This is a genomic window from Micromonospora sp. NPDC000207, from assembly GCF_040300925.1.
Classification (GTDB): domain Bacteria; phylum Actinomycetota; class Actinomycetes; order Mycobacteriales; family Micromonosporaceae; genus Micromonospora.
The window spans coordinates 1-46,268 of sequence record NZ_JBEPEQ010000039.1; the positions used below are offsets into that span (position 1 = coordinate 1).

The 46,268-nt window shown below is 70.9% G+C and carries 36 protein-coding genes; 26 read left to right on the forward strand and 10 right to left on the reverse strand.

From position 1 onward, the window contains the following. The 7 genes from ABT336_RS12310 to ABT336_RS12340 form a co-directional block, all read left to right on the forward strand. Nucleotides 1-483 (forward strand): 4'-phosphopantetheinyl transferase family protein (locus ABT336_RS12310; protein ID WP_350896610.1); only part of this gene is annotated, 483 nt, incomplete at its 5' end. A gap of 3 nt (nucleotides 484-486) precedes the next feature. Next, nucleotides 487-951, forward strand: coding sequence for an acyl-CoA thioesterase (locus ABT336_RS12315; RefSeq protein WP_350896611.1), 465 nt, complete (start codon nucleotides 487-489; stop codon nucleotides 949-951). Next, nucleotides 948-1,481, forward strand: coding sequence for a flavin reductase family protein (locus ABT336_RS12320; RefSeq protein WP_502891162.1), 534 nt, complete (start codon nucleotides 948-950; stop codon nucleotides 1,479-1,481). Before ABT336_RS12315 ends, ABT336_RS12320 begins: the two co-directional genes overlap by 4 nt. Next, nucleotides 1,478-2,827, forward strand: a complete 1,350-nt coding sequence (locus tag ABT336_RS12325; RefSeq protein WP_350896612.1) for a cytochrome P450 — start codon at nucleotides 1,478-1,480, stop codon at nucleotides 2,825-2,827. Before ABT336_RS12320 ends, ABT336_RS12325 begins: the two co-directional genes overlap by 4 nt. Before the next feature lie 423 nt (nucleotides 2,828-3,250). Beyond that, nucleotides 3,251-5,194 carry a CRTAC1 family protein gene (locus ABT336_RS12330; protein ID WP_350896613.1) on the forward strand — a complete coding sequence of 648 codons (1,944 nt, stop codon included), beginning with the start codon at nucleotides 3,251-3,253 and terminating at the stop codon, nucleotides 5,192-5,194. Continuing rightward, a complete protein-coding gene (locus ABT336_RS12335) occupies nucleotides 5,191-6,255 on the forward strand; it encodes an enediyne biosynthesis protein (RefSeq protein ID WP_350896614.1) in 1,065 nt (354 codons plus the stop codon). The genes ABT336_RS12330 and ABT336_RS12335 overlap by 4 nt, the downstream gene beginning before the upstream one ends. 146 nt (nucleotides 6,256-6,401) lie before the next feature. Then, complete coding sequence (locus tag ABT336_RS12340; protein ID WP_350896615.1) at nucleotides 6,402-7,415, forward strand: methyltransferase; 1,014 nt, start codon at nucleotides 6,402-6,404, stop codon at nucleotides 7,413-7,415. A gap of 47 nt (nucleotides 7,416-7,462) precedes the next feature. Here ABT336_RS12340 and ABT336_RS12345 read toward each other — a convergent pair whose 3' ends face one another. Continuing rightward, a complete protein-coding gene (locus tag ABT336_RS12345) occupies nucleotides 7,463-8,116 on the reverse strand; it encodes a TetR/AcrR family transcriptional regulator (RefSeq protein ID WP_350896616.1) in 654 nt (217 codons plus the stop codon). Between the two features lie 295 nt (nucleotides 8,117-8,411). Between ABT336_RS12345 and ABT336_RS12350 the strand changes: the two genes are divergently transcribed. The 5 genes from ABT336_RS12350 (at nucleotide 8,412) to ABT336_RS12370 (ending at nucleotide 14,253) form a co-directional block, all read left to right on the forward strand. Further along, nucleotides 8,412-9,377 (forward strand): PDR/VanB family oxidoreductase, encoded by a 966-nt coding sequence (locus ABT336_RS12350; protein ID WP_350896617.1) that lies wholly within the window; start codon nucleotides 8,412-8,414, stop codon nucleotides 9,375-9,377. Between the two features lie 81 nt (nucleotides 9,378-9,458). Continuing rightward, a complete protein-coding gene (locus tag ABT336_RS12355) occupies nucleotides 9,459-10,694 on the forward strand; it encodes a cytochrome P450 (protein ID WP_350896618.1) in 1,236 nt (411 codons plus the stop codon). Between the two features lie 255 nt (nucleotides 10,695-10,949). Further along, nucleotides 10,950-12,458, forward strand: a complete 1,509-nt coding sequence (locus ABT336_RS12360; RefSeq protein ID WP_350896619.1) for an MFS transporter — start codon at nucleotides 10,950-10,952, stop codon at nucleotides 12,456-12,458. Between the two features lie 81 nt (nucleotides 12,459-12,539). Further along, nucleotides 12,540-13,844 (forward strand): aminotransferase family protein, encoded by a 1,305-nt coding sequence (locus ABT336_RS12365; protein ID WP_350896620.1) that lies wholly within the window; start codon nucleotides 12,540-12,542, stop codon nucleotides 13,842-13,844. A 112-nt stretch (nucleotides 13,845-13,956) separates the two neighbouring features. Then, on the forward strand, nucleotides 13,957-14,253 hold the full coding sequence (locus tag ABT336_RS12370) for a DUF1905 domain-containing protein (RefSeq protein WP_350896621.1): 297 nt from the start codon (nucleotides 13,957-13,959) through the stop codon (nucleotides 14,251-14,253). Nucleotides 14,254-14,378: 125 nt separating this feature from the next. Here the strand turns inward: ABT336_RS12370 and ABT336_RS12375 are convergent, their stop codons facing one another. Then, nucleotides 14,379-15,140, reverse strand: a complete 762-nt coding sequence (locus ABT336_RS12375; RefSeq protein WP_350896622.1) for an SDR family NAD(P)-dependent oxidoreductase — start codon at nucleotides 15,138-15,140, stop codon at nucleotides 14,379-14,381. A gap of 229 nt (nucleotides 15,141-15,369) precedes the next feature. Here ABT336_RS12375 and ABT336_RS12380 point away from each other — a divergent pair, with 229 nt between their 5' ends. Together ABT336_RS12380 and ABT336_RS12385 are read left to right on the forward strand one after the other, a co-directional pair. After that, nucleotides 15,370-15,756, forward strand: a complete 387-nt coding sequence (locus ABT336_RS12380) for a YciI family protein (protein WP_350896623.1) — start codon at nucleotides 15,370-15,372, stop codon at nucleotides 15,754-15,756. Nucleotides 15,757-15,781: 25 nt separating this feature from the next. Beyond that, nucleotides 15,782-16,990 (forward strand): RNA polymerase sigma factor, encoded by a 1,209-nt coding sequence (locus ABT336_RS12385; RefSeq protein WP_350896646.1) that lies wholly within the window; start codon nucleotides 15,782-15,784, stop codon nucleotides 16,988-16,990. Between the two features lie 64 nt (nucleotides 16,991-17,054). On the opposite strand, the gene ABT336_RS12390 is transcribed toward ABT336_RS12385, so the two are convergent. The 3 genes from ABT336_RS12390 to ABT336_RS12400 all read right to left on the reverse strand — a co-directional run bounded on the left by ABT336_RS12390 (nucleotide 17,055) and on the right by ABT336_RS12400 (nucleotide 20,499). After that, a complete protein-coding gene (locus tag ABT336_RS12390; RefSeq protein WP_350896624.1) occupies nucleotides 17,055-18,290 on the reverse strand; it encodes a cytochrome P450 family protein in 1,236 nt (411 codons plus the stop codon). Nucleotides 18,291-18,355: 65 nt separating this feature from the next. Further along, nucleotides 18,356-19,195, reverse strand: coding sequence for an alpha/beta fold hydrolase (locus ABT336_RS12395; protein ID WP_350896625.1), 840 nt, complete (start codon nucleotides 19,193-19,195; stop codon nucleotides 18,356-18,358). A gap of 143 nt (nucleotides 19,196-19,338) precedes the next feature. After that, entirely contained in the window at nucleotides 19,339-20,499 is a 1,161-nt protein-coding gene (locus ABT336_RS12400; RefSeq protein ID WP_350896626.1) for an epoxide hydrolase family protein, read from the reverse strand. 253 nt (nucleotides 20,500-20,752) lie between these two features. On the opposite strand from ABT336_RS12400, the gene ABT336_RS12405 reads away from it, so the two are divergent. After that, nucleotides 20,753-22,180, forward strand: a complete 1,428-nt coding sequence (locus tag ABT336_RS12405; protein WP_350896627.1) for an FAD-dependent oxidoreductase — start codon at nucleotides 20,753-20,755, stop codon at nucleotides 22,178-22,180. Between the two features lie 58 nt (nucleotides 22,181-22,238). Further along, nucleotides 22,239-23,729, forward strand: coding sequence for an MFS transporter (locus tag ABT336_RS12410; protein WP_350896628.1), 1,491 nt, complete (start codon nucleotides 22,239-22,241; stop codon nucleotides 23,727-23,729). 150 nt (nucleotides 23,730-23,879) lie between these two features. Here the strand turns inward: ABT336_RS12410 and ABT336_RS12415 are convergent, their stop codons facing one another. Then, complete coding sequence (locus ABT336_RS12415) at nucleotides 23,880-25,460, reverse strand: tryptophan halogenase family protein (protein WP_350896629.1); 1,581 nt, start codon at nucleotides 25,458-25,460, stop codon at nucleotides 23,880-23,882. A gap of 97 nt (nucleotides 25,461-25,557) precedes the next feature. After that, the gene (locus tag ABT336_RS12420) at nucleotides 25,558-26,106 is read right to left on the reverse strand and encodes a carboxymuconolactone decarboxylase family protein (protein WP_350896630.1); all 549 of its coding nucleotides are present in this window, start codon (nucleotides 26,104-26,106) and stop codon (nucleotides 25,558-25,560) included. 239 nt (nucleotides 26,107-26,345) lie between these two features. Here ABT336_RS12420 and ABT336_RS12425 point away from each other — a divergent pair, with 239 nt between their 5' ends. Then, nucleotides 26,346-27,083, forward strand: coding sequence for a class I SAM-dependent methyltransferase (locus tag ABT336_RS12425; RefSeq protein WP_350896631.1), 738 nt, complete (start codon nucleotides 26,346-26,348; stop codon nucleotides 27,081-27,083). A 117-nt stretch (nucleotides 27,084-27,200) separates the two neighbouring features. Here the strand turns inward: ABT336_RS12425 and ABT336_RS12430 are convergent, their stop codons facing one another. After that, a complete protein-coding gene (locus ABT336_RS12430; protein WP_350896632.1) occupies nucleotides 27,201-28,052 on the reverse strand; it encodes an alpha/beta fold hydrolase in 852 nt (283 codons plus the stop codon). Nucleotides 28,053-28,460: 408 nt separating this feature from the next. Here ABT336_RS12430 and ABT336_RS12435 point away from each other — a divergent pair, with 408 nt between their 5' ends. Genes ABT336_RS12435 through ABT336_RS12450 form a run of 4 tightly spaced genes read left to right on the forward strand, consistent with a single transcriptional unit; the run spans nucleotide 28,461 to nucleotide 32,944 of the window. Beyond that, the gene (locus ABT336_RS12435) at nucleotides 28,461-29,468 is read left to right on the forward strand and encodes a glycosyltransferase (protein ID WP_350896633.1); all 1,008 of its coding nucleotides are present in this window, start codon (nucleotides 28,461-28,463) and stop codon (nucleotides 29,466-29,468) included. Then, entirely contained in the window at nucleotides 29,465-30,346 is an 882-nt protein-coding gene (locus tag ABT336_RS12440; RefSeq protein WP_350896634.1) for an alpha/beta fold hydrolase, read from the forward strand. The genes ABT336_RS12435 and ABT336_RS12440 overlap by 4 nt, the downstream gene beginning before the upstream one ends. 28 nt (nucleotides 30,347-30,374) lie before the next feature. Beyond that, nucleotides 30,375-31,691, forward strand: coding sequence for a glycosyltransferase family 2 protein (locus ABT336_RS12445; RefSeq protein WP_350896635.1), 1,317 nt, complete (start codon nucleotides 30,375-30,377; stop codon nucleotides 31,689-31,691). Beyond that, nucleotides 31,688-32,944, forward strand: a complete 1,257-nt coding sequence (locus tag ABT336_RS12450) for an MFS transporter (protein WP_350896636.1) — start codon at nucleotides 31,688-31,690, stop codon at nucleotides 32,942-32,944. Before ABT336_RS12445 ends, ABT336_RS12450 begins: the two co-directional genes overlap by 4 nt. 49 nt (nucleotides 32,945-32,993) lie before the next feature. Here ABT336_RS12450 and ABT336_RS12455 read toward each other — a convergent pair whose 3' ends face one another. Then, complete coding sequence (locus ABT336_RS12455) at nucleotides 32,994-34,661, reverse strand: (2,3-dihydroxybenzoyl)adenylate synthase (protein WP_350896637.1); 1,668 nt, start codon at nucleotides 34,659-34,661, stop codon at nucleotides 32,994-32,996. 315 nt (nucleotides 34,662-34,976) lie between these two features. Here ABT336_RS12455 and ABT336_RS12460 point away from each other — a divergent pair, with 315 nt between their 5' ends. From ABT336_RS12460 to ABT336_RS12475, 4 genes are all read left to right on the forward strand, one after another. Beyond that, nucleotides 34,977-40,265, forward strand: a complete 5,289-nt coding sequence (locus tag ABT336_RS12460) for a type I polyketide synthase (RefSeq protein ID WP_350896638.1) — start codon at nucleotides 34,977-34,979, stop codon at nucleotides 40,263-40,265. Between the two features lie 123 nt (nucleotides 40,266-40,388). Next, nucleotides 40,389-40,811, forward strand: a complete 423-nt coding sequence (locus ABT336_RS12465; RefSeq protein WP_350896639.1) for an SgcJ/EcaC family oxidoreductase — start codon at nucleotides 40,389-40,391, stop codon at nucleotides 40,809-40,811. Between the two features lie 91 nt (nucleotides 40,812-40,902). Next, a complete protein-coding gene (locus ABT336_RS12470) occupies nucleotides 40,903-42,183 on the forward strand; it encodes an FAD-binding protein (protein ID WP_350896640.1) in 1,281 nt (426 codons plus the stop codon). A gap of 210 nt (nucleotides 42,184-42,393) precedes the next feature. After that, nucleotides 42,394-42,750, forward strand: a complete 357-nt coding sequence (locus ABT336_RS12475; protein WP_350896642.1) for an SCP2 sterol-binding domain-containing protein — start codon at nucleotides 42,394-42,396, stop codon at nucleotides 42,748-42,750. A 63-nt stretch (nucleotides 42,751-42,813) separates the two neighbouring features. Here ABT336_RS12475 and pgi read toward each other — a convergent pair whose 3' ends face one another. Continuing rightward, on the reverse strand, nucleotides 42,814-44,448 hold the full coding sequence (pgi, locus tag ABT336_RS12480) for a glucose-6-phosphate isomerase (protein WP_350896643.1): 1,635 nt from the start codon (nucleotides 44,446-44,448) through the stop codon (nucleotides 42,814-42,816). Nucleotides 44,449-45,456: 1,008 nt separating this feature from the next. Here pgi and ABT336_RS12485 point away from each other — a divergent pair. Next, nucleotides 45,457-46,268 (forward strand): glycosyltransferase family 2 protein (locus ABT336_RS12485; RefSeq protein ID WP_350896644.1); only part of this gene is annotated, 812 nt, incomplete at its 3' end.

A 46,268-nucleotide genomic window follows, 5' to 3' on the forward strand; every position in this document is an offset into this window, starting at 1 on the left:
GCCCGTCGGCGCGCCCGGACCCGGTCGGCGGCCGGGCAGGTGTTCGGCAGGCCGGTCGAGGTCCGGTATCGGCCCGACGGTCGCCCGGAGGTACCCGGCGGGCAGAACCTGTCGGTGGCCCACGGCGCAGGGCTGACCCTCTGCGTCTCCAGCGCGGAGACGGTGGGCTGCGACGTCGAACCGGTCACCGGACGGTCGGCGCAGACGTGGACCGGGTTGCTCGGTCGGCACACCGACCTGGCCCGGCTTCTCGCCGCCGAGGCGGGCGAGGAGATCGACGTCGCCGCCACCCGGGTGTGGACGGCGTTGGAGTGTCTACAGAAGGCCGGCCGTCGCAGTGGCGACCCGCTGGTCCTGCATCCGGTCACCCGCTCGGGCTGGAGCGTGCTGGTCTCCGGCGACGTACGGGTGGCCACCTTCGCCACTACCGTCCGCGACGTCACCGAACCGGTGGTCTTCGCGGTGCTGACCGAGGGACGGTGACCCATGGAGCAGTACTACGAGTACCGGCATGTCGTCGGGTTCGAGGAGACGAACATCGTCGGCAACGTCTACTACGTCAACTACCTGCGATGGCAGGGCCGCTGCCGGGAGATGTTCCTCCGGGAGCGGGCCCCGCAGGTGCTGGCCGACCTGCAGGACGACCTCAAGTTGTTCACTCTGCGGGTCGACTGCGAGTTCTTCGCCGAGATCACCGCCTTCGACGAACTGGCGATCCGGATGAGGCTGTTGGAGCTGGCCCAGACCCAGGTCGAGTTCGGCTTCGACTACGTCCGGCTCGGCGTCGCCGGTGTCGAGACGCTCGTCGCCCGGGGCACGCAGCGGGTCGCCTGCATGCGGGGGCCGAACAACCGTACGGTGCCCGCCCGGGTGCCGGAGGCGCTCGGCCGTGCACTCGCGCCGTACGCCACCGGCGCACCCGTCACCGTCGCGGCAGGGAGGCCACTGTGAACGTCCCGTTCGACCCCCCCGACAGACCGGACCCGCGTCAGCTGCGGCGCGCCTTCGCGATATTCACCACCGGGGTCACCGTCGTCACCGTCGGCGGGTCCAGCCCGCACGGCATGACGGCCAACTCCTTCACCTCCGTCTCCCTCGACCCGCCGCTGGCTCTGGTGTGCGTGGACTGCGAGGCGCTGATGAACCGGGCGTTGCGCGAGGCCGGCCGGTTCGGGGTGTCGGTGCTCGCCGGTGACCAGGAGGAGGTGGCGCGGTACTTCGCCGATCGCCGCCGCCCGCTGGGGGCCCGGCAGTTCGAGTTCGGGCAGTGGGTCGTCGGCCCGGGCACCGGCGCGCCGCTGCTGGTCGGTGCCGCCGCGCACTTCGAGTGCGAGCTGTGGCGTTCGTACGACACCGGCGACCACACGATCTTCGTCGGCCGGCTGGTGGGCGCCCAGCGGCACGGCGTGGACGACGCGCTGCTGTTCGCCGACGGCGCCTTCCGCCGGCTGGACCGGGTGCCGACCGAGGTGCCGACGTGAGCGCCGTGCTGCCCGGGCGGGTCCCGCCGGGGCCGTCACGGGCGGCGGCGGTCCGGATGCTGGTGGTGATGAACCGTGACCGCCTGGGCATGATGACCTCGGCCGCGGACCGGTACGGCGATGCCGCCCGCCTGCCGGTCGGCCCCAAGGAGCTGTACTTCTTCAACCATCCTCAGCACGCCAAACACGTGCTGGCCGACAACGCGGCCAACTACCACAAGGGCATCGGCCTGGTGCACGCCCGGCGGGCGCTCGGCGACGGCCTGCTCACCAGCGAGGGCGAGCTGTGGCGCAAGCAGCGCAAGGTGATCCAGCCTGCCTTCCAGAGCCGACGGATCGCCGACCAGGCAGGCGCGGTGGCCGAGGAGGCAGCGGCCCTCGTCGACCGGCTGCGGGCCCGTCGAGCAGCGGTGGTCGACGTGCCCGAGGAGATGACCGCGCTGACCCTCGGGGTGCTCGGCCGGACCCTGCTCGACACCGACCTGGGTCGGTTCCCCGCGTTGGGCGACGACTTCGCGGCCGTCCAGGACCAGGCGATGTTCGAGCTGGCCTCGCTGAGCGCGGTGCCGACCTGGGTCCCGTTGCCCCGCCAGGTGCGGTTCCGGCGGGCCCGACGGCAGCTGCAACGGGTCGTCGACCGGCTCGTCGCCGAGCGGGGGGCGGTCGACGACGACCGGCCCGACGTGCTGTCCCGACTGATCACCTCGGCCGGGGCGGAGTCCGACCCCGGCGTCGGGCGGCAGCGGCTGCGCGACGAGCTGGTGACCCTGCTGCTCGCCGGGCACGAGACCACCGCGAGCACGTTGAGCTGGTCGTTGTACCTGATCGACAGGCATCCCGAGGTACGTGAACGACTGCACGAGGAGGCGAGCAGGGTGCTCGGCGGTGGTCTGCCGACGTTCGAGGACCTGGGACGGCTGCGGTACGCCACGATGGTGGTGCAGGAGGCGATGCGCCTGTTCCCGCCGGTGTGGCTGCTGCCGCGTAAGGCGATCGCCGCCGACGAGGTCGGCGGCTACCGGGTGCCGGCCGGGGCCGACGTGCTGGTCTGTCCGTACACGCTGCACCGGCATCGGGACTTCTGGCCGGACCCGCACCGGTTCGACCCGCAGCGTTTCGACCCGGACGACCGCACCGAGCGGCCGCGATACGCGTACATCCCGTTCGGCGCCGGTCCTCGGTTCTGCGTCGGAAACCATCTCGGCATGCTGGAGGCGGTGTTCGTGCTGTCCCTGCTCGCCCGGGACCTCGTGCTCACCTGCCTCCCGGGTCGACCCGTCGTCCCCGAGCCGATGTTGTCGCTGCGGGTGCGGGGTGGCCTGCCGATGAGAGTCGCCTCCCGGTGACGTGATCCCGCCGTTCGTGGCCTGACCGCCCCCGTCCGACGACCTCCGCACCTCCGCACCTCCGCGTCGCGCCGCCAGCCTCACCGGGCTCGGCGGCGCGATTCTTGTTCACATCAGGTAAATGATTCACGTGATGAGTCGGGATCGGTGATATCCGCTTTCTGATTAATATAGATCTTCGACAATGAGCAATTGTTGAGAAGACGTCTCCGGATCGGTCGGTGAAGATATCGGTGGCCGCACTTTCGGGGTCGATCCTTCCGGAGATCCCGAGGCGAGCCTGTGTCATGGCCGGTCCTGACGCCTGCCACCGCGCGCTACGGCGCGGACCGCGATGCGGAGCGTCGGTCGGCCGTCCCGACGTCGTCTCGTTTCCGAGGGGGACCGTTGCCATCGCAACCAGTAAGCCCACTGCGTCGTCTCATGGCACCCATCCTGGTGCTCGTGCTGGCGGCCACGATGTTCCTCGTCGCACGCCTGCCGAGCGCCTCGGCGGACACCCGTGCCGAGATCGCCGGCCGATTCGCGTTCACGGAGTTGCCGATCGAGCTGCCACCCGGTCTGCCGGAGCGCAGCATCCGTACCGTCAATCCCAAGTACGAGCACATCCGCTCCTGGATCTCGTCGGTCGGCGCGTCCATCGCCGTCAACGACCTCGACGGCCAGGGTGTCGCCAACGACATGTGCCTGGTCGACACCCGCAGCGACGCGGTGATCGTCACGCCGGTACCGGACACCGGTGCGACGTACCAACCGTTCGTGGTGGACCCGGCGCCGCTGCCGATGGGCTCGACCATCGCCCCGATGGGCTGCACACCCGGTGACTTCAACCTCGACGGCCGGATGGACCTGTTGGTCATCTACTGGGGTCGCACCCCCGTGGTCTTCCTGCAGAAGGAGGGTGCCACGGCACTGAGTAACGACACGTACCAACCTGTCGAGCTCGTTCCGCAGCAGCGCACCGACGACGGTGTCTACCGAGGGCCGCTGTGGAACACCAACGCGGTCACCGTGGCCGACTTCGACGGAGACGGCAGACCCGACATCGCTCTGTTCAACTACTTCCCGGACAGTCAGGTGCTCGACCCCGAAGGTCTGCCCAACGTGCAGATGAACCACTCCATGTCGCACGGCCACAACGCCGGCGGCGCACACGTCCTGCGTTGGAGCGGTGCGACGTCGGGGGACGACCCGACGGTGACCTACGAGGAACAGGTCGCCCTCGACCCGCGGTACGCCACCGGCTGGACCCTCGGTGCGGCCTCCGCCGACCTCGACGGGGACCTGCTGCCGGAGCTGTACCTCGCCAACGACTTCGGCCAGGACCGGTTCTTCCACAACGTCTCCACTCCCGGCCGGATCCGGTTCAACCTGGCCGAGGGCGTCCGCACGCCCCTGACGCCCAAGTCGCTGGTGCTCGGGCACGACTCCTTCAAGGGCATGGGCGTCGACTTCGCCGACCTGCACAGTCGGGGACGGTTCGACATGTTCGTCAGCAACATCACCGAGTCCTGGGGGCTGGAGGAGAGCAACTTCGTCTGGCACAACACCGCCGCGTCCCCGGAGGCCGCCCGGGAGCAGTTGAGTCGGGGGATCGCTCCCTTCGAGAACCGGGCGGCCCGGCGCAACCTCGCGTGGGTCGGCTGGGGTTGGGACGTGAAGATGGCGGACTTCGACAACAGCGGCGGCCTGGAGGTCGTGCAGGCCGCAGGATTCATCAAGGGCGACATCAACCGGTTCAACTGGCTTCAGGAACTGGCCATGGCCAACGACCTGATGCTGCGGGAGCCCGCCATGTGGCCCAACGCCAAGCCCGGCGACGACATCTCCGGGGGCAACCCGGTGGCCTTCTGGGTCCGCGAGGACAATGGTCGATACGTGAACCTGAGCCCGGAACTGGGGCTGGACGAGGACACGCCGTCGCGGGGGATCTCCGTCGCCGATCCCGACGGCGACGGCGCGCAGGACATCGCGGTCGCCCGACAGTGGGGCGCACCCGCCTACTTCCGTAACACCCGCGGTGACAGCGACAACCATCTGTCGCTGCGGCTGAGCCGGCCGGCCCTCGCCGCCGACGGACGTACCCCGTCGACCACCGGCACGTCACCCGCCTACGGCGCGCACGTCACCATCACGACCGCCGACGGTCGGACCCAGGTCGGACAACTCGACGGTGGTGGCGGGCACTCCGGACGGCGCAGCTTCGACGTCTTCTTCGGTCTCGGCGACGCGGCCGACCGTCCGGTCTCGGTGCAGCTGTGCTGGCGAGACCTCAACGGCCAGACACACCGACAGACGATCGACCTGACCGCCGGCCGGCACGACCTGCTGCTGACCGACCGAGCCGAGGAGTTGAACCGCCGATGACGGACGTCAAACCCGTCGAGGACGCCCGCGGCGTCCTCACCACGGCAAGCCCGGACACCGCCGGGCGTAACGGCGGCAACCCCGTGCCGCGGCAGCAGGCCGGTGGCGACCGGCCGGGCGTACCGCCCCGGGTGGACAGCCGCGACCCGCGCTACATGGCGCTGCGCAACTTCGCGATGTCCATGACCGTCTTCAACATCCTGGGCTACACCGTCCTCGGCTTCGAGCAGCCCTGGACCTGGCCCTTCTTCGCCCTGGCGATCGGCTATGCCACCGAGATCCTGGTGGAGACGGTCGCCGCGCGGGCGACGGGCCGGTCGGCCGCCTACAGCGGAAACGGCATGTGGGGCATGTACACCTTCCTGCTGCCCACCCACATCACCGCGCTCGCGGCCAACATGCTGCTCTACGCCAACGACAACTTCTGGCCGATCGGCTTCGCGGTCGTCGTGGCGGTGGGGCAGAAGGCGCTGCTGCAGGCACCGATCCGGGGTCGGATGCGGCACTTCATGAACCCGTCGAACTTCGGCATCACGGCAACCCTGTTGGTCTTCTCCTGGGTCAACGTCGCGCCGCCGTACCACTTCACCGAGAACGTGCCGGACATGATCAGCATCCTGATCCCGATCGTGATCGTGACCGCCGGCACGGTCCTCAACGCGATGCTGACCAAGAAGGTCCCCCTGATCGTCGGCTGGCTGGGCGCCTTCATCATCCAGGCGTTGGTTCGGCACTGGATCTGGGACGTGTCGTTGTGGGGCGCGCTGGTGCCGATCACCGGCGTGGCGTTCGTGCTGTTCACCAACTACATGATCACCGACCCCGGTACGACCCCGACAGCCGGTTGGATGCAGTTCATGTTCGGGGCGAGTGTGGGCATGGTGTACGGCGTGCTGATGGTCTTCAACATCGTCTACACCACCTTCTTCGCCGTCACGATCGTCTGTCTGCTGCGCGGACTGTTCTGGTGGGGGAAGTGGCTCCTGGAGCGCAAACACCGGGACGTCTCCCTGGACCCGGCTCCACCGCCGGCCGCGGTGGCCCTGCCGACCGCCCGCTGACCGACCCGACGCGCCGATGCCCGCCGACCGGACCGATCCGATCCGGTCGGCGTGGCACCGGTGCCGACGCGGCACGTCCGAAGAGGACGCCCCGGCACCGCCGCCGACACAATCGATGCGTGTCGGCGGCGGTGGCAGGAGGAAGCATGGACGACGGTGAGGCTCCCCGGATCGGTCTGCGGGCGTTGGCCGACCTGGCGACACCGATGGCGATCCGGGTGGCGGCGACGCTGCGGATCGCCGACCACATCGCGGCCGGTCGACGTACCGCTGCGGAGATCGCCGCGGCGACCGGATCCCACGCCGACGCGCTGGACCTGGTGTTGCGGCACCTGGTCACGACCGGGTTGCTGACCCGGGACGCCACCGGTGGGTACGCCACCACCGAGTTGGGCGAGCAGTTGCGCGACGACCATCCCGGGGGTCGACGTCGGTGGCTGGACGTGGACGTCGGGGTCGGCCGGGGCGACCTGTGTCTCATCGACCTGGCCCACACGGTGCGTACCGGGCAACCGGCATACCCGGTCCGGTACGGCCGGACGTTCTGGGACGATCTCGCCGCTGAGCCGGCCCACTCGGCGGCATTCGACGCGCTGATGGGACGGCACATCGAGACCGAGGCCGACGGGGTGGCCCGGTGCTACGACTGGGCGGCACTGGGGCACGTGGTGGACGTCGGCGGCGGCAGCGGTGCCCTGCTCGCGACGCTGCTGCACGCGCACCGGTCGATGACCGGGCTGGTGCTCGACCTACCCGGTCCGGTGTCGCGGGCCCGCCGTCGGTTCGCCGAGGTCGGACTCGCCGATCGTGCCGAGGCGGTGACGGGCAGCTTCTTCGACCCGCTGCCGCCCGGTGCCGGTGGATACCTGCTCTCGGCGGTGATCCACGACTGGGACGACGAGGCCTCGGTGGCGATCCTGCGGCGCTGTGCCGAAGCGGCCGGTCCGCACGGCGTGGTGCTGCTGTTGGAGGCCGTCGGCGTGGACGGCGAGTCGGCGAGCACGGCGATGGACCTGCGGATGCTCGCCTACAACGGAGGCAGGGAACGTGGGCTGACCGCGCTGGGTGATCTCGCCGGGCGGGCGGGTCTGACCCTGCGGGCCGTCCATCCGGCCGGGCGGGCCGCCTACCTCTCGCTCATCGAGCTGGTACCGGTGTGAACAGCGGGCGGTGGCCCGGCCGGTCCCGACCCCCCGAGCCCGACGACCTAGGTGTGCTGCCCGGGGTCCCGGTTCGTGACGCCTCTGATGATCGAATCCACCACGTGCGCGGCGAGCCGGTCGACTGTGCCCCGATCCTGGTGCCGCAGTGGTCCCCGAACTGCCAACTCGGCGAACCCGTGTACCGCCGACCAGCAGGCCCATTCGGCCCCGACGCGGCGTTCGGTACTGATGACACCGGCTGACTCCAGGCCGTCGAGGGCGTCCATCAACAGTTGGTACGGCGCTGGAACCTGACTGTCGGTCAACAGGTCCCGGCTGTCGTCGGGCGGCTCGTCCTGGGTCAGGACCGCCACCTCGAACCAGCCCGGCTCGGTCAGGGCGAACCGGATGTAGCCCAGGCCGACGGCGCGCAGCCGACGGAGAGCGAGGGTGGCCTCGTCCTCGTGCTCCGCGTTCTCGGCCGCGCCGTCCAGCATGCCGCCGACCATGTGCTGCTGCGCCTCGACCGCGACGGCGGCGACGAGCGCCTGCAGGTCGGCGAAGTGCCGGTAGGCGGCGTTCGGGCTCACCCCGATCGAGCGGGTCAGCTCGCGCAGCCCGAGTGCGCCCAGCCCGCCGCTGCGGGCGAGCCGCAGTCCGGCCTCGACCAACGCCGTGCGCAGGTCGCCGTGGTGGTACGGCGTCGACCTGGTGGTCACTGTCCTGTCACCTGCCGCTTCCGGGTCGTTCTCGGGATGGCGGCCAGCCTAGAAGGTGCCCCGTGCGGCGGCGGCCGGACGAGGTGTCCGCGTGCCGCAGGTCGCAGTCCCGGGCAGGCATTCGTACCCGGCCGTGCGCAGTGCGCAATCCGGAAGAAGACGGCGTGGGGCCGGGCGTGCAACGGTTCGGAAAGCGTCGGTCACCATCTGTCGTCGGACAGTTGCGCGGCCCGACGCGCCGGTGCGGACGCACGGTCCGGCCCGGTCGAGCCGACGGTGGAGGACCTTCGATGGGATGGTCGAGGTGAGCGGGGCGGTGCCGGCCCGGCGGCTGCGGCTGCGCGTCGCGGCCAAGCGGACCGTCGCCGACGGCGTCGTCGCACTGGAACTGGTCGACGCCGAAGGCGCCCGTCTGCCGGACTGGACCCCCGGCGCGCACGTCGACCTGGTGCTGCCGTCCGGGCACACCAGGCAGTACTCGCTGTGCGGCGACCGGTGGGACGCGTACCGGTACCGCGTCGCGGTGCTGCGCGAACCGGACGGCCGAGGCGGCTCGGCGTACGTCCACGACGTGCTGCGGGTCGGCGACCGCGTCGGTGTGGGTGCGCCGCGCAACAACTTCCCCCTCGTACCGGCCGGACGGTATCTGTTCGTGGCCGGCGGCATCGGTGTCACCCCGCTGCTGCCGATGGTCCACCAGGCACAGTCGGTGGGCGCGGACTGGCACCTCCTCTACGCCGGGCGCAGCCGTCGGACGATGGCGTTCCTCGACGAACTCGCCGGTCACGGCGACCGGGTCGAGGTGTGTGCCACCGACGAGCGGGGCCGGCCGGAGCTGACCGGTCGGCTGCGCGTGGTCGACGCCGGCCGCCGCGTCTACTGCTGCGGACCGGCCGGAATGATCGACGCGGTGGCTGCCGCGTGTGCCCACTGGCCGCCGTACACGCTGCGTACGGAGCGCTTCGCCGGGCGCGAGGTCGCACCGGTGCGGGACGAGCCGTTCGAGGTCGTGCTGGCTCGTAGCGGAGCCCGCCTGCGGGTGTCCCCGGGCACGACGGTGCTGGACGCCCTCCGCACGGTGGGTGTCGACCTGCTGTCGTCGTGCCGCGAGGGAACCTGCGGCACCTGCGAGACAGGCGTCGTACGCGGCGAGGTCGACCACCGGGACGCGCTGCTCACCGACGAGGAGAGGGCAGCCGGTGACCTCATGTACCCCTGTGTCTCCCGCTCCCGCGGGGACCGCCTCGTCCTGGACCTGTGAGATGGCCGGTCCATCGCCTGCCACCCGGGACCCCTCGGTCACCCGACCGGTCCCAGCCCGCATCCTCCGGAGGCCGCCCCGATGACCGAGAACCCCGCTCCCGTGCCGCCCGGACCGGTGGTGCCGGTCAGCGACGTCGACCCGTTCGACCCGGCGGTCCTGGCCGATCCGCACGACTTCGAGGCCGAGCTGCGCGCCGCCGGGCCGGTGGTGTTCCTACCGGCCCACGGGGTCTACGGCATCGCCCGCTACGACGACGTCCGTGCCGTGCTACGCAACTGGCAGGTGTTCGAGTCCGGGGCCGGGGTCGGGCTGTCCAACTTCAGGACCGAGAAGCCGTGGCGTCGACTCAGCGCCGTCGTGGAGGCCGACCCGCCACACCACGACGCCCCCCGCAGGGTGCTGTCCGCGCTGCTCGGCCCACGGGCCCAACGCCGACTGCGGGCGGAGTGGACGGTGGTGGCCGAGGAGATGGTCGACCGGCTCTGCGCCGGTGCCGTCGGCGGGGTGGTCGAGTTCGAGGCGGTGTCGGCGCTGGCCGAGGCGTACCCACTGCGGGTCTTCCCGGACGCGCTCGGCATTCCGGACCAGGGGCGCGACAACCTGTTACCGTTCAGCGACTTCCTGCTCAACGCGTTCGGTCCCCGCAACGAGCTCGTCGTGGCGGGTGCGCCACGGGCGAAGCGGTTGTCGGACTGGGTCGACGAGAGCAGCCGGCGGCAGGGTCTGGCCGAAGGCGGCTTCGGGGACCAGATCTGGGCCGCAGCCGACCGTGGGGAGCTGACTCCCGACCAGGCTCCGCAGGTGCTGCGGTCGCTGTTCGCGGCGGGGGTGAACACCACCGTCCACTCGATCGCCGCCACGCTGCACGCGCTGGTCACCCACCCGAAGCAGTGGGAGCGACTCCGTGACGAGCCCGGTCTGGCCCGGGTGGCGTTCGACGAGGCGGTCCGTTGGGCCTCCCCGGTGCAGACGTTCTTCCGGACCGCCCGGGGACAGGCGCGGGTGGGCGACGCGGTCATCCCCGACGGGGCCAAGGTCCTGTTGTTCCTGGGTTCGGCCAACCGTGATCCGCAGCGGTGGCCTGATCCGCACCGTTACGACCTGTCCCGTGACCCCTCGGGGCACCTGGGTTTCGGCTTCGGGCTGCACCAGTGTGTGGGGCAGAACCTGGCGCGCCTGGAGGCGGAGTGTCTGCTCGGCGCACTGGTGTCGAGGGTGCGGCAGTGGGAGTTGGCCGGCCCTGCGCGACGTCGGCCGAACAACACCCTGATGGCCTGGGACGAGGTGCCGGTACGGGCGCGGTTGCGGCGATGACGGGACGACTCGCGGCACGCGATCCAGCCTCGTTGCCCATGTCGTGCGCTGCGGTATACGGTGTGAACATCGCCGAACCTCACCGAAGAAGGTCGATGCATCCGTCAACCGTCCAAAATGGACTCAAGTCGACTGGTGGTCGACGCGCGATCCGTCTCCTCAGGTGCGAACCGGTGGGACGGAGACCCTTCGGTCTGGTCGTGGCCGCCCTACATGCCGTCCGCACGTCGAATACATGATCAAGGGAGATTTCGCGTGACCACCGAAGACCTGAGCACCACCACGGAGGCGGGCAAGTCGCCGACGGCGGGCCCGACACCGGCGCCGCCGGACCCACGGCGGTGGACCGTGCTGGCGGTACTCTCCGGGCTTCAGTTCATGATCCTGCTCGACATGACCGTCGTGAACGTCGCCCTACCCCGCATCCAGGACAGCCTCGGGTTCTCGGCCGCCGGCCTGGCCTGGGTGGTCAACGCCTACGTGCTGGCCGCAGGAGGCCTGTTGATCCTGGGTGGACGGATGGCCGACGTGTTCGGCCGACGGAAGCTGCTGCTGACCGGTGTGGTCGTCTTCGCCGTGTCCTCGGTGGTGTCCGGTGCGGCGGTCGAACCGTGGATGATGGTCGCCGGCCGCTTCGGCCAGGGTCTCGCCGAGGCCCTCGCCGCGCCCGCCTCGCTGGGCCTGATCGCCCTGCTGTTCACCGACCCCAAGGAACGGACCAAGGCGGTCGGCATCTGGGGCGGCATCATCGGCCTCGGCGGCACCCTGGGCTACGTCATCTCCGGCGTGCTCACCGACCTTGCCCACTGGCGGTGGATCTTCTTCATCAACCTGCCGGTCGCCCTGGTCGTGCTGTTCCTGATCCCCCGGATGGTCCGGGAGAGCCGGATGGTGCGCAAGGACGGCCAGAGCATCGACGTGCTCGGTGGCCTCACCCTGACCCTCGGTCTCGTCGGGGTCGTCTTCGGTCTGCTGCACGCCGCCGAACACCCGTGGGGATCGGCCACCGTGCTGGGTCCGCTGCTCGGTGGCGTGGCCCTTCTCGGCCTCATGGTGCTCGTGGAGAGTCGGACACGTGACCCGCTGATCCCGTTGCGCTTCTTCGCCAACCGCACCCGGACGGCCGTCAACATCGCCACGGTGCTGTTCATGGCCGCCTTCATCTCGTACACGTTCATGCTGACCCTGTTCGAACAGCAGGTGCTGGGCTACTCGCCGTTGATGAACGGCCTGGCCTGGCTGCCACTGAGCGTCGCCATGGGCGCCGGTATCGGCCTGGGCACCACGCTGGTGCCGAAGCTGGGTATCCGGAACATGGCGGCCTTCAGCTACATCGGCGCGGGTGTGGGGTTGTTCCTGACCAGCCTGGTATCCGCCGACAGCTCGTACGTGATCGGCATCCTGCCCGGCATGCTGGTCTTCGGGCTGTTCGCCGGTGCCAGCATCCCGGCGACCACCACCGCGGCGCTGCACAAGGTCACCGGGCAGGACTCCAGTCTGGCGTCCGGACTGCTGACCACCTCGCAGCAGATCGGTGGCGCGCTCGGTATCGCCGTACTCGTCACCCTCGCCCTGCGGCAGGCCGGGTCCGCTGTCGAGCGCGGTGTGTCCGAAGCCGCCGCCGCCACCGAGGGCTACACGCTGGCCTTCCGGGTCGGCTCGATCCTGCTGGTGCTCGGCGGCATCCTCCTGATGGCCCTGGTGGAGCGGGTGGACACCGAGGTGCGTGACCCGGTGGCCGAGCAGATCGCTGCCGCCCGCTGACGGCCGAACACTCAATCCGGTTCGGTGCGGACACCTGACGTCCGCACCGAACCGGTCGACCGATGCAGAGAGGCGACCGAGATGAACGCAGCCCGGACCACCCGGCACGCCGACGAGCGGGCCGACCTGCTCGCCGTGGACGCCGAGCACCTGTGGCACCCCTGGTCGCCCACCCGGGTCAACCCGGAGGTCGTCCTGGCCGTGGCCGGACAGGGCTGCGACGTGTGGGACGCCGACGGCAGACGATTCCTCGACGCGAAGTCCTCCGGTCTCAACGCGACCCTCGGCTACGGGTGCCACGAGATCGTCGAGGCGGTGAGCGCCCAACTGGCCCACCTGATGACCTACGACATGGGGGAGGGTGCCAACGTACCCGCCATCCGGCTCGCGCAGCGCATCGCGGAGCTGGCTGCCCCCCGGCTGAGCCGTACGTTCTTCTGCAACAGCGGCTCGGAGGCGGTGGAGGCCGCCATCCGGATCGCCCGCTTCCACCACGCCGTGCTCGGCGACCGGGACCGGACCCTCATCGTCTCGTTGCCGAACGCGTACCACGGGGCGACCATGGCTGCGGCTGCCTGCGGAGCAGGCAGCTCCCCGGTCGCCGCACGGGTCACGCCGGCCGACTTCGTGACAGTCGACGGCTTCGACCCGACCGTTGCGGGCGGCGGTGTCGACGCCCTGCGTGACCTCCTCACCGAGCAGGGGCACCGGATCGCCGCCGTGCTGATCGAGCCGGTGCAGGCCCGCGGCGCGCACGTCGTACCCGACGACTACCTGCGCGCCGCCCGCGAGTTGTGCGACAGGAACGGGGTGCTGCTCGTCCTCGACGAGGTGACAACGGGTTTCGGCCGGACCGGACGGATGTTCGGCTACCAGCACGCCGGGATCGAGCCGGACGTCGTCTGCACCAGCAAGGGGCTGGCCGCCGGCTACATGTCGATCGGTGCGGTGACCACCACGGAGAGTGTCTTCGAGGTCTTCGACAGGAACCGGACCCTGGCCGGTTTCGTCCACGGTCACACCCACTCCGGGCATGCCTCCGCCTGCGCGGCCGGACTCGCCGTCCTCGACTACCTTGCGGCCCACGACGTCCTGGCGAACGTCCGGGCCCGCGGCGAGCAGCTGCTCACCGGTCTGGCGGAGCTGCGGTCGCTGCCCTCCGTGTCGGTCGTCCGGGGCCGGGGTCTGCTCGCCGCCGTCGAGTTCGACACCCCGCGACGCGCCGGACAGGTACGTCGTCTGATGAAGGACCGTGGCGTGCTGGTGCGGCGGACCGGACCGAACATCGTCGTCGCGCCACCCCTGATCATCAACGCCGACCAGGTCGACCGGATCACCAGCGGCTTGGTGGCTGCCGCCGGGGCCGCCCGGCCGGACCCGCACTGACCGACCCGCCGCGCCGATCACCCAGCGGATCGACGAACTTCCGTCATGATTGGAACTGCAAGGCCCCGCGCCGGCTCACGTTCCATCGGACCCGAGAAAGAGAGAGCGGACAATGGCCGAGACCAAAGCGAAGACTCCGCAGAGTGTCGACACCACGTTCACGGTGCCGATCACGAAGGACAACAACAGTGGCTGGAGTTGCGTGGTGATGGAGGACTCCGGAGAGTTCTTCGGCACCCGCCGGGCAGTGAAGATCAGCGGCACGATCGACGGCCAGCCGTTCGAAGCGACCATGCTGCCGGTGGGGGGCGGCAACCACATGATTCCGATCAAGGCCGCGCTGCGTAAGCTCGTGGCCAAGGAGCAGGGCGACGAGGTGACCGTCCACATCAAGCAGCGCTTCTCCTGACCGCTCGCGGCCGCCCGGCGACCGCCGGGCGGCACCCGCGACCGGCCGCCGCCGGCACTGCCGGCCAGGGGGTCGTGCTCGCGGCAGGCAGTGCCGCAGCCGGGACCCGGCACCGGCGCGACGCGTCAGCGGAACACCCGTGCCATGACCCGGCGGGCCACCGGCCGCGGCGCGTGGTCGAGGGTGAGGGTCATCATCCTGGTGATCACGCCGGGGACCGTGACGGTGCGGCCGGCGTCCCAGCCGCGCATGGCACCCGCCACCACCTCGGCCGACGTGGTGTGCCCCGGCGTCTTCTCCACCTTGTCACCGAGCCCCGCGACGTTGCTGAACTCGGAGATGGTGGGGCCGGGGCAGAGCGCCATCGCCCGGACACCGGTGCCCTGCAACTCGGTCGAGAGCGCCTCGGCGAACGACAGCAGGAATGCCTTGCTGGCACCGTAGGCGGCCAGGTAGGGCGTCGTGACGAAGCCGAGCGAGGAAGCCACCACGATCACACCGCCGGAGCGTCGCTCGACCATGCGGGGCACCACCTGGGCGGTCAGGTCGACGGTGGCCAGGACGTTGAGATGAAGCATGCTCAGGGTGTCCACGCGGTCCGCCTCGGTGAACTTCCCGTGCAGTCCCCGGCCGGCGTTGCAGACGAGCAGGTCGGCGCCGCCGAGTTCCTCGGCGCGCTCCGCCACCCCTGCGATCGCGCCCTCGGCGGTCAGGTCGCGGACCTCCGGGATGACCCGCCCACCGGTCGCCTCGGCGAGGTCGTCGAGCCGGTCGCCGCGGCGGGCCACGGCCAGGATCCGGTAGCCCCGGTCGGCCAGCACCCGGGCGAACTCCGCGCCGATGCCGGAGGAGGCTCCGGTGACCACGGCCAGCGGTGCATCGGACATGGCTGCTCCCATCTTGTCGTGCGGACTCGGGCTGTGAGTCGAAACTACGGCCCGTCGGGCGGCACGTCTTCTTGCGGAGTGCCGTGTGGCATCACGCCGGTCGGGTGTGCGAGCCTTGAACGCATTCTTCGGGCGAGAATGTCGTCACCCACCGTGTCGAAATGCGCCTGGTGGCTCCGACTCCTTTGTAGAGGGCGGTCCGACGCCCACAGACCCGAAGGAGAACCCGATGAAGTACCTGATCCTGCTGCACAGCAACCCGACGACCTGGAAGCACCCGATGTTCCTGCAGGACGCCGGCCTGTCACCGGAGGAGGCCGACGCCCGGATGGCCGCGTTCGGCGAGTTGATGGAGGAGGTCTCCAAGTCCGGCGAACTGGTCGGTGGGCAGGCGCTGTCCGACCCGGGCCTGACCCGGACCGTCCAGATGCGCAACGGCTCCCTGACGGTCACCGACGGGCCGTTCGCCGACTCGAAGGAGCAGATGGCCGGCTACTTCGTGGTCGACTGCGACAGCATCGACCGGGCGGTGGAGATCGCCTCTCGGCTTCCCGACGTTCACGAGGGCGTCGCCGAAGTCCGACCGATCATGGAGGACTCCGGCGAAGAGATGTGACGAGCCCGGCGACGGGACCGAGGATCTGCTGCGTGCACTCGCACAGCAGGTCCTCGGTCTGCTCGTACGCCGGTACCGGGAGTTCCACGCCTGTGAGGACGCGGTGCAGGAGGCCCTGCTCGCCGCACTGGTGCAGTGGCCGCGTGACGGCGTACCGGACAATCCCCGGGCCTGGCTGCTGACCGTCGCCACCCGTCGTCTCACCGACGCCTGGCGCAGCGACTCGGCGCGGCAGCAGCGGGAGCGGAGCCTCTACCTGTCGACGCCGGCCGACGAACTGGTCGCGCAGGCACCGCCGGACGAGGCACCACCGGGCGACGACACGCTCACCCTGCTACTGCTGTGCTGCCATCCCGCGCTGTCCCCGACCTCGCAGATGGCCCTCACCCTGCGTGCCGTCGGCGGCCTGACCACCGGCCAGGTGGCCCAGGCGTTCCTGGTGCCGCAGCTCACGATGGGCCAGCGGATCAGCCGTGCCAAACAACGCATCCGGGAGTCCGGACTGGTCTTCCCCCTCGGCGTCGAGGACGAGCGGGAACGGATGCCGGTGGTCCTGCACGTGCTCTACCTGATCTTCAACGAGGGCTACACCGCCTCGTCCGGATCCAGCCTCGACCGCCCCGACCTGACCCGTGAGGCGATCCGGCTGACCCGTGAGCTCCGCAGGCGGCTGCCCGACGACGGGGAGGTGAGCGGACTGCTGGCGCTGATGCTGTTGACCGAGGCCCGCCGTGCGGCCCGTACCAGTCTCGACGGGCTCCTGGTGCCCCTCGCCGAGCAGGACCGTAGCCGCTGGGACTGGGGTCTCGTCGCCGAGGGAACGGAACTGGTCACCGGCGCGCTGGCCGCGGGGCAGGTGGGGCCGTACCAGCTCCAGGCGGCGATCGCGGCACTGCACGACGAGGCCAAGTCGGCCACCGACACCGACTGGCCGCAGATCCTCGCCCTGTACCACCTGTTGGAACACAGCTGGCCGAGTCCGGTCGTCCAGCTCAATCGGGCGGTGGCCCTCGGCATGGTGCGAGGCCCGGCCGTCGCCCTGGAACTGGTCGACTCCCTGGCGGCTGACACCCGGATGGCACGGCACCACCGGCTGCACGCGGTCCGTGGTCACCTGCTGCTGATGGCCGGAGACCGGGTCGGTGCCCGGGAGTCCTTCGAGACCGCGGCCCGTCTCACCACCAGTCTGCCCGAGTGGCGTTACCTGACCACCAAGGTGGCGGAGCTACCCTGACCCGGCCGTGACCGTGGCCACCGTCGGCGTCGGACGGTGGCCACGGATCGTACGCTCGACCTGGTCAGGCGGACACGGTGGCCGGTGCCCCCAGCCGGACCGGTAGCGCCCGGTGACCGTTCATGATGAAGGTGCCCTGCGGCTCCAGGTCCTCCGGTGCGACCGCCAACGACATGTCGGGGTAGCGCTCGAACAGGGCCGGGAGGGCGATCTTCAGCTCCAACCGGGCCAACGGGGCGCCCAGGCAGAAGTGCGAGCCGTGGCCGAACGACAGGTGCGTCTTGTCGGCACGGTGCACGTCGAACTCGGTGGCGGACTCGCCGTGCACGTCCGGGTCCCGGCCGATCTGGGTGAAGCCCATCAGCACCGGGTCTCCCTTCCGGATGACCACCCCGGCGATCTCGACGTCGTCGGTGGCGAAACGCAGCGGCAACTGCGCGACGGGCGCCTCCAACCGGAGGGTCTCCTCGATCACGTCGTCCCAGGACACCTCACCGGAGCGGACCTGCGCGCGCTGATCCGGGTGGGTGAGCAGGTTCAGGACCGCGTAGCTGAGGGCGTTCATCAGCGTCTCCGAGCCGGCGCCGAGCATGAGGTGCAGGGTGCCGACCATCTCCTCGTCGGTCAGCCGTCCCTCCTCCTCGTGGGCGGCCAGGACGACGCTGGTCAGGTCGTCGCCCGGCTGCTGACGCTTGAGCTCGGCGAGGTCGTACAGCTCCTGGTGCCACTGCTCGACGTTGGCCTCGGCCTCCTCCCCGCTGATCGAGGTGGTGACGTTGACGTTGGCACCGCGCAGCACGGCACTGCGGGCCGACGCCGGAACGCCGAACATGTCGCAGATGACCCGTGCCGGCAGCGGCGTGGCGAACTGCCCCTTGAGGTCGACGACCTCGTCCGGGCCGACGGTGGCCAACTGTCCCAGCAGGTCGTCGACGATCTTCTCGATCAGGGGCCGGGTCTGCTCGACCTGCTTGGGGGTGAAGCCGCGTGACACCAGCTTGCGCAGCCGCAGATGGTCGTCACCGTCGTTGGTGGTCATGTTGTCCATCAGCAGCCAGCCGATCAGCGGCCAGTTGGACGAGACCTCTCCGCTGGTGTAGGCGGGCCAGCTCTGCGGGTCCTTGCTGAAGCGGGGATCGGACAACACCTCGCGGGCGGCCTGGTAGCCGGTCACCGACCACGCGACCACCCCACCCGGCAGCTCGACCTGGGACACCGGACCGTTCGCGCGGATGCGGGCTCCCTCGGCGTGGACGTCCCGGCCGGCGGTGTCCAGGACGACGGGACAGCGATTCTCCATCGGACGACTCCTACTGATCGGTGAGAACTGACAGGCACGTGGTCGGGTCCCCTACGGTGCGGGCGTCACTCGAGGAAGAACTCCGTCAGCAACGGGGTGCCCAGCTTCTGGTTGAACAGGTGCCCCTCGCTCGGCATGCTCACGAAGCGCCCCTGTGGGATGCCGTCGGCCAGTGCGCGGCAGGTCTCCAACATCCAGGAGGCACTGTCGCTACCGCCGATGACCAGGGTCGGTACGGTGACACGCGCCAGCAGGTCGACGGGGACGGCGTCGGCGTCGTCGCTGAGGATCGCGTCGTAGACCACGGTGGGCGCGAGCGCCTCGAAGGACGGCCACACCGGGTGCAGTTTGAACTTCTCGATCACCTCGTCGTCGAAGAAGACGTCTTCCTTGAGGAAGAGGGCGACGGTGTCGGTGCGGCGGTCCGCGGCGATCAGGCGGCGCAGTTCGTCGAGGTAGCCGGGGGGGACCCGGGGGCCGCCGTACGGCGGTTCGTACATCGCGAGTCTGGCCATCGGCACGCCCGCTGCCGCAGCCTGCACGGCGATCATCCCACCGGTGCAGTTGGCGAAGATCGAGGCCGGCTCACCGGTCGCCGCCAGCACCGCCGCCAGGTCCTCGACCTCGCGCTGCACGTCGTACTCGGCGCTCGGGTGGTGGCCGCTGCCACCTCGGCCGCGTCGGTCGTAGTTGAACACCGTGAAGCTGCCGGACAGCGCCTCGGCCAGGTTGGCGAACATCGCCTTCTCGTTGAGGCCACCGCCGAGGATCACCATCGGCGGGCCCTCCCCGGACCGTTCGAAGGCGATCGTGGTGCCGTCGGCCGACCGTACCGTCTCGAGTTCGAGACCGCGGACGCCGAATCCGACGTTCTCCAACTTGGCCGTCGTGGCCTGTTCCACCATCTGTAAGCTCCTCGAAGATCGGTCCAGGACCGGCGGGGCGGGCGGTACCCGACACCTCGCCGCCTACGCTAGGCCGCCGGTCGGGCGGAAACCTCTTCCTGATTGCTCAGGCCCGGCCGAGGGCACGGACGCCGGTGTCGTGCTCAGCCGCCGGTGATCCGCCGACGGAACGACCGCAGATCGGCCACGAACAGCTCGGGCTGTTCGAGGGCGGCGAAGTGCCCTCCGCGAGGCTGCTCCGCCCAGTGCACGATGCTCGGCATCCGCTGCTCGGCGAGCCGCCGTACGGGCAGGGTGATGTCCTGCGGGTACACCGCCACACCCAGCGGGCCCGGCACCGCCGGCAGGGGTTGGGGCGCGGTGGACGAGGTGGGCAGGAACGGGGCGTTGTCGTAGTAGAAGTGTGCCGACGATCCGGCGGTCGCGGTGAACCAGTAGAGCGCGGCGTTGGTGAGCAGCCAGTCCCGGTCCACGGCATCCTCCGGGACCTTGTCCGCGGCGGTCCACTCGAGGAACTTCTCGACGATCCAGGCGAGCTGCCCCACCGGTGAGTCGGTCAGGGCGTAGCCGAGGGTCTGTGGGCGGGTCGCCTGGACCTTCATGTAGCCCTGGCCGTCGGTGGTCTCGGCCAGCTGCTGCAACCGGGCCAGATCGGCGGGCTCCAACCCGTCGAGTTCGTGCGGGTCGCCGGTGGGCGGGGTGAACAGGAAGTTCACGTGGGTTCCCAGGACGTGCTCGCTGTCGGTGAGGCCGAGCAGCAGGCTGACGAAGGTGCCCAGGTCCCCGCCCTGTGGCAGGTATCTCCGGTACCCGAGGGAAGCCATCAGCGAAGCCCACATCCCGGCGACCCGGGGAACGGTCCACCCGTGCTCGGTGATCGGGCCGGAGAAGCCGAAGCCCGGCAGCGACGGCACTACCACGTCGAACGCCTCGTCGGGGTCGGCGCCGTGGGCCCGGGGGTCGGTGAGCGGCCCGATCACGTCCAGGAACTCGACGAAGGAGCCGGGCCATCCGGGGGTCAGCAGCAGCGGTACGGCGTTCGGCTCGGGGGAGCGGACATGCAGGAAGTGCACAGTCGTCCCGTCGAGGGTCGTCAGGTACTGCGGGAACTCGTTGATGCGCGCCTCGGCCGCACGCCAGTCGAAGCCGTCGATCCAGTACTCGACCAGTTGTCGGAGGTAGTGCTGCGGGACCCCGCGGCTCCACCCCACATCGGGCGTCGGATCAGGCCAGCGGGTGGCGGCGAGGCGGGAACGAAGGTCGTCGACCGCATCCTGCGCGATGTCGACACGGAACGGACGCATCAACCGGTTCCTCTCTCGGTGGGATTGGCAGGGCGGACGCTACAAGCCGGAGGGTCGGTTGCGTACCGGCGTCGAGCGGAAGCGCAAGAAAGAAGATGTGTCTTCGACGGTCGCCAATGGACAGCACGACGACGGGGATGCGCCGTCGACGGTCGGCAGTGGACAGCGCAAGAACGGAGAAGTCGTCGGCCCACGGTTCGCCTAGCGTTTCCGGCAACGCTCAGGTCCGTACCGTCGAGGAGGCGAACGCCCCATGGCAACCAAGATCGGCGATCACGCTGTCGTGCTTGGCGGCAGCATCGGCGGGATGCTCGCTGCTCGAGTCCTCGCCGACGCGTACCACCGGGTCACCGTCGTCGACCGGGACGACGTCGCCGCCGTGGGGCCGCAGTTGCGCCCGGCCATCTCCTGGGCCGGGCACATCCACGCCCTGTTGGAACGCGGCAGGCAGATCATCAGCGAACTCTTCCCGACCTTCGTCGACGACATGATCGCGCTCGGGGTGCCGGTCGGTGACTACGGATCGACCTGCCACTACTACTTCAACGGCCGGATGTTCGCCGTCACCGACACGGGAATGGCGTGCGTCGCCGCCAACCGACCGGTGATCGAGGACTACCTCCGCTCGCGCACGTCGGCGCGCCCGGAGGTGGTGGTCCGTGGTCGTACCGACATCGTCGGGCTGACCGCCTCCGCCGACCGCTCCCGGATCACCGGGGTGCGGGTGCAGGCCCGCGACGGTGAGCCGGGCGCGGGACAGGAGGAGACCATCGAGGCCGACCTGGTCGTCGACGCGACCGGACGGGCGTCCCGCACGCCACGCTGGTTGGAGGAGTTCGGCTACACCCGGGCACCCGAGGAGAAGGTCCACATGGACCTGACCTACACGACCATGGACTTCCTCGGCCCGCTGCCGTACGACCCGCTCGGCGAGGACATCGCGCTGGTGCCGACCGCGACGCCGGCGTTCCCCCGTGGCGGGATCTTCGCCCGCCTCGCCGACCGGTACGCCCTCACCCTGACCGGGATCAACGGCGACCGCGCCCCGACCGACCGGGAGGGTTTCCTCGCGTACGCCAGGACCCTGCCGGAGCCGGCGATCTACGAGGCGATTCGTGACGCCGAGCAGCGGGGCCCGGCGACAAGCTTCCGGTTCCCGGCGAGCATCCGGCGCCGCTACGAGCAGTTGCGCCGGTTCCCGGCCGGATACCTGGTGATCGGGGACGCGGCGTGCGTGTTCAACCCGGTGTACGCCCAGGGTATGACGGTCGCCGCGATGGGCGCGGACGTGCTGGCCAAGCAGTTGGCCCGGGGTGTCGAGCCGACACCGGGGGCGTACTTCCGGGACCTGGCCAAGGCGACCGACTCGCCGTGGATGATGTCCGCCGCCGCAGACCTGGGCTACCCGCAGGTCCGTGGCCGTCGTACCGTGGCGACCCGGCTCGGAAACGGATACATGTCGCGGGTCATGGCGGCGGCGGCCACCGATCCCGAGGTGGCCCGAGGCTTCATGCGCACGATCTCACTCATCGACCCCCCGCAGGCGTTGATGAAGCCGGCCATGCTCAAGCGGGTCCTGCTCGGCACGGGTGCCGGGAAGCCGACGACCCTGGCCGACCTGCACCGGTCGCGATCGACCCCACCGGCGCCGACCGTGGCGGATCCGCGACACCCGCGGTGATCCACAGGTCCAGCCGACGACCATCCCTTCCCCTCTCGATTTCCTGCGAGGAGTCTCGTTGACCCGTTCCCGGTCGTTCGGTGCGCGGTCTGCCGCCGACACCGCTGCCATACCGTCGTCATGGGCGGCACTGGTGCTGCTCTGCGCCGCGAACTTCGCGGTGCTGCTCGACTCACAGAGCGTCATCCTGGCGCTACCCACCCTCGCCCGTGACCTCCAGATGTCCGCCGGCGAGGCGCAGTGGGTGCTCAGCGCCAAGCTTGTCACCTTCGGTGGTCTGCTCATCCTGGGTGGGCGGGCCGCCGACCGGCTGGGCCGTCGCCGGATATTCCTGATCGGTACCGCCACCTTCCTGGTCAGCTCGGCCGTCTGCGGGCTGGCCTGGAACGGTGGCGTGATCATCGCGGCCCGCGCGGTGAGCGGCGTCTCGGCGGCGCTGATGGTGCCGACCGCGCTGTCGATCCTGCTCGCCGTCTTCCCCGAGGGACGTCGGCGCAACATGGCGCTGGCCGGCTGGGCCGGCATCGGAGGCATCGGTGCCACGGCGGGTCTGCTCGTCGGCGGCCTGCTCACCGAGTCGCTCGGTTGGCAGTGGGTCTTCTTCATCAATGTGCCGTTGGCCCTGATCGTGCTGGCGTCCGCTCCCGTGCTCCTGCCCGAGAGCCGGGCAGCCCGACAGCCCGGAAGCTACGACGTCGCAGGCGCTGTCACCAGCACAGCCGCGTTGGTGGCGTTGATCCTCGCCGTCGTGCGGGCCCCGGCAGCGGGTTGGACGAGCGCCTCGACCCTGGGGCTCGTCGTCGCGGCGGCGGCGCTGCTCGGGGTGTTCGCGGTCGTCGAACGGCGGTCGTCCGCGCCGCTGGTGCCGCCGACGTTGCTGCGACGTCCGGCCCTGGTCGGCGGCAACCTGGTCACCGTCACGATGGGCATGGCCGCGTTCGGTCTGTCCGTCACCATCTCCATGTACGGCCAGGTGGTGCTCGGATACGGTCCGCTGCGCTTCGGGGTGCTCCAGTCGGTCATGCCCACCCTGGCGTTCGTGGGCGCCTACGTCGGCCAGGCGGTCGTCACGCGGATCGGCTTCAGGCCGGTGGTGGCGGCGTGTCTGGTCCTGATGGCCGCCGGTTCGCTGCTGCTGTCCCGGGTGCCCGTCGAGGGCAGCTACGTCCAGGACATCCTCTGGGGTCTGGTGGTGTTCGGTCCCGGCCTCGGGGCGGGCACGGCGGCTGCCTCGGTGGCCGCGTTGTCTCGGGTCCCCGAGCGCGACAGCGGGGTGGTGTCCGGCCTGAACGTCGCCTCGTTGCAGGTCGGTGGTGCGCTCGGCGTGGCAGTGGTCACGTCGGTCACCGCCTCCTTCACGGCCGCGCCGGGTGGGCCGGCCGAGATGACCGCAGGACTGCGGGCCGGGTTCCTCGCGTGCGCGGTGTTCGTACTTGTCGGTCTGGTGCTGGGCCTGCTCCTGCTCCGCCGCTCCGCTTCGACCTCCGACGGTCGTGAGACCGCCGATCGCCCGCCGGCGTCCCGGCCCGAGGCGGCGCTGCCCGGTTGAGATCACCCGTCGACACATCGGACGGCCCCGTCGGCTCACAGCCGGCGGGGCCGTCCGATGACGTGGTGCCCTGCCGCCCCACCGACCGCCCCGGGCCGGCCGCGGGTTTCGGGCACGGTGGTCGGGGCGGTCGGTGGGGCAGGGGGGCGGTCAGCCCGGGCCGGCCGACCGGTGCAGTGTCCGGAGGTACTCGTAATGGTCCGGGAGGCTCGATCCGTAGATCTCCCGTTCCTTGTCGATACGATCGAACATCTCGAACGCCGCGTCGTCGTTCATCAGTTCCACCGACGGGGGCGCCTTACGGAACGGGAAGTCCAGCCCGGACAGTACGGCCCAGAGGCTGCGGGTCTCGAAGAGCCGCAGCTGGCTGCCGTCCGGGACGATGATGCTCTCGGCGTACTCGGTCAGCTTCTCGGCCAGGCTGTCGGGGATCGGGGCCTCGCGGACCGCCTGCCAGAACCCGGTGTCGGCGCGATCGGTCAGGTGGTAGTGCATGATGATGAAGTCGCGCATGTCCTCGAAGGCGCTGACCATCAGCTCGTTGTAGCGGGTGGTCCGACGTTCGTCGAGGTCACTGTCGGGGAAGTGCAGTACCAGGAGAGCGAGTTGGTACTCGATCAGCGCGATCGTGGTCGACTCCAGCGGCTCGACGAAGCAACTCGACAACCCGACCGCGACGCAGTTGTTCACCCAGGACCGTCGGTTGTGTCCCACCCGCATCTTGATGTGGTTGCCTGACACGTCGTGGGCGCGGCCGCCGAGGAAGCTGCGCAGGTGCTGCTCGGCCTGGTCCGGCGTGGTCGTCCGGCTCGAGTACACGTAGCCGGTGCCCTCCCGCTCGTAGAGGGGGATCTCCCAGATCCAGCCGTCGCCACGGGCGTTCGCGGTGGTGTACGGGCGCAGGCCGTCGGGATGGTGGTCGGCGGGCAGTGCGACCGCGGAGTCGCACATGAGGTAGTCCTGGGCGCTGACGAACGGCTCCTGCAACGTCTGGTTGATCAGGAGTCCCCGGAAACCCGTGCAGTCGAGGAACAGGTCGCCGCGCAGTTCCTGCCCGGTGTCGAGGACCACCTTCTCGATGTGGCCGCGTTGGTCCAGGCCCACCGAACCGACGTCTGCGACGACGTGCCGGACGCCCCGACCGGTCGCCAGGTCCCGGAGGTACTGGGCGATCAACGCGGCGTCGAAGTGGTACGCGTAGCGGTAGCCCGGGTCGGGCGCGTCGGTGCCGGGCAGCGGCTTCGGTGCCTTGTGCAGCTCACAGAGTCGCTGCAACGCCATGCCGGCCTCGCCGAACGTACGGGGGAGCCGGGTGTCCCCGGCGAGCTGCTGCTTGAGCCAGAAGTGCGCCAGCGAGACCCCTCGGCCGAACCGCTTGTGGAACGGCTGCTCGAAACTGGGAACCGGTGGTTCGGGAACCGTGAAGAACGGGTGGTAGTAGGTGTGGCGGTCGGTGCCGGGACGCGGGGTGCGCCAGTCGTTGAACCGCACGGCCGACTTGAAGGCGGCGTTCGTCCTCGGCATCCATTCCTCTTCCTTCATGCCGAGGAATCGGAACGTGGTGCGAAGCGTCGGGACGGTCGCCTCGCCGACACCGATGCGAGGGATCCGGGCGGATTCGACGAGCGTGATCTCGACTTTCTCACCGAAAGCCCGATTGAGGTACGCGGCGGACAGCCATCCCGCTGTGCCACCGCCGACGATGACGATCTTCTCGACTGGACGGGTCACGGGGCATCTCCTTGTGCGGTTGTCGGGTGGCACTGCCGACGGCAGGGTCGGGCAGGCAGACCCCGGAAGGTCCCCCGCCCGACCCTGGCGACGCCTGTCAACGTGCTCCGGCGAGTCCGGCGTAGCCGACCTGGACGAGCATCTCGGCGGCCCCGGAGTACCACTCCGGGGCGTCGGGGGCCACCGTGTCGAGGCCGTCGACGTACCTGGTGAACAGTGAGAACATCGCCGCGATCAGCACGGTGTCGTGGATCTCCAGCTCGGTGGCACCGGCGGCTCGGGCGGCGCCGACCAGTTCGTCGGTCACCGACTTGCCGCTCTCGCGGACCGCCAGTGCGATCGTCAGCAGGGACTGGACCCGGGGGGAGACCGGGGCGTTGTGGGGGTCCTTCTGGGTCTGCGTGACGATCCGCGGGCCGTCCTCGAGCTGCGCGGCGGCGAACGCCCCGTGCGCCTCCGCGCAGAACGCGCAGTCGTTGCCCCGGGACACGACCGCGCCGATCAGTTCCCGCTCTCCCTGACTGAGCGAGTTGGGTCCCCGCATCAGGAATTCGACGAGTTCGCCGAGCGGCTTGGCGGTCTCCGGGCGGTAGGCGAACAGACCGAGAATTCCGGGCTTGTCGTCGTCGACGGTGATGTGCGACATACGTCCTCCACGAGTCGGCTTACTGCCACCGATGGTGGTGATCCGGCCTGCCGGAATCCATATCCCAGGTTGCTCATGCCGTCGGCGTCGAAGTCGCGGGGAGGGCGGCACGAACGGCGCATCGTGCGAGAAGAACCGGGCGCCCGGGCGTGTGAGACTGAGCCATCGATTTCTGACCGGTCCGCACTGCCCGGAGCGGTCCCCACGGGGCGCGCGGCCGACGGCGATGGAGGTTGACCGTGCAGTGGTACGAGGACGACGGACTCTGGTCGGGCTTCGCCGACTTCATGTTCGGGCAGCGGCGGGCGGGGGAGGCCGAGGAGTACGTCACCGGGTCGCCGTTGCTCGACTTCCCGCCCGACGCGCGGGTGCTGGACCTGTGCTGCGGGCCGGCACTGTACGTGGTGCCGCTGGCACGCCGCGGGCATCGGGTCACCGGGGTCGACCTCAGTCCGGCGATGCTGCACCGGGGCGAGGCGGCCTGTGCCGCAGCGGGCGTGTCTGCCGAGCTGGTGCAGGGCGACATGGCGACGTTCGTCCGCCCCGGCGGGTTCGACGTGGTGCTGAACATGTACACGTCGTTCGGGTACTTCGCCGAGCCGGAGCGCAACCGGCAGGTGCTCCGTAACGCCTTCGCCAGCCTCGCCCCGGGTGGGCAGCTCATCGTGGACGTGTTCGGCAAGGAGGTCCTCGCCAGGCGGGTGGGGCGCCCGCAGGTCGTCGAGCTGCCGGATGCCACTGTCTTCCTGCGTGACACCATCCTCGACGACTGGACGCGGCTGCGTACCGAGTGGACCATGATCCGTGGTGGGCAGGCGCGTACGGCGTCGTTGACCTCGTTCATCTACAGCGCGGCCGAGCTGCGAACCATGTTCGAAGACGTCGGCTTCGTGGACGTGGAGGCCTTCGGAGGTTTCGACGCCCGCCCGTACGACCCCCGCGCGACCCGGCTGGTGGTGCGCGGGCGGCGCAGGTAGCACCGGGCGGGGCAGCGGGGTGCCCGGTCCTGCGTGGCAGGGCCGGGCTGCGCCTCTCGCTGCCCTGCTCGGCTCCCTACCCGGGACGGCCCGGTCCGGGCCGCCCCGGGCGCGACGTCACTGCCTACCGAGCACGGTCCTCAGTCGGCCCTCGAACGCTGCGGCCTGCTCGACGAAGCCGGTGTGTCCGCCGGGGAACGCGGTGGGCTCGACGTCGAGCAGCCGGGCGAGGGCCCGGGAGGTCCGGTCGCAACTCTGGCCGGCGGACTCGTCGCCGATGCCGACGACGATGCGGGTGGGCGCGGCGCGCAGCGCCGCGACGTCCGGCTGCCAGCGGGTGGTGCCGAGCAGTTCCCGGAGGAACCAGAACCGTTCGTCGGCGGCCCGCTGCGGGTCCCGTTCCCCGCCGAACATCTGCTCGAAGACCTCGTCGGGCAGGAAGATGTTCGCCTGGGCCAGGAACTTCCGCCAGGCGCCGGTGACGTCACCGGCGCGGTAGGCGGCGATGACCTCCTCGGTCTGGGCGTGCACCTCGTCCCGGTCGTCGAGCAACTCGTCGACCGGGGGTTCGTGTGCCACGACCGTGTGCACCTGCTCCGGGTGCCGCTGGACCAGGGCCAGCGCGGTGATCGCGCCGCCGCTGGAGCCGAGCACCGTCGCAGGCCCCGCGCCGACGTGGGCCAGGATCCTGGACAGGTCGTCGGCGCGCAGCTCCGGGGTCGAGTCCTGCTCCGGGTCGTCGAGGGCACTGCGGTAGATGCCGCGCGGATCGGTGGTCAGCACCGTGTGGTCGTCGGCCAGCAGTTCCGCCAACGGCTCGAAGGAACGCGCGTCCATCGGAGCGCCGACGAGCGCCACCAGGGGACCCTGGCCGCGCAGTTCGTAGTGCAGGCGCGCGCCGGGGACGGCCAGCGTGTGACTCGTGGCCGGGGTCGCCGGCGCGGTCCGGACAGCCTCGTCGTTGATCATGTTCTTCCTTCCGTCAGGGGGCGTCGCCGGGTGGCGCGACGCCGACGGTCGAGCCGGTCGGGCGAACGTCTCGGTCGTAGGCGGGCATCACCGGCACCGCATGACGAACGACGCATGTGCTGGCGAGGTCACGTCTTACTGTGCGAATCGTTCGGATCAGGCGAATGGGCGGGCGACCAGGAGAGCAATCAGGAAGAAGTTCCACCGCGACGCCGACCATACGATCGTCCTGCTCCGCCGACCTGTCACGGACAGTGCCCTCGTCGGCGCTCTGCACGAAATCGACCGATGGTGATGGTGGCGATGAAACTCGTGGCGGTTCAGCACAGTCCACCTGGTACCGGTGGCGACACCACCGTTCGTCGCCTCGCCCGACATTTCACCGACCTCGGTCACCGGGTGCGGCTGATGACCGACCCCGGCGACGCCACGCGGTTTCACCAGGCCGCGCTGGAGTACGAAGCCGACGTCCTGTTCGGCACGCACGCCCTGCTGTCCGGTCGGTTGTTCTGCGGCTCACCGGTGCCGTACGTGCTCGCCTTCGGCGGCACCGACCTCAACGACCACGTGCACGACCAGGAGACCCTGGACGTGATGGCCGGGGCGGTGACCGGCGCTGCCGCGCTGGTCGCCTTCACCCAGGACTTCATGGCCCGGTGCGGTCGGTTGTGGCCGCAGGTGCTCGACCGGCTGCATCACATCCCCCAAGGGGTGTGGACCGATCCGGCCCGCCACTTCAGCCTCCGCCACCTGCTCGGCCTGTCGTCGCAGGACCGCATTCTGCTCCTGCCCTCCGGGCTGCGTCCGGTGAAGGATCCGTTGCTGCTGGTCGACGCCGTCCAGCGGTGGCACCGTGAGGACGCCCGGGTCCACCTGGTGATCGTCGGCCACTCGTACGACCCGAGCTTCGAGCGGGTCGTCCGTCGGCGTTGTGCCGTCGCCCTCGGGGTGCACTACGTCGGCGCCCTGTCGCCACGTCAGGTGCATGCGGCGATGGCCGAGGCCACGATGGTGCTGAACACGTCGCTGGGCGAGTGCAGCCCGAACGCGCTGCTGGAGGCGATGAGTCTGGGCGCGGCGGTGCTGGTGCGCGACATCCCGGGCAACACGTGCGTGGTCCGGCACGAGGAGACGGGGCTGGTCTTCACCGACCCGGACGACTTCCTGCGCCAGGCACGTCGCCTCTGCGACGACGAGGCGCTGCGGCTACGGCTCGGCGGGGCGGCCCGCGTGCAGGTCGAGGCGCGACACGGGATGGCCGGCGAGCGGGATGCGTACGGCGCGATCCTCGCCGACCTGGCCCGGCGCACGTCGTCGTCGGCGGGGGACCGGGTGTCCCTGCCGGGTGCCGTGGTGGTGCCGGCCGTGAACCTCGCCGGTACGCCTGACCGGGTGGCGACGGGGGCCGCCAGATGACCGAGCGGGTCCTCACCGTCGCGGGGGTGCCACTGGCCGTGCGGACCTTCGGCGCCGCCACCGACCCCGCCGTCGTGCTACTGGCGGGCGCCGCCGCGTCGATGCTCGCCTGGCCGGAGACCTTCTGCGCCAGCCTCGCCGCCGACGGGCGGTACGTGGTGCGCTTCGACCAGCGCGACACCGGCCGGTCCGCCCGCTTTCCCGCCGGTGACCCCGGGTACGGTCTGGCCGACCTGGCCACCGACGTGATCGGTCTGCTCGATGCGCTGGCCCTGCCTCGCGTGGACCTGGTCGGCGCGTCGATGGGCGCGACGGTGGCCCAACGGGTCGCCCTGGACCACCCGCAGCGCGTGCGGACGCTCACCCTGTGGGCCGGCAGCCCGGCACCGCCCGGATCGGGAGACGCCGACCTGCCGCCGCCGGCGCTCCGGGTGCTCATCGACCTCGACGATCTCGACCGACCCGATCCCGACGACCGCGATGCGGTGGTCGAGCACCTGGTGGCGTTGGCCCGGCTGCGCGGCGGGAACGCTCGGGTGTTCGACGAGTCCGACGCCCGCGACCACGCCACCGCAGAGGTCGACCGGGCGGGCGACCCGCTGTGGGCCCTGACCAACCATGCCCTCGTCGACCCGGGTCCGCCGTGGCGCGACCGGCTCGGCGAGCTGCGGGCGGCGACGCTCGTGGTGCACGGCGGCGCGGACCCGTTGGTCCCGCCCGCGCACGCCCACGCGTTGGCCACCGCGATACCCGACGCGCGGCTGCTGATCCTGCCGACGGCGGGCCACGACCTCGACCGGGTCGACTGGGAGGACGTCCTGCCCGCCCTGCTGCGGCACCTGTCGGACGACGCCATGACATCCGGACGAGCAGATTGACCATGTTGATGCGAGTTCAGGAGGACGCGTGCAATTCAGGCCCTGCGACTGCACCCCGATGTGTGTGCTGCGGAGCGAGAACCCGCTCAGGATCCGCCGGACCAGGGCGGACGACGCCTCCTACGCGGAGCACTCCGTGTACCGCCCGTCCGGCACCGGCGGCGGGGATCTCGCCACGCGCCTGACGGAGTACGCGGTCCTCGCCCACGACCCCTCGGTGCGCGACGTGGCAGCCGACTACTGGCTGCACAGCAGGCCCTACTACCACGAGGTGTTGGCCCGGCTGGACACCCTGACCCGTACGGAGCGCGCGGCCGCCGACGCGTTCGACGAACTCGTCGAGCAGCCGGACGACGTGGTCGCCGAGAGGCGGCTCCGGGACCGACTCGCCGAGGTGATCGACCGACGGCCGGACCTGGCCGCACCGGCACGGGAGTCGGTCCGTCGAGCCGACCGCCACATCTACATCGGCTACCTGCGGGGTGCGGACTACCGCGGTGACCCGTCAGCGGTGACCCTGGACGACCTACGGACCTGGTCGGCCGGGCTGACCCCGCGCCCCGAGGTGCACGACCCCGACGTCCTCGTGGTGATCCCCCTGATGGACCGTGGGGGTACCGGTCGGATCCGGAACCTGATGGCCTGCCTGCTCGCCCTGCACGACCAGTCCCTTCCGGCGCACCGGTACCAGATCACCGTCGTGGAGTTCGACACCGAGGCGCGGTGGCGGCACGTCGTCGAGCCGGTCGTCGACCACTATCGACACATCGTCGGTGGCGGTGCGTTCAACAAGTCCTGGACGCTGAACGTGGGCGTGCGTCACAGCCCCGGCAAGGCGCCTGTGGTCTGCCTGCTCGACGCCGACATCCTGCCCGACCGCCGGTTCCTGGAGCGCAACCTCGCCCGGTTCGACGATCCCGGCCACGCCGTGCACGTGCCCCACACCGACGTGCTGTCCCTGGACCTACCGGCCAGCGACGCGGTGATCGAGGCACGCTGCCGGGAAGGACGCGCGGAGGCACCGTTGGAGCGATCCCGGGGGTTGCTGCTGCGCGACGTGCCCGGTGCCTGCCTGTGGTTGCGCCGGGAGACCTTCGACCGGGTCGGTGGTCTGGACGAGCGGTACCTCGGCTGGGGCGGTGAGGACGAGGACATGCTGGTGCGTTGCGCGGAGGCCGCCCCGGCCGTCCAGTGCGACGAGGTGCTCCTGCACCTGGCCCACGTACGACCGCCGATGCGCAACGACCAGGGGGATCCGTTCAACGCGCACCTGCTGGTCGGCAGCTGGACCGGGTCGTCGGGGTACGGCGAGTTGTCCGGCCCCGTCTCGGCAGCGGCCGGATGAGTCACCCCGCACCGACCGACTCCGGCGACCCCGGCCCGGTGTCGTCGGCCGTCGGGAGGGAGCCGACGGCGGCGTCCGCCCGGCGGGCCGCCGCCGGCATCTTCCTGATGGTCGGCGTCATGCTGGGTACCTGGTTCGCCCGTATCCCGCAGCTGCGGACCCACCTCGACCTGTCGTACGGGCAACTCGGCACGGTGCTCTTCGCCCAGATGGTCGGCGTTCTCGCCGCGATGCAGGTGGCCGGGCACCTCACCGGTCGGCTGGGCAGCAGGACGATGATCAGGCGCACCGCGTTGTTCGTACCCTGGTTCCTGCCGTTGCTGACGGTGATGCCCGACGCCGTGACCGCCGTCGTCGCCATGTTCTGCTGGGGCGTGGTCGCCGGGATGCTGGACATCTCGATGAACGCCCACGGTGTGGAGGTGGAGCGGGCCGCCCGGCGGCCGGTGCTGAACAGCCTGCACGCCGCCTGGGCCGTCGGCTCGCTGGTCGGTGCGGCGTCGGCCACTCTCGCCGTCCGGTGGGGAGTGTCCCTGCCGGTGCACTACACCGTGCTGGCGGTGCTGCTCTGTGGGTTGGCAGTGGTGAGCTCGGCGCGTCTGCTGCCGTCGGTCCCGGTGCCGGCGAGTACGCCGAAGCAGCCCCGGGCCCGGCTGTGGGAGGGCTGGACCCGGCAGGTGCTGGTGCTGGGTGGCATCGGTGCCTCGGTCGCCTTCTGCGAGGGCGCAGTGTCCAGCTGGAGCGGCGTGTACCTGCAGGAGAAGTGGGACGCGGGCACTCTGGCGTCGTTGGCGTACACGACCTATGCGGTCGCCCAGACGGTCACCCGACTGGTCGGCGACCGGCTGCACGACCGGGTGGGGGCGGTGCCGTTGGTCCGGGCCGGGGTCCTGGTCACGGTGGTCGGGGTGCTCTGCGCGGTGGCCATGCCCAGCGCCGGGTTCGCCCTGCTGGGCTTCGCCCTGCAGGGTGCCGGTCTCGCCGTGTTGGCCCCGATCATCGCCGGGGCGGTCGGGCACGGCAGCTCCGCCGACGGTTCCGCCGCCGCCACCAGCCTGGCACTGGCCCGTTACAGCACTGTGCACTACGGCGGGATGATGGCCGGACCGCCGATCGTGGGTTGGCTCGCCGAGGTGGCGGGCATCGGTACCGTCCTGTGGCTGTTGCTGGTGCCGCTGGGCGTCGTCGGTGTGCTGGCGGCCGCCACCGCCCCCGCATCGCGGGCCCGTAGCCTGCACCGGGTCGCCACCTGAGGGTCGTCCCGGGCCGTTGCCGGCACCCGCCCGGCCCGGCCCGGGACGATCAGCGTCCCGACCGCTCGGCGACGAACGCCCGCAACGCCTTCTTGTCCACCTTGCCCAGCGGGGTCGTCGGCAGGGTCTCGACGGTCACCAGCCGCTCAGGCAGTTTGAAGGCGGCGATCCCGGCCCGGGCGAGTGCCTCCCGCACCACCGCCAGCTCGACCTGGGCGCCGGGCGTGGGAATCACCACCAGGCAGACCCGTTCGCCAAGGTCCGGGTCGGGCAGTGCCACGGCGGCGGCCTGGTCGATCCCGTCGACCCGGACCGCGAGGGTCTCGATCTCCTCTGCGTTGATCTTCTCGCCACCCCTGTTGATCAGGTCCTTCTCGCGCCCCGTCACGACCAGGTTGCCGTCGTGCCGGCGCCGGACCACGTCGCCCGTGCGGTACCAGCCGTCGACGAAGGACCGGGCGTCGAGGTCCGGCGCGCGGTAGTACCCGGGAGGTGTGTACGGCCCCCGGGTGAGCAGCAGACCCGCCTCGCCGGGGGCGACCGGGCGGCCCGCGGCGTCGACGATCCGGATCTCGTCGTCGGGGCTGATCGGCCGCCCCTGCGTGTGGTGCACCACCGAAGGGGGATCGTCCAGCCGGGTCAGGCAGAGCAGCCCTTCCGCCATGCCGAAGACCTGCTGCAGCCGGCAACCGAGCACCGGACCGATCCGTTCGGCGACCTCCGGGGGCAGCCGGGCGGCACCGACCTGGATCAGCCGGAGGGAGGTCAGGTCGAAGCCCGGGGCGTCCGTGCGGTGCTGCACCCAACGCTGCGCGACCGCCGGTACGACCGAGGTGACCGAGACCCGTTCCCGTTCGATGGTGGCGAACGCCACCTCCGGTGTCGGCGAACCGGCGAGGACCACCCGACCGCCGGTCAGCAGGGTGCCCAACACCCCTGGACCGGTGTACGGGAAGCCGTGCCCGAGCGGCAGCACCGCCAGGTACGTGTCGTCCGGACCGAACCCGCACAGCTCGGCCGCCCGGGACACCATGTACGCCAGGTCGTTGTGCGTCCGTGCGACGAGCTTCGGCCGCCCGGTGGTTCCCCCGGAGAGCTTGAGCAGGGCCACGGATCCCGCCGGCGGCGCGGCCGCGTCGAGCCGGGCGGCAGCACCGGCAGGGTCCTCGGCCGGCGTGAACAGGGCCCGGAGGTCGACTCCGCCGGGCCGGATCGCGGTGCCGGCGACCAGCACCAACGCTCCGCCCGGCTGGTCAGCGGCGACCTCGTGCGCCAACGTCTGATGGTCGAAGCCCCGGTGGCTGTCCGGCACCACCAGCGCCCGGGCACCGGAGTGGTCGAGCACCCCGACCAGTTCGTGCCGCCGATGCTGGGTCAGGGCCCACACCGGCACCGCACCGAGGCGTAGGCACGCCACGGTGGTGAGGACGTGTTCCCAGCAGTTCGGCAACTGCACCACGACCCGGTCCCCGGCGCGCAGGCCGAGCCCGGCCAGCCGTAGCGCGGCACCGTCGGCGCGGGCCGTCATCTCCCGGTACGTCATCCGTGTCTCGCCGTCGACCAGGCACTCCGCATCCGGCCAACGGCGCGCGACGGCCCACAGGTGTTCACCGAGCGACAGGGCCTGCCAGTAGCCGAGTGCGACGTAGCGGGCTGCCAGTTCCTCGGGCCAGGGCACGGGTCCGTCGATGCTCGGTCGGACGGCTGTTCCGGACATCGTCGCTCCCGTGGTCGTCGGCGAAGGGGACGACCGCCGCCGTCCTACCGGAAGCCTAGGAAGGCCGGTGGCGGGCTGTCGTCTCACCGATTGCTGAGTCCGTCGTCGCCCTCACCTGCCGATCGGGCACGCCGCAATCCAGGAGTTGTGCCGATACCGGCCCTGGACAGAGGCTGTCGCCTAATGGATGGCCCGTTCTGCTGCGGGCTTTCCCGGTTTACCCGGGGCCCGGAGGTCGTCGGCGGTTGACCCACCGCCCGAGTCGCCTTCCGGTGCTCGACAGACGTGTCGTGTTCGTTCCGTGAGCTGAATGAGGTGCGGGACTTGAATGAGAGCGAAGTATCCGAAGAAGCCGTTGCCGTCATCGGGATGAGCTGCAGACTCGCCCCGGACCTCGACTCGCCGGAGAAGTTCTGGGATTTCCTGGTGAACGGGCGCAGCGCCGTCGGTGACATGCCGGAGAAGCGGTGGAAGTCGTACGCCACGAGTAGTCCCCAGGCGACGGCGGTCCTGCGGGACACCACATTGCGTGGCTCCTTTCTCGACGACATCGAAGGCTTCGACGCAGAGTTCTTCGGCATCTCACCGCGTGAGGCCGAGTTTCTCGACCCGCAGCAGCGGTTCATGCTCGAGCTGTCGTGGGAGGCGCTCGCCGACGCCGGGGTGCCACCGCTGTCGTTGCGGGGCAGCGACACCGGCGTGTACGTCGCCGCCAACTCCAACGACTACGGGCGCCGCCTGCTCGAGGACATCCCGCGCACCGGCGCGTACGCGGTCAACGGCACGACCTTCTACGGCATCGCCAACCGGGTGTCGTACTTCCTGGACCTGCGGGGCCCCAGCATGGCGGTGGACACCGCCTGCGCCGGGTCACTGACGGCGCTGCACCTGGCGGCCCAGGCACTGCGTACCGGGGAGACTCCGGTGGCCATCGTCGGCGGGGTGAACATCATGGCCACGCCCGCCCTGAACGTGGCGCTGCAGGGTGCCGGTGCGATGTCGCCCGACGGCCGCAGCAAGGCCTTCGACCGTGACGCGGACGGCTACGGCCGGGGTGAGGGTGCGGGCGTGGTGGTGCTCAAGCGGCTCGCCGACGCCCGCCGCGACGGCAACCAGGTGCTGGCGGTCATCCTGGGCAGCATCGTCTCGCAGGACGGACGCTCCGACGGGATGATGGCACCCAATGCGCAGGCACAGGCGCAGATGCTGCGTCAGGCCTACGACCGCGCCGGAGTGGACCCGACCACGGTGAGCTACGTGGAGGCGCACGGCACCGGCACCCCGACCGGTGACGGCAAGGAGATCGAGGCTCTCGTCGAGGTCTTCGGAGCGGGCCGGGAGCCGGGGGACGTGTGCCTGATCGGTTCGGTGAAACCCAACGTCGGCCACGTGGAGGGCGGCTCCGGCATCACCGGCCTGATCAAGACGGTGCTGGCCATGCAGCGGGGAGAGCTGCCCCCCAGCCTGCACACCGAGCCCACCACGCACGTGGACTGGTCCACCTGCGGGTTGCGACTGGTCGACACCCGTACCTCCTGGACCTCCGGCGGTCGGGTGCGCCGCGCCGGGATCTCCAGCTACGGCGTCGGCGGCACCATCGCCCACCTGATCGTGCAGGAGAGCCCCGACCCGGCGCCGGTGCGGACCGTCCCGACCGTCCCGACCCCTGCGGTGTACCCCCTCTCCGCCATGTCCGAGGCCGGTCTGCGCGGGGTGGCCGGGGCGACCGCGGACTGGCTGGACGCCCACCCGGACGCCGACCTGCGGTCGGTAGCGCACACCCTGGCGGAACGCCGCTCGCACCTGTCGCAGCGCGGCGCGGTGGTCGCCGACTCCGCCGACCAGCTGCGACGACGACTCCGTGTCCTCGCCGAGGGGCGCTCCGCCGCCGGGGTGGTGACGGATCGGTGCGCGCCCGGACAGTCCACCGGGGTGGTCTGGGTCTTCTCGGGGCACGGCGCCCAGTGGTCCGGCATGGGCCGGCAGTTGCTGGTCGGTGACCGGGTGTTCGCCGGTGCCGTCGACGGACTCGCCGAGGTGTTCCGGGCCGAGCTGGGCTGGACCCCGCGCGAGGCGTTGGAGGCCGGCGGCCCGTGGAGCGCCACCCACGTGCAGGCCCTGACCTTCGCCGTGCAGGTCGGCCTCAGCGCGAGCTGGTGCAGCAGGGGTCTGGAACCGGGTGCGGTGATCGGACACTCGGTCGGTGAGATCGCCGCTGCGGTGGCCGCCGGGGTGCTGGACGTCACGGAGGCGGCCCGTTTCGCCTGTCGGCGGGCGGCGGCGCTCGACCGGGTCTCCGGGCGTGGCGCGATGGCCATGGTCGCTCTGCCCTTCGCCGAGGTCCGTGAGCGGCTGGTCGGGATCACCGGGGTGGAGGCGGCGATCTCGGCCGCTCCCCGTTCGACTGTCGTCTCCGGCGACCGGGACGCGGTGACCGAGCTGACCGCCACCTGGCGCGAGGCCGGGTTGGACGTCCGCACTGTGGACACCGACATCGCCTTCCACAGCCTGCACGTCGACGAGGTGCTCGCCGAGGTCGAGACGGCGGCACGGGCACTGACGCCACGCGCCCCGATCGTGCCGTTGTACAGCAGCGCACTGCCCGACGCACGCTCCGACAGCCCTCGTGACCACACCTACTGGACGACCAACCTGCGCCAACCGGTGCGTTTCGCCGAGGCGGTCGAGGCGGCCGTCGAGGACGGGCACCGGCTGTTCCTGGAGGTCTCCTCGCACCCGGTGGTGGCTCACTCGATCAAGGAGTGTCTACGGCACCGTGACGTCGAGGACGCTGCGGTCGTCGGCAGCCTGCGCCGAGGCGGCGAGGAGGTGGCCACGCTGCTGGGCGGGTTGGCGGTGCTGCACTGTCACGGCGCCGCCGTGGACTGGGGCCGGGCCCACGGTACGGGCGAACTGCTGCCGTTGCCGGCGACGGCGTGGCAGCACCGGCCGTACTGGATCTTCCCGACGGACGGCGTCGAATCCGGTCCGGGCGGCGGCCACGACCCGCAGCAGCACAGTCTTCTCGGCGGCCGGATGACGGTCAGCGGCACCCCCAACAGGCAGGTCTGGCAGACCTACCTCGACATGAACACCCGGCCGTATCCGCAGAGCCACGGCCTGGTCGGGGTGGAGGTCACCCCGGCGGCGTCGATCATCAACACCTTCATGGCGGCGGCCGGGCGGGAACAGCCGCCGGCGTTGACCGACATCGTCCTGCGCACCCCGCTGGCGGTGGTGCCGCCGCGAGTCGTGCAGATCGTGCGGGAGGACCGGCTGTTGTCGCTGGCCACCCGGGTGCCCAGCGAGTCCGGAGGCGACGACGGCGACGAGTGGATCACCCACACGACGGCGACGATCGACCCCACCGCCGCGGTGCCGTCCGGGCACGTCGACCGCGAGGCGGTGCGCAACCGTACCGAGCCGGGGTCGCTGCGCCGTATCGACGAGATGTTCCGGCGGATGGGTGTGGAGGGCTATGCCTTCCCGTGGGACCTGGAGGAGTTGCGTCGCAACGACGACGAGCAGCTCGCCGTCCTGACCGTCGAACCGTCCGCCGAGTACGCCGGCAGTTGGGCGCACGTCATCGACGCTGCCCTGACGATCAGCGCCGCGGTGGTCTCCCCGGGCGACGCCACGGTGCTGTGGATGTCCCGTTCGATCGACCGGGTGGCACACCGGGGTGAGCCGCCGGCCCGTGTCGTGGTGCACAGCCGACGTTCGCCGCGTTCCCCCGGGGACACCGTCGACGTGGTGGTGGCAGGCCTCGACGGCAGGGTCGTCTGTGAGGTCACCGGGCTCAGGTTCGCGGCGGTGGAACACCTCGGCACGGCCGTCCTGCCACGGGACCTGGTGCACGAGGTCGTCTGGCGGCCGCTGCCGTCCGAGACCGCCGACCGGGACGCGGCGCGACCCCGGCAGGTCGTGCTCGTCGGAGACCCGGACGTCGGCGCGGTCCTCGCCGCCCGGTTCACCGCGTCGGGGGTGCGCTGCGTACACGTCCCGACCGGGCAGGGCGACGACGGGTGGGCCCCGGACCTGCCCGCGGCAGCGTTCACCGAGCCCGGAGTGGTCCTCGTTCTGCCGCCCCCGGTCCACCCCGGCGGGCAGGTGCTGGAGGTGACCGAGCGGGCGGCGTGGACCCTGATCCGTACCGTGCAGCAACTGGTCGACCTCAACGGCAGCGCCCCCGAGGGTTTCGCCGCCCAGCGGCTGTGGTGCCTGACCCGTGGGGTGCGCGACGCCGTCGAGGAGTCCTCGCTGGCGTACGCGCCGCTGTGGGGCCTGGGCCGCATCGTCGCCGGCGAGCACCCGCAGCTGTGGGGCGGGCTGGTCGACGTCACCGACGTGACCCCCGACGTCGCCGACCGGCTGCTGTGGCTGACGGGGGTCGTGGCCGGCAGTGAGGACGTCATCTCCCTCGCCGACGACGAGGTTCGGGTGGCCCGGTTGGCCCCGGTCGAACGCAGCGCCGACGGAAGGCCGTTGCAGTGTTCACCGTCGGGAACGGTGCTGATCACCGGAGGGCTCGGTGCCCTGGGCCTGGAGGTGGCCCGGTGGCTGGTCGACCGGGGCGCCCGGCGGATCCTGCTCGCCGGACGGCGGGGGCTGCCGCCGCGTACGGAGTGGGACGGGGTCGGCGACCCGCAGGTGCGCCGACAGATCGACGCGGTGCTGTCGCTGGAGGCCCTCGGGGTGACGGTGACCGTCGTCGCCCTCGACATCACCGACGCCGAGCGGGCCGCCGAGGTCCTCACCTCGGGTTCCCTGGGCCTGCCACCGATCACCGGCATCGTCCACGCCGCCGGGGTGGTCAACGACGACCTCGTCGACAAGGTGGACCTGGAGGGGCTGCGCGAGGTCCTGGCGCCCAAGGCCGCCGGGGCGCTGGTGCTGCACCGTCTCTTTCCGCCCGGCAGCCTGGACTTCTTCGTGATGTTCTCCTCCTGTGGCCAGTTCGCCCGGTTGTCCGGGCAGGCCAGCTACGCGGCGGCGAACTCGTTCCTCGACACGCTGGCCGCCCACCGCAACGCCGGTGGGCAGACCGGCACGGTCAGCCTCGGGTGGACGGCCTGGCGCGGGCTGGGCCTGTCGGAGAACCTCACCACCACCATGACCGAGGCGAACTCGCGGGGCCTGGAGGCGGTGTCGGTGTCGGAGGCGTTCCGCGCCTGGTCGTTCGCCGACCGGTTCCAGGCCGACTACCAGGCGATCCTGCGGGTTCTGCCGACGCCGCCGAACCTGCCGCGGGTGCCGATGCTGCGGGAACTGGTCCCGCCGGCCGCCGACGCGGGCGCGGCGGCCGGCGACGGCGTCACCTTCGACCTGGCCGACCTGGACGAGGCGACCGGCCGGGACCGGATCACCGCGGACGTCCGGGAGCAGGTCGGTGCCGAACTCAACCTGGACGCCGCGGACGTCGAGCTGAAGCGGCCGTTGGTCGAACTCGGCGTCGACTCGGTGATGACCGTCGCGCTGCGGGTCAGGCTGCTCCGCCGGTACGGGCTGGACCTGCCGCCGACGATCCTGTGGGCCAAACCCACTGTCGCCGCCCTGGCCGGGCACGTCTACGAAGCCCTGAACCCGGCACCCGAACGCGGCTGACGCCGTCCGTCGGCCGCCCCTGCTGTGGCGTGGCAGGTGCCTGCACCTGCCACGTCGGCACCACCGGGACCCGGTGTGCCGGCAAGAGACATCCGTACCGACAAGCGAAGGGTAGTGACCCAGATGAGCATCACCGAGCAGACGTCCCCGGCAGCCACCGGAACCGACCCGAAGGCGGAGGTCGCCGCACTTCCCCAGCGTCTCGTCGCCGCCTGGGCCGAACACGACTCCGCCGTGTTCGCGCAGCTGTTCACCCCGGACGGGACGATGATCCTTCCCGGCGTGTTCTGCCAGGGCCACGAGCAGATCCAGCAGTTCATGACCAACGCGTTCGCCGGTCCGTACCGGGGGACCCGGGTCACCGGGCAGCCGTTCAACATCCGGTTCCTCGGCCCGGACACCGTCGTGATGCTCACCCAGGGCGGCGTGCTCGCTCCGGGGGAGGAGGAGGTGTCGGCCGAGCGGGCGGTGCGGGCCTGCTGGCTCGCCGTGCGTACCGACGGCCAGTGGCGACTGGCGGCCTACCAGAACAGCCCGAAGAACTAGGCACGCCGCAGAGGCGGTCGCGACGGACCGGTCCCGTTCACCGGGGCGGGTCCGTCGCGAGGGCGGCACCGATGCGTCGAAGGGAACGAGGGTGGAGCAGGCAGTCCTGGATCTCACGGCTGCGGGGATACGCCTGACGGGTGTGCTGAGCACCCGCGACGTGGACCGGGCGCGGGTCGCCCGGGATTTCGGCGGGTTCGTCCGGCACCTGCCCCGTGCGGTGCTCATGCCGGGATCCGCGCAGGACGTCGCAGCGGTGGTCGGGCACTGTCACCGGGCCGGCCTGACGGTGGTGGCCAGGGGTGCCGGGCATTCGGTGGACGGGCAGACCCAGACCCGCGACGGCCTGGTGGTGGACATGGGCACCCTGTCGACGGTACGGCGGGTCGGTGCCGACCGGGTCAGTGTGGACACGGGCGCCCGGTGGAGCACCGTCGTCGTGGCCACGCTCGCCCGGGGACTGGTCCCGCCGGTGCTGCCCGACTATCTGGAGTTGACGGTGGGCGGCACGCTCTCCGTGGGCGGCATCGGTGGCACCAGTCACCGGTACGGCTGCCAGGCCGACAACGTCCTCGACCTCGACGTGGTGACCCCGGACGGCGACCTCGTGACGTGTTCCCCCGGGCGTGACCGGGACCTGTTCGACGCCGTACGGGGCGGCCAGGGCCGTCACGGCATCGTCACCCGGGCGACGTTGGCGTTGGTGGCGGCACCCCGGCAGGTGCGTCGCCACCAGTTGACCTACACCGACCTGGCCACGTTCCTCGCCGACGCCAACCGGTTGGCCGAGCAGGGTCGGTTCGACCACCTGGTCGGGCTGGCCCGCCCCGGCGCGGGGCGGGACTGGGTGTTCGGGCTCGACGTGGCGTACGACGTCGACCCCGGGGAGCTTCCCGACGACAGGGCGTTCCTGGGTGACCTGGCGTACGACTGCGAACACGAGCCCGCCCGGACCCTGCCGTACGGCGGGTTCCTGGGTCGGTACGCCTCGATCGAGACCCACCTACGGGCGGTGGGCTCCTGGCAACACGACCTGCACCCCCGGTGCACCGTCCTGCTGCCCGGTCGACACGCGGTGTCGGTGATCGGGGCGGTCCTCGGTGGGTTGACCCCTGCTGACCTGGGTGTCGGGGGCAGTGTGTTGGTCTATCCGATCCCGACCGCCCGACTGGTCGCGCCGAACGTGCCGAAGGCGCAGGACGACCCGGTCACTGTGGTGTTCGGGCTGCAACGTACCGCTGCGCAGGGTGACGCGGCGACCCTGGCCAGGATGCGGCGTGACAACGCGGCGCTGCGTGCCGCGGCGGTGCGGGTCGGGGGTGGCGGCTATGCCTACGGCGGAGACGACGACCCGGTCGCCCTGCGGTGCTGAGTGCTCGGCGCTGTTCCTGCCGGGACGTGACGAACGTACCGCGCGACGGGCGCGGGTGCGAGGGTTCCAGGAGAGGGCAGAGCTGTGACAGAGACGAATCCCGCGACGTCGGAGCGCATCCGAGAGCTGGTCGACGGCGTTCACCATCCCGACTCGCGAGTGTTCGCCCGGCTGGTAAAGCGAACGCGGACCGAGGACCTGCGGGAGCTGATGAGCGGCGGGCACCGCCACGCGGTGTTGGAGGAGTTGTTCGTCCGCATGCCCCACGTGTTCCGGGCCGACCGGGCCGGTTCGCTGCAGGCGGTGGTGCACTGGCGGATCGGTGACCGGCCCGACGGTGGATCCGACACCTACCAGCTGGTGATCGACGGTGGTCGGTGTGTGGTGTCGGAGCAGCCGGATCGTGAGCCCGCCCTGGTCCTCACGATCGGCGCTGTCGACTTCCTCGCCGTCGTCACCGGCAACGCCCACCCGGTCGTCCTGGCCATGCGGGGCAAACTCAGGAGCAAGGGGGACCTGGGCCTGACCGCCAAGTTCCCCACCCTGTTCGACAATCCCAAGCCCTGATCGGCGTCGAGGGCACCCCGGCCTGAACCGTCCGCTCGGCGGACGGTTCAGGCCGGGCCGTTGTCAGCCCCGGTCGCGGTGGCGGCGGTAGCGCCGGATCAGGGTGGCGGTGGAGGAGTCCACCCCGTCGAGGTCCGGGGCGTCCCCGGTGAGCAGGGGGGCGAGTTGGTTGGCCATCACCTTGCCGAGCTCCACCCCCCACTGGTCGAAGGCATTGACGTCCCAGATCGCCGCCTCGGTGGCGACGACGTGCTCGTAGAGGGCGACGAGCTGACCGAAGGTGCCCGGGGTGAGCTTCTCGGCCAGGATCGAGGTGGTCGGGTGGTTGCCCGCCATCACCCGGTGCGGGACCAGTTCCGCCGGGGTCCCCTCGGCGGCGACCTGCTCGGCGGTCCGCCCGAAGGCCAGGGCGGCGGTCTGTGCGAAGAAGTTGGACATGAACAGGTCGTGCATGTCGGCGATGTCGTGGTTCGGCGTACCGAACGCCACGAAGTCGGCCGGGACCAGCCGGGTTCCCTGGTGGATGAGCTGGTAGAAGGCGTGCTGGCCGTTGGTCCCCGGCTCACCCCAGAAGATCTCCCCGGTGTCGTACGACACCGGCGTGCCGTCGCGGGTCACCGACTTGCCGTTGCTCTCCATGGTCAACTGCTGGAGGTACGCGGGGAACCGGTGCAGGTACTGCGAGTACGGCAGGACGGCGTGGGTCTGCGCGCCGAGGAAGTTGGTGTACCAGACGTTGAGCAGCCCCAGCAGGACCGGTGCGTTGCGGGACGACGGCGCGGTGCGGAAGTGCTCGTCCACCGCGTGGTAGCCGGCGAGCATCTCGGCGAAGCGCTCCGGCCCGATGGCCAGCATCACCGACAGGCCGACCGCCGAGGGCAGGGAGTAGCGCCCACCCACCCAGTCCCAGAACCCGAACATGTTCGCCGGGTCGATGCCGAAGTCGCGTACCCGTTCCTGGCTGGTGCTGACGGCGACGAAGTGGCGGGCCACCGCCGAGGGGTCACCGTCGAGCCCGGCCAGCAGCCACCGGCGGGCCTGTTCGGCGTTGGCCAGGGTCTCCTGGGTGGAGAAGGTCTTGGAGACCACCACGAACAGGGTGGTCGCCGGGTCCAGGTCGGCGGTGGCCTCGTGGATGTCGGTGGGGTCGATGTTCGACACGAAGCGGCAGGTCAGTCCGGCGTCGCGGTAGTCCTTGAGCGCCTCGTACGCCATCACCGGCCCGAGGTCGGACCCGCCGATGCCGATGTTGACCACGGTCCGGATCCGCTCACCGGTGTGCCCCCGCCACTGACCGGAGCGGACCGTGTCGGCGAAGGCACCCATCCGGTCCAGGACGTCGTGCACGTCGGCCACCACGTCCTGACCGTCGACGGTCAGCGTGGCGTCGCGGGGCAGCCGCAGGGCGGTGTGCAGGACCGCGCGGTCCTCGGTGGAGTTGACGTGGGCACCGGAGAAGGTCGCGGTGATCCGGTCGGCGAGTCCGACCCGGTCGGCCAGCGCGGTCAGCAGGCGCAGCGTCTCGTCGGTGACGAGGTTCTTGCTGTAGTCCACGTAGAGGTCGGCCACCTCGATCGCGAGTCGTCCACCCCGGTCCGGGTCGGCGGCGAACAGGTCCCGCAGGTGCGTCTCGCGGATCTCGTCGGCGTGGGCGCGCAGGGCCTGCCACTCGGGCGTGCTGGTGACGTCGGCAGCCATCGGATCGATCGTCTCCCTCGCAGGGGTCGGCAGCCCGCCGGCGTCGTGCCGACGGTGATCGTCAGCGTGCCAAAACGGAGATCACAACGCGAGTCTGACGCGGCCGACGCCTGGGTGTCCGTGGTGCACCCCGGGGCGGGGTGCGGCTCGGTCGGGGCGTACCGGACACTTCGCGGCGGTGTTCGTTCGTGCGAGGGGAAAGCCCGTTCCCGGCAACCGATACGGTGCGCGACGGTGACCGAGTGGTGGGACGTCCGGCGAATCACCCGGGTTCGGTGCGTCGGAAACTCGAATCGGCGATTCCGCCCGTCCCATTAATCGCCGCCCCCGGGATTGGGCACATCATTTCTCGACCCGGCTACGAGTGCCGACGGTCGCCTCCTCGTCCCGGCGGCGGGGCCCGTCCACCGGCGGTGCCGCAGGCCGCCACGGGAGGCCCCGGCCGAATCCCGGTCCGGGTGCGCCCCCGGTCCCGGGTCGGCCCCGGAGGGGGTGCCGATCGCGCCTCGGGGCCGTACCAGCAGGTGGACGCGGGGGCGTCGGAGCGCCGGAGGTGGTCGCCCGACCTCCGGACGATCTTTCCCAAAGTCGTCCTCCGTGATCATGCCGACACAACGTGCACGACGGACGAAACACGATCCACCCCCGCGCGTCGTCCACAAGTGTCGATATTGAGCTTTGTCGAACTTTTGAATCGGAATTGGAGTTTCGGCGGGCATTCATCGGCGATTTTTCACCGACGCATGTGTGTGCTTCGTGAACAGGCTGTCAAGCCCTTGACGGTCTCCCTGAGTGCGCGCAAGATATAGTCGGCCGTCGTTCGAGGGCGCGTGATGGCCATTCCTGTTCTGTATCTACCGGCGCTTCGTGAACAACGAACGAAGTCCTGTCCGGCAATCTCATCGCACTTTTGTTCGGACCGCCGGCCGCCCGGTGGCCGAGCCCGAACCCGCGCAGACCCCGATCGGTGCTCCCCGCAACCGAGCCGGAGCGAGAAGGAGAGGCACCGTGCAACCACCGCTGGTCTCCGTCGTCATACCGTGCTACAACCGGGCCCGCACGGTCGAGCTGTGCGTCCGCTCCGTGCAGCGGCAGACCTACCCGCACATCGAGATCGTCGTGGTCGACGACGCCAGCACGGACGACTCGTACACGGCCGCCGTCGCCACCGGAGCCACAGTCGTGCGGGCCACGACCAACGGCGGGCCGGGTGCCGCCCGCAACATCGGAGCCGACCGGGCGCGTGGGGAGATCCTGTTCTTCCTCGACGCCGACGTCGCCCTCGAACCCGGCAGCGTCGCCGCCGCCGTCGCCCAGCTCCGCGCCGACCCCGGCCTCGGCGCGATCTGCGGGGTGCTCCGCCCGGAGTCGCTGCTCTCCCGGGGGATCGTCGCCGAGTACCGGGCGCTGCAGATGTACCACTGGTGGCTGGCCCAGGAGGGCCCGGTGGAGGGGCTGCACACCGCTCTGTGCGCGATGCGCGCCGAGGTGTTCCGGGAGCTCGGACCCTTCGATCCGGACCTGCGGCACACCGAGGCACCCGAGTACGGACACCGGATCCGGACCCGGTACGAGGTCCGCACCACCGCCGACATCAGCGGGGTGCACGACCACGACACCACCCTGCGGGTCCTGCTGCCGAAGGTGTTCCTGCGGGCCTGGGCCAGCGCCGAGCAGGTCCGCCCCGGGGAGGTCCTCGGCGGGGCGACCAGCCGGATCGTGGCCAGCGTGATGGTCCTCGCCGGGGCGCTCACCCTGCCGTTGCCCCTGGTCGTCGGGGCCCCGGCGGCCGCAGTCCCGGCCGTTGCGCTCACCGTGGC

What these genes read in the sequence shown, in the direction of transcription:
- ABT336_RS12315 (WP_350896611.1), top strand. Translation starts at nt 487, where the DNA reads ATGGAGCAGTACTACGAGTACCGGCATGTCGTCGGGTTCGAGGAGACG.
- ABT336_RS12330 (WP_350896613.1), top strand. Translation starts at nt 3,251, where the DNA reads ATGGCACCCATCCTGGTGCTCGTGCTGGCGGCCACGATGTTCCTCGTC.
- ABT336_RS12335 (WP_350896614.1), top strand. Translation starts at nt 5,191, where the DNA reads ATGACGGACGTCAAACCCGTCGAGGACGCCCGCGGCGTCCTCACCACG.
- ABT336_RS12340 (WP_350896615.1), top strand. Translation starts at nt 6,402, where the DNA reads ATGGACGACGGTGAGGCTCCCCGGATCGGTCTGCGGGCGTTGGCCGAC.
- ABT336_RS12350 (WP_350896617.1), top strand. Translation starts at nt 8,412, where the DNA reads ATGGTCGAGGTGAGCGGGGCGGTGCCGGCCCGGCGGCTGCGGCTGCGC.
- ABT336_RS12355 (WP_350896618.1), top strand. Translation starts at nt 9,459, where the DNA reads ATGACCGAGAACCCCGCTCCCGTGCCGCCCGGACCGGTGGTGCCGGTC.
- ABT336_RS12365 (WP_350896620.1), top strand. Translation starts at nt 12,540, where the DNA reads ATGAACGCAGCCCGGACCACCCGGCACGCCGACGAGCGGGCCGACCTG.
- ABT336_RS12370 (WP_350896621.1), top strand. Translation starts at nt 13,957, where the DNA reads ATGGCCGAGACCAAAGCGAAGACTCCGCAGAGTGTCGACACCACGTTC.
- ABT336_RS12375 (WP_350896622.1), bottom strand. Translation starts at nt 15,140, where the DNA reads ATGTCCGATGCACCGCTGGCCGTGGTCACCGGAGCCTCCTCCGGCATC.
- ABT336_RS12380 (WP_350896623.1), top strand. Translation starts at nt 15,370, where the DNA reads ATGAAGTACCTGATCCTGCTGCACAGCAACCCGACGACCTGGAAGCAC.
- ABT336_RS12390 (WP_350896624.1), bottom strand. Translation starts at nt 18,290, where the DNA reads ATGGAGAATCGCTGTCCCGTCGTCCTGGACACCGCCGGCCGGGACGTC.
- ABT336_RS12395 (WP_350896625.1), bottom strand. Translation starts at nt 19,195, where the DNA reads ATGGTGGAACAGGCCACGACGGCCAAGTTGGAGAACGTCGGATTCGGC.
- ABT336_RS12400 (WP_350896626.1), bottom strand. Translation starts at nt 20,499, where the DNA reads ATGCGTCCGTTCCGTGTCGACATCGCGCAGGATGCGGTCGACGACCTT.
- ABT336_RS12405 (WP_350896627.1), top strand. Translation starts at nt 20,753, where the DNA reads ATGGCAACCAAGATCGGCGATCACGCTGTCGTGCTTGGCGGCAGCATC.
- ABT336_RS12420 (WP_350896630.1), bottom strand. Translation starts at nt 26,106, where the DNA reads ATGTCGCACATCACCGTCGACGACGACAAGCCCGGAATTCTCGGTCTG.
- ABT336_RS12430 (WP_350896632.1), bottom strand. Translation starts at nt 28,052, where the DNA reads ATGATCAACGACGAGGCTGTCCGGACCGCGCCGGCGACCCCGGCCACG.
- ABT336_RS12435 (WP_350896633.1), top strand. Translation starts at nt 28,461, where the DNA reads ATGACCGACCCCGGCGACGCCACGCGGTTTCACCAGGCCGCGCTGGAG.
- ABT336_RS12440 (WP_350896634.1), top strand. Translation starts at nt 29,465, where the DNA reads ATGACCGAGCGGGTCCTCACCGTCGCGGGGGTGCCACTGGCCGTGCGG.
- ABT336_RS12450 (WP_350896636.1), top strand. Translation starts at nt 31,688, where the DNA reads ATGAGTCACCCCGCACCGACCGACTCCGGCGACCCCGGCCCGGTGTCG.
- ABT336_RS12455 (WP_350896637.1), bottom strand. Translation starts at nt 34,661, where the DNA reads ATGTCCGGAACAGCCGTCCGACCGAGCATCGACGGACCCGTGCCCTGG.
- ABT336_RS12465 (WP_350896639.1), top strand. Translation starts at nt 40,389, where the DNA reads ATGAGCATCACCGAGCAGACGTCCCCGGCAGCCACCGGAACCGACCCG.
- ABT336_RS12475 (WP_350896642.1), top strand. Translation starts at nt 42,394, where the DNA reads ATGAGCGGCGGGCACCGCCACGCGGTGTTGGAGGAGTTGTTCGTCCGC.
- pgi (WP_350896643.1), bottom strand. Translation starts at nt 44,448, where the DNA reads ATGGCTGCCGACGTCACCAGCACGCCCGAGTGGCAGGCCCTGCGCGCC.